This is a genomic window from Neorhizobium sp. CSC1952, assembly GCF_030378245.1.
In the GTDB taxonomy this organism is placed as follows: domain Bacteria; phylum Pseudomonadota; class Alphaproteobacteria; order Rhizobiales; family Rhizobiaceae; genus Neorhizobium; species Neorhizobium oryzae_A.
The window spans coordinates 4,751,563-4,807,653 of sequence record NZ_CP128416.1 but is presented as its reverse complement, the minus strand read 5'-3'; the positions used below and the strand labels follow the sequence as shown (position 1 = coordinate 4,807,653).

The 56,091-nt window shown below is 62.2% G+C and carries 54 protein-coding genes and 2 pseudogenes (2 of these 56 cut by a window edge); 19 read left to right on the top strand and 37 right to left on the bottom strand.

Features of this window, described 5'->3' with window-relative positions; translation table 11 throughout:
• From QTA58_RS23380 to mobQ, 4 genes are all read right to left on the bottom strand, one after another.
• A protein-coding gene (locus QTA58_RS23380) for a GNAT family N-acetyltransferase (protein WP_289671081.1) crosses the window boundary here: on the bottom strand, positions 1-173 show its start. It extends 373 nt beyond the left edge of the window; only the first 173 of its 546 coding nucleotides appear in the window; the start codon lies at positions 171-173; its stop codon lies beyond the left edge, outside the window.
• Positions 174-263: 90 nt separating this feature from the next.
• Positions 264-737, bottom strand: coding sequence for a hypothetical protein (locus tag QTA58_RS23375; protein WP_289671080.1), 474 nt, complete (start codon positions 735-737; stop codon positions 264-266).
• Positions 738-760: 23 nt separating this feature from the next.
• Positions 761-1,075, bottom strand: coding sequence for a hypothetical protein (locus tag QTA58_RS23370; protein ID WP_289671079.1), 315 nt, complete (start codon positions 1,073-1,075; stop codon positions 761-763).
• Positions 1,076-1,113: 38 nt separating this feature from the next.
• A complete protein-coding gene (gene mobQ, locus QTA58_RS23365; RefSeq protein WP_289671078.1) occupies positions 1,114-2,175 on the bottom strand; it encodes a MobQ family relaxase in 1,062 nt (353 codons plus the stop codon).
• 737 nt (positions 2,176-2,912) lie between these two features.
• On the opposite strand from mobQ, the gene QTA58_RS23360 reads away from it, so the two are divergent.
• The gene (locus QTA58_RS23360; RefSeq protein ID WP_289671077.1) at positions 2,913-4,142 is read left to right on the top strand and encodes a DUF5677 domain-containing protein; all 1,230 of its coding nucleotides are present in this window, start codon (positions 2,913-2,915) and stop codon (positions 4,140-4,142) included.
• Positions 4,143-4,168: 26 nt separating this feature from the next.
• On the opposite strand, the gene QTA58_RS23355 is transcribed toward QTA58_RS23360, so the two are convergent.
• Positions 4,169-5,359, bottom strand: coding sequence for a site-specific integrase (locus tag QTA58_RS23355; RefSeq protein ID WP_289671076.1), 1,191 nt, complete (start codon positions 5,357-5,359; stop codon positions 4,169-4,171).
• A gap of 245 nt (positions 5,360-5,604) precedes the next feature.
• Positions 5,605-7,062, bottom strand: a complete 1,458-nt coding sequence (locus QTA58_RS23350) for a TrkH family potassium uptake protein (protein WP_085423181.1) — start codon at positions 7,060-7,062, stop codon at positions 5,605-5,607.
• A gap of 117 nt (positions 7,063-7,179) precedes the next feature.
• On the opposite strand from QTA58_RS23350, the gene ilvA reads away from it, so the two are divergent.
• On the top strand, positions 7,180-8,430 hold the full coding sequence (gene ilvA / locus QTA58_RS23345) for a threonine ammonia-lyase (protein ID WP_289673294.1): 1,251 nt from the start codon (positions 7,180-7,182) through the stop codon (positions 8,428-8,430).
• On the opposite strand, the gene QTA58_RS23340 is transcribed toward ilvA, so the two are convergent.
• Both QTA58_RS23340 and QTA58_RS23335 read right to left on the bottom strand, forming a co-directional pair.
• Positions 8,423-9,415, bottom strand: a complete 993-nt coding sequence (locus tag QTA58_RS23340; protein ID WP_289671075.1) for an alpha/beta hydrolase — start codon at positions 9,413-9,415, stop codon at positions 8,423-8,425. The genes ilvA and QTA58_RS23340 overlap by 8 nt on opposite strands.
• A gap of 54 nt (positions 9,416-9,469) precedes the next feature.
• Positions 9,470-10,489, bottom strand: a complete 1,020-nt coding sequence (locus QTA58_RS23335; RefSeq protein WP_289671072.1) for a glycerophosphodiester phosphodiesterase family protein — start codon at positions 10,487-10,489, stop codon at positions 9,470-9,472.
• Between the two features lie 113 nt (positions 10,490-10,602).
• On the opposite strand from QTA58_RS23335, the gene QTA58_RS23330 reads away from it, so the two are divergent.
• Together QTA58_RS23330 and QTA58_RS23325 are read left to right on the top strand one after the other, a co-directional pair.
• Positions 10,603-10,926, top strand: coding sequence for an HlyU family transcriptional regulator (locus tag QTA58_RS23330; protein WP_289671071.1), 324 nt, complete (start codon positions 10,603-10,605; stop codon positions 10,924-10,926).
• Positions 10,927-11,189: 263 nt separating this feature from the next.
• Positions 11,190-12,476 (top strand): GGDEF domain-containing protein, encoded by a 1,287-nt coding sequence (locus QTA58_RS23325; RefSeq protein ID WP_289671070.1) that lies wholly within the window; start codon positions 11,190-11,192, stop codon positions 12,474-12,476.
• Positions 12,477-12,495: 19 nt separating this feature from the next.
• Here the strand turns inward: QTA58_RS23325 and QTA58_RS23320 are convergent, their stop codons facing one another.
• Complete coding sequence (locus tag QTA58_RS23320) at positions 12,496-13,113, bottom strand: FMN-dependent NADH-azoreductase (protein ID WP_085423187.1); 618 nt, start codon at positions 13,111-13,113, stop codon at positions 12,496-12,498.
• A 137-nt stretch (positions 13,114-13,250) separates the two neighbouring features.
• Here QTA58_RS23320 and QTA58_RS23315 point away from each other — a divergent pair, with 137 nt between their 5' ends.
• Both QTA58_RS23315 and QTA58_RS23310 read left to right on the top strand, forming a co-directional pair.
• The gene (locus QTA58_RS23315; RefSeq protein ID WP_085423456.1) at positions 13,251-14,219 is read left to right on the top strand and encodes a LysR family transcriptional regulator; all 969 of its coding nucleotides are present in this window, start codon (positions 13,251-13,253) and stop codon (positions 14,217-14,219) included.
• Positions 14,220-14,426: 207 nt separating this feature from the next.
• Positions 14,427-14,987, top strand: a complete 561-nt coding sequence (locus QTA58_RS23310; protein ID WP_085423188.1) for a DUF2087 domain-containing protein — start codon at positions 14,427-14,429, stop codon at positions 14,985-14,987.
• Between the two features lie 200 nt (positions 14,988-15,187).
• Here the strand turns inward: QTA58_RS23310 and QTA58_RS23305 are convergent, their stop codons facing one another.
• Complete coding sequence (locus QTA58_RS23305; RefSeq protein WP_289671069.1) at positions 15,188-17,176, bottom strand: bifunctional 2',3'-cyclic-nucleotide 2'-phosphodiesterase/3'-nucleotidase; 1,989 nt, start codon at positions 17,174-17,176, stop codon at positions 15,188-15,190.
• Between the two features lie 125 nt (positions 17,177-17,301).
• Positions 17,302-17,640, bottom strand: a complete 339-nt coding sequence (locus QTA58_RS23300; RefSeq protein ID WP_085423190.1) for a PilZ domain-containing protein — start codon at positions 17,638-17,640, stop codon at positions 17,302-17,304.
• Positions 17,641-17,846: 206 nt separating this feature from the next.
• On the opposite strand from QTA58_RS23300, the gene QTA58_RS23295 reads away from it, so the two are divergent.
• Positions 17,847-18,437 (top strand): TetR/AcrR family transcriptional regulator, encoded by a 591-nt coding sequence (locus tag QTA58_RS23295; protein ID WP_289673292.1) that lies wholly within the window; start codon positions 17,847-17,849, stop codon positions 18,435-18,437.
• Positions 18,434-19,267: a DMT family transporter gene (locus QTA58_RS23290; protein ID WP_289671067.1), complete on the top strand. Its 834-nt coding sequence runs from the start codon at positions 18,434-18,436 to the stop codon at positions 19,265-19,267. The genes QTA58_RS23295 and QTA58_RS23290 overlap by 4 nt, the downstream gene beginning before the upstream one ends.
• Here the strand turns inward: QTA58_RS23290 and QTA58_RS23285 are convergent.
• Positions 19,262-19,723, bottom strand: coding sequence for an Lrp/AsnC family transcriptional regulator (locus QTA58_RS23285; protein ID WP_085423193.1), 462 nt, complete (start codon positions 19,721-19,723; stop codon positions 19,262-19,264). The two genes, QTA58_RS23290 and QTA58_RS23285, sit on opposite strands and share 6 nt — an antisense overlap.
• 156 nt (positions 19,724-19,879) lie before the next feature.
• On the opposite strand from QTA58_RS23285, the gene ald reads away from it, so the two are divergent.
• The gene (ald, locus tag QTA58_RS23280; RefSeq protein WP_289671066.1) at positions 19,880-20,998 is read left to right on the top strand and encodes an alanine dehydrogenase; all 1,119 of its coding nucleotides are present in this window, start codon (positions 19,880-19,882) and stop codon (positions 20,996-20,998) included.
• Positions 20,999-21,187: 189 nt separating this feature from the next.
• Positions 21,188-21,865 (top strand): PadR family transcriptional regulator, encoded by a 678-nt coding sequence (locus QTA58_RS23275; RefSeq protein ID WP_289671065.1) that lies wholly within the window; start codon positions 21,188-21,190, stop codon positions 21,863-21,865.
• 49 nt (positions 21,866-21,914) lie between these two features.
• Here QTA58_RS23275 and QTA58_RS23270 read toward each other — a convergent pair whose 3' ends face one another.
• The 6 genes from QTA58_RS23270 to QTA58_RS23245 are packed head-to-tail and all read right to left on the bottom strand — an operon-like array spanning position 21,915 to position 26,433.
• Positions 21,915-22,418 carry a DUF1203 domain-containing protein gene (locus tag QTA58_RS23270; protein ID WP_289673290.1) on the bottom strand — a complete coding sequence of 168 codons (504 nt, stop codon included), beginning with the start codon at positions 22,416-22,418 and terminating at the stop codon, positions 21,915-21,917.
• A 46-nt stretch (positions 22,419-22,464) separates the two neighbouring features.
• Positions 22,465-23,124, bottom strand: a complete 660-nt coding sequence (locus tag QTA58_RS23265; RefSeq protein ID WP_289671063.1) for a hypothetical protein — start codon at positions 23,122-23,124, stop codon at positions 22,465-22,467.
• A gap of 54 nt (positions 23,125-23,178) precedes the next feature.
• Positions 23,179-23,736 (bottom strand): GNAT family N-acetyltransferase, encoded by a 558-nt coding sequence (locus tag QTA58_RS23260; protein ID WP_085423197.1) that lies wholly within the window; start codon positions 23,734-23,736, stop codon positions 23,179-23,181.
• Positions 23,737-23,741: 5 nt separating this feature from the next.
• Positions 23,742-24,605 carry a 3-mercaptopyruvate sulfurtransferase gene (gene sseA / locus QTA58_RS23255; RefSeq protein ID WP_289671062.1) on the bottom strand — a complete coding sequence of 288 codons (864 nt, stop codon included), beginning with the start codon at positions 24,603-24,605 and terminating at the stop codon, positions 23,742-23,744.
• 25 nt (positions 24,606-24,630) lie between these two features.
• Positions 24,631-25,368: an alanyl-tRNA editing protein gene (locus tag QTA58_RS23250; RefSeq protein WP_289671061.1), complete on the bottom strand. Its 738-nt coding sequence runs from the start codon at positions 25,366-25,368 to the stop codon at positions 24,631-24,633.
• A 27-nt stretch (positions 25,369-25,395) separates the two neighbouring features.
• Positions 25,396-26,433 (bottom strand): cysteine synthase A, encoded by a 1,038-nt coding sequence (locus tag QTA58_RS23245; RefSeq protein WP_085423200.1) that lies wholly within the window; start codon positions 26,431-26,433, stop codon positions 25,396-25,398.
• Between the two features lie 339 nt (positions 26,434-26,772).
• Here QTA58_RS23245 and QTA58_RS23240 point away from each other — a divergent pair, with 339 nt between their 5' ends.
• The gene (locus tag QTA58_RS23240; RefSeq protein WP_289673289.1) at positions 26,773-27,414 is read left to right on the top strand and encodes a cupin domain-containing protein; all 642 of its coding nucleotides are present in this window, start codon (positions 26,773-26,775) and stop codon (positions 27,412-27,414) included.
• A gap of 58 nt (positions 27,415-27,472) precedes the next feature.
• On the opposite strand, the gene QTA58_RS23235 is transcribed toward QTA58_RS23240, so the two are convergent.
• The 5 genes from QTA58_RS23235 to QTA58_RS23215 form a co-directional block, all read right to left on the bottom strand.
• A complete protein-coding gene (locus QTA58_RS23235; RefSeq protein WP_085423201.1) occupies positions 27,473-27,712 on the bottom strand; it encodes a DUF982 domain-containing protein in 240 nt (79 codons plus the stop codon).
• Between the two features lie 100 nt (positions 27,713-27,812).
• A complete protein-coding gene (locus QTA58_RS23230; protein WP_289671056.1) occupies positions 27,813-28,817 on the bottom strand; it encodes an inorganic phosphate transporter in 1,005 nt (334 codons plus the stop codon).
• The gene (locus QTA58_RS23225) at positions 28,817-29,458 is read right to left on the bottom strand and encodes a DUF47 domain-containing protein (RefSeq protein ID WP_289671054.1); all 642 of its coding nucleotides are present in this window, start codon (positions 29,456-29,458) and stop codon (positions 28,817-28,819) included. The genes QTA58_RS23230 and QTA58_RS23225 overlap by 1 nt, the downstream gene beginning before the upstream one ends.
• A 218-nt stretch (positions 29,459-29,676) precedes the next feature.
• Positions 29,677-30,066 (bottom strand): DUF1236 domain-containing protein, encoded by a 390-nt coding sequence (locus tag QTA58_RS23220; protein ID WP_085423204.1) that lies wholly within the window; start codon positions 30,064-30,066, stop codon positions 29,677-29,679.
• A gap of 103 nt (positions 30,067-30,169) precedes the next feature.
• Positions 30,170-30,874 carry a DUF899 family protein gene (locus tag QTA58_RS23215; protein WP_289671052.1) on the bottom strand — a complete coding sequence of 235 codons (705 nt, stop codon included), beginning with the start codon at positions 30,872-30,874 and terminating at the stop codon, positions 30,170-30,172.
• Positions 30,875-31,032: 158 nt separating this feature from the next.
• Between QTA58_RS23215 and QTA58_RS23210 the strand changes: the two are divergent.
• Positions 31,033-31,485, top strand: a pseudogene (locus QTA58_RS23210) (alpha/beta family hydrolase); the annotation flags it as partial.
• 1 nt (position 31,486) lies between these two features.
• Positions 31,487-33,368: pseudogene (locus QTA58_RS23205) on the top strand (TIM barrel protein); the annotation flags it as partial.
• On the opposite strand, the gene QTA58_RS23200 reads toward QTA58_RS23205, so the two are convergent.
• The 5 genes from QTA58_RS23200 to QTA58_RS23180 form a co-directional block, all read right to left on the bottom strand.
• Positions 33,296-34,438 carry an iron chelate uptake ABC transporter family permease subunit gene (locus QTA58_RS23200; protein WP_289673287.1) on the bottom strand — a complete coding sequence of 381 codons (1,143 nt, stop codon included), beginning with the start codon at positions 34,436-34,438 and terminating at the stop codon, positions 33,296-33,298. The pseudogene QTA58_RS23205 and the gene QTA58_RS23200 overlap by 73 nt on opposite strands.
• Before the next feature lie 7 nt (positions 34,439-34,445).
• Positions 34,446-35,300, bottom strand: coding sequence for an ABC transporter substrate-binding protein (locus QTA58_RS23195; protein WP_289673286.1), 855 nt, complete (start codon positions 35,298-35,300; stop codon positions 34,446-34,448).
• A gap of 102 nt (positions 35,301-35,402) precedes the next feature.
• Positions 35,403-37,577 (bottom strand): TonB-dependent siderophore receptor, encoded by a 2,175-nt coding sequence (locus QTA58_RS23190; protein ID WP_289671050.1) that lies wholly within the window; start codon positions 37,575-37,577, stop codon positions 35,403-35,405.
• 162 nt (positions 37,578-37,739) lie between these two features.
• Positions 37,740-38,624, bottom strand: a complete 885-nt coding sequence (locus QTA58_RS23185; protein ID WP_085423209.1) for a helix-turn-helix domain-containing protein — start codon at positions 38,622-38,624, stop codon at positions 37,740-37,742.
• Between the two features lie 82 nt (positions 38,625-38,706).
• Positions 38,707-40,425: an ABC transporter ATP-binding protein gene (locus QTA58_RS23180; protein ID WP_289671048.1), complete on the bottom strand. Its 1,719-nt coding sequence runs from the start codon at positions 40,423-40,425 to the stop codon at positions 38,707-38,709.
• Between the two features lie 115 nt (positions 40,426-40,540).
• Between QTA58_RS23180 and QTA58_RS23175 the strand changes: the two genes are divergently transcribed.
• Positions 40,541-41,356, top strand: coding sequence for an ATP-binding cassette domain-containing protein (locus QTA58_RS23175; protein WP_289673285.1), 816 nt, complete (start codon positions 40,541-40,543; stop codon positions 41,354-41,356).
• Positions 41,357-41,408: 52 nt separating this feature from the next.
• On the opposite strand, the gene QTA58_RS23170 is transcribed toward QTA58_RS23175, so the two are convergent.
• Positions 41,409-42,212, bottom strand: a complete 804-nt coding sequence (locus QTA58_RS23170) for a class I SAM-dependent methyltransferase (protein ID WP_289671047.1) — start codon at positions 42,210-42,212, stop codon at positions 41,409-41,411.
• A gap of 342 nt (positions 42,213-42,554) precedes the next feature.
• On the opposite strand from QTA58_RS23170, the gene gmd reads away from it, so the two are divergent.
• The 4 genes from gmd (at position 42,555) to QTA58_RS23150 (ending at position 47,369) form a co-directional block, all read left to right on the top strand.
• Complete coding sequence (gmd, locus tag QTA58_RS23165) at positions 42,555-43,625, top strand: GDP-mannose 4,6-dehydratase (protein ID WP_085423212.1); 1,071 nt, start codon at positions 42,555-42,557, stop codon at positions 43,623-43,625.
• Positions 43,609-44,586: a GDP-L-fucose synthase gene (locus QTA58_RS23160; RefSeq protein WP_289671046.1), complete on the top strand. Its 978-nt coding sequence runs from the start codon at positions 43,609-43,611 to the stop codon at positions 44,584-44,586. Before gmd ends, QTA58_RS23160 begins: the two co-directional genes overlap by 17 nt.
• A 30-nt stretch (positions 44,587-44,616) precedes the next feature.
• Positions 44,617-44,802, top strand: a complete 186-nt coding sequence (locus QTA58_RS23155; protein ID WP_289671044.1) for a hypothetical protein — start codon at positions 44,617-44,619, stop codon at positions 44,800-44,802.
• Positions 44,803-44,924: 122 nt separating this feature from the next.
• Entirely contained in the window at positions 44,925-47,369 is a 2,445-nt protein-coding gene (locus QTA58_RS23150) for a glycoside hydrolase family 28 protein (protein ID WP_289671042.1), read from the top strand.
• Between the two features lie 353 nt (positions 47,370-47,722).
• Here QTA58_RS23150 and QTA58_RS23145 read toward each other — a convergent pair whose 3' ends face one another.
• The 7 genes from QTA58_RS23145 to QTA58_RS23115 form a co-directional block, all read right to left on the bottom strand.
• Positions 47,723-48,046 carry a hypothetical protein gene (locus tag QTA58_RS23145; RefSeq protein WP_289671040.1) on the bottom strand — a complete coding sequence of 108 codons (324 nt, stop codon included), beginning with the start codon at positions 48,044-48,046 and terminating at the stop codon, positions 47,723-47,725.
• Between the two features lie 20 nt (positions 48,047-48,066).
• The gene (locus QTA58_RS23140) at positions 48,067-49,323 is read right to left on the bottom strand and encodes a polysaccharide biosynthesis/export family protein (protein WP_289671038.1); all 1,257 of its coding nucleotides are present in this window, start codon (positions 49,321-49,323) and stop codon (positions 48,067-48,069) included.
• Between the two features lie 4 nt (positions 49,324-49,327).
• Entirely contained in the window at positions 49,328-51,484 is a 2,157-nt protein-coding gene (locus QTA58_RS23135; protein WP_289671037.1) for a polysaccharide biosynthesis tyrosine autokinase, read from the bottom strand.
• Between the two features lie 46 nt (positions 51,485-51,530).
• Positions 51,531-52,298 carry a response regulator transcription factor gene (locus QTA58_RS23130; protein WP_289671036.1) on the bottom strand — a complete coding sequence of 256 codons (768 nt, stop codon included), beginning with the start codon at positions 52,296-52,298 and terminating at the stop codon, positions 51,531-51,533.
• A gap of 97 nt (positions 52,299-52,395) precedes the next feature.
• On the bottom strand, positions 52,396-53,049 hold the full coding sequence (locus tag QTA58_RS23125) for a PIG-L deacetylase family protein (RefSeq protein ID WP_085423218.1): 654 nt from the start codon (positions 53,047-53,049) through the stop codon (positions 52,396-52,398).
• A complete protein-coding gene (locus tag QTA58_RS23120; RefSeq protein ID WP_085423219.1) occupies positions 53,046-53,858 on the bottom strand; it encodes a glucose-1-phosphate cytidylyltransferase in 813 nt (270 codons plus the stop codon). Before QTA58_RS23120 ends, QTA58_RS23125 begins: the two co-directional genes overlap by 4 nt.
• Positions 53,855-55,147: a class I SAM-dependent methyltransferase gene (locus tag QTA58_RS23115; protein ID WP_289671034.1), complete on the bottom strand. Its 1,293-nt coding sequence runs from the start codon at positions 55,145-55,147 to the stop codon at positions 53,855-53,857. The genes QTA58_RS23120 and QTA58_RS23115 overlap by 4 nt, the downstream gene beginning before the upstream one ends.
• A 290-nt stretch (positions 55,148-55,437) precedes the next feature.
• Here QTA58_RS23115 and rfbC point away from each other — a divergent pair, with 290 nt between their 5' ends.
• Positions 55,438-55,989, top strand: a complete 552-nt coding sequence (gene rfbC, locus QTA58_RS23110; RefSeq protein ID WP_289673284.1) for a dTDP-4-dehydrorhamnose 3,5-epimerase — start codon at positions 55,438-55,440, stop codon at positions 55,987-55,989.
• On the opposite strand, the gene QTA58_RS23105 is transcribed toward rfbC, so the two are convergent.
• On the bottom strand, positions 55,976-56,091 hold the 3' portion of the coding sequence (locus tag QTA58_RS23105; protein ID WP_289671032.1) for a DUF4910 domain-containing protein. 1,228 nt of this gene lie beyond the right edge of the window; the window shows 116 of its 1,344 coding nt (coding positions 1,229-1,344); the start codon falls outside the window, past its right edge — the gene reads right to left on this strand; it ends in the stop codon at positions 55,976-55,978. The genes rfbC and QTA58_RS23105 overlap by 14 nt on opposite strands.

The following is a 56,091-nucleotide window of genomic DNA, read 5'->3' as shown; positions in this document are numbered from 1 at the left end:
GAATACCAGTTCGTGCGGGACGATGTAATGAGGGAATCCAGGTCCGCATGCCACGCCGGAGTGTAGTCAATATTGTAAAAATCCTTGATGATTTTCAGGCAATAGCTTCGGGCAGCACCGTGTCTGTCATCCGGTTCATCCGATAGCTTGGTAACTCTGAGGTTGGGAATCATCGCCTAGTCCGTAAAAGAAACCCGATTCAGGGAAATCTACAGACATGGCATGTACAGGCTTTCGGTTGAGACTAATAGCGCTGAGGAGTTCTATCGCTTCCACCAATCCAGATAATCCTCCGGCTTCACATCCTCGCGCTCCATCTCCCTGAGCATCCGTTCCTCGCCCTCATAATGCGGATGCCGCTCATCCTGCACGGTGTCCTGCTGCTCCGGCTCGGGAGCATCCAGCACGGGCCGCAGCCAATCCAGATGATCCTCCTGCATCGCGGGCACCTCGGCCTCCCATTCCTGAACGGCCAACCGTTCCGTACCTCTTTCGTCCTGCTCGCGGATACGATTTTCAAGGTCTTCGATCTGCGCCGTTACCTTGCCAAACTCGAACATGAAACCCGCGTGGGTTTTCTGGCGCTCGGTGAGCACCATGATGGCGTGGCCGACATCATCGGTTGCGCCAGCCACCGCATGGATGGCCCGCTCAAGCTGGTAGTCAATATCCTCTATCGTGTCCTCAAGGGTGTGGGCGCGTTCACGCAAGGCTTTCAGTTCGGCTTTCATATCCATGGCGGCCTCCGGCCAAGGCAGGATCAGTGGGCGTAATGATAGGCGGGCTGATGTTCGGGCTGGTCTTGCAGTTCGGCAATGAGAAAGGCACGCAGCCGCTCACCGGACCCAACAAGTTCCTGGGCGCGCGCATGGAAGTAAAAGGCGCTCTGCCGCAACTCCTCGCGGATGTCCGGCAGGGTCTCGGCCTGGGCCTTGCGCATGGCCCAGTAAGCGAGCCGCTTGCGGCGGCGGATGAGATCGGTTTCCAGCCATTCTAGCTCCTTCCGCGTCTTCGCACGCTGTTCCTCCGTCAACTCACGGATGCCGAATACCGAACCTGCATAAACCTGCGTCATGCACCGATGATGGGACGGCCTTGGCCATCCCGCAAGTGTTACCTGCGGCTTTGGTCCGGTTCGTGCCACGCCCCATCCTCGGACGGCGGAGACGGACGCCGGTTATCCAGTTCCAGCCAATCGAGATGGTTTTCCCACCGCTCCAGAACCTGCATGTCTTCCTGCACATTCTGCTCTGTGAGCCAGTCCAGCGCATTTTCCGGCGCAAGCCGGTAGGCGGCGGCCTCGTCCTCGGAAAGCTCGCGATTGTTCTGTTGATCTACCGCCGTTCGGGCGGAATGAAGATCGCCGTTCGGCTCTTGAAGAACGGGAGGTTCCTCCCGGTGGACTTCGTCCAGCATGCGCCGTTCGGCGGCATGAAGTTCCTTGGGGTGGATGGGCGACCCGTCCGGGTCCGGTACGGGCAAATCGTGGTCATTGTCGCGCTGCATGGTCTGCTCCCTCTCGCGCTGGCGCTCCCGGCGCGCACGTCTCTCGTCGGGGTTCGGGCCGCGATGCTGGCCCGGCTCCCTGTCCAGTTTGCGCTTGGCATAGCTGCGGCTGTCGATCGCGACGGCCACACCCGCCGCGCGTAAGGCGTCGTTGGCAATCCGCTCCCAGAGAGCGCGGGCTTCGGTCACAAACTGCCGTCCGTCCGCGCTGCGGATTTTCGGGCCGAATCCTTGGGCCGTCACCACACGCGTGGTCAGCAGGATATGAACATGGGGATTGTGCTGTGTGCCATCGTCGTGGATAGCGAAGTCAGCCACAAAGCCTTGCGCCGCGTACGCATCGGCCATGGCCCGCGCCACGGGGAGCCACGCGGTGCGCGGCAACTCGCGAGGCAGGGCAAACTCCACCTCTTTGGCCAGCCGTGCATCCTTGCGCTTCTCGGCGGCCTCCACAGCGTTCCAGAGCTGCGTCCGGTCGGCCATCCACTCCGGCGCACCGGCAGGCAGGCGGATGTCATGTGCGATCACATCACGTCGCCCGTCAAAATCCGACAGGCGCTCCTCGGTCTCATTCGGCAGAATCGCACCCGCCCGATAGGCCGCCGCCGTCACGATGGAACGCCCATCACCACGGCTGATGTTCTTGACGTTCAGGTGATAGATAGCCATTCACCTTGCTCCGGCACGGATGGGGTCCAGGGGCTTGCCCCTGGCGCACCTGCCGGTTTTCTCCAGACGCCGCGCGGCTGGTCAGAAAACCGTGCAGAGCATCGCCCATAGCCAATGTGTACGCGTTGGGCGATGCGTAGGTGCGCTGTACGCATTCCTACATGGGAGCCCCTGCATTTCAAGGTGGCACGACCATCCAATACAATCTGACCCCGCTGAGATCATCGCAGACACGAGCCACATGATACCGGTTGAGTAGACGGCATTACTTTGTTAGCAGAGGGCACCATGCGGACGTGGTGGAATCGGTAGACACAAGGGACTTAGACGCAACTTGAGTGCATCGGCGGAAACGCCGGATGTAGAACTGCTCAAATTCGGGGAAACCTGTCAGATGGCGATCCCGAGCCAAGCCTCACTAGAGGAAGGTGTAGAGACTAGACGGGCAGCACCTAAGGCGGCAGCTAGGGTGAAGGTATAGTCCAGACCACAAACGCCGGAAGGCGGCGGCGAAAGCCGTAGCTGGTAAGAAAATCCCTCGGCCTCGGCCATGCGGGTTCGATCCCCGCCGTCCGCACCAAAGCATTCATCTCATTTAGCTGTTAATTGGCGACGCTTCCCCAGCGCCTTTTTCTAAATCGCGATACAAGTAATCGTAATGATATTTCCGGTTGAGCCCGAAGGATACTGGCTCGGCTGCATGAATACGAGAATGTCGAACCGGTGGGTGGGGTGAATTGGCGAAAAAGCTGAACTCGCAAATCACTGAAATAGTGAAACAGGTGCCAAGGCGTTTAGTTCGCCGAATGTTTCAGAAAAAGCTTGAAGCCCAAGACGTCTCTGACGAAGCGCTCTTGGAGGCGATGACGGATCATCTTCTCGGCAGCCGTGATGAGCCCTTCAAATGGGAGAGCGACACTGACATCGTTATCGCCATTACCGATCAGGATCTAAAAGACCTGCTTGCCGACATGAAAGATGCAGTCGACGTAACGCTGCCCAAAGCGCTTACTGAAGCCATTAAGGTAACGTCTTCCAATGTCGTAAAGCGTCTTGAGAAACGTTGGCCGGAGATCAAGCTCTCAGAGCGGCACGAAATGCAATACTTCAAGGATCGGCTCGATCTCAGATGGTCGCCAGTGCTGGACCCGTTGCATATGATGCTTGTTTCCTCACGGGAAGTAGGAGAAACCTTCGCTCAAAAACTCAGTCGATCAAAAGCCAAAAAAGGCATCATCAAACGGAAAGTCTTGGTAATGCTCCATATGCGTGCATGCCAAACCACGATGGAGATTTTAACACTCCTTGAAAGTGGCTTGCCGGACGGAGCTTATGCCCGTTGGCGCACATTATATGAAATTTCCGTCGTGTGTTTTCTCGTCAGCCGGTTCGGCGATGAAATCGCCGAACGTTATCTCGCACATGAGATCGTCAGCGAGAGGGAGTCGGTGATCAACGAACTCCGACATGAAGGGAGGACTTACGAGCCCGAAAAAATGGAAGAAGAATTTCCGGAGCTGGAGGCTGAATACCAAGCGGCAATTGCCAAGTATGGTGCGGCATTTAAATCATCATATGGTTGGGCGGCGCATAGCCTCAATCTCAAAGCTCCACGCTTCGCTGATCTGGAAGAAGCGGTCGATTGGACTTCACTTCCCTCCGATTACAAATGGTCGAGTTACAAGGTTCACGCGGGCGTAGCGGGTACGGTTTGGACGTTGGGCACTCTTGGCAATCGGGATATTATTCTCGCCGGAGCGACAAACGCAGGCCTTGAGGTTCCAGCGATCAATGCCGCCTATTCATTGCTGCATGTGACGTCTGTACTTTTCGAAGCGGCAAGCGACGTCGAAATCCAAGTGCAAATGAACGCCCTTATCCTGCTCAGGGACAAAGTCCTCGCAAACAGCCGCAAGGTGGTAAAGAAGTTGAAGCGGGACCACATTGAGTTTTTAGGAGGACTGTAGTCAGAGGGGCGCCGCGATGTCGCCATTCAGGCCTCTCGGTGAGCATTTCGTCTAGCGTGCTCGACAATTTCCTTCTTAGATCTAGCCTTCCGCTTCACATTCACAGCGGCGGCGCTGATGCTCGTGGAAATGTGCGAAGCGTAATATTTCTCGATCATCTCCACGCTGGTGCGACAGTTCTTGGCGACCTGATAGATGTCGGCACCCTCCATCAGGCGGAGGGAGATGTAGGTATGGCGCAGGCTGTAAGCGGTGCGCCGGGTGCCCTCCCGATCAAACTTCAGGTCTTCCTCGCCCAGAATGGTGTTGAACATCACCATATGGTTGCCGGGGAAAACCGGATCACTCGGCTTCGGCAGATTGCGTTTGAGCAACCGCTCGAAGGGAAAAACCGCGCTCTTGGTGCTCTTGCAATAGCCGACCCCGCGCTTGCCCCGGACCTGAATAAGCAGGATGGTTTCGTTCGTTTCCTCGTCGATGACGATTTCCACGTCGCGGTACTGGAGGCGCTTGGCCTCATCCGGCCGGAGGCCTGTATTGGCCATGAAGAGCACATAGTCATGAAGTTGGGCGGCATGCCACTTATACCGGCTGTCCTTGTGGAGATCGACGCGCTTCCGCGTGGCCGTATAGAGCTTTTTGTATTCTTCAGGGGAGAACCACGCACGGTGCGCAACTTTATTGCCGGATTTATACGGGGTCGAAAGGTCCGGCAGGTGCATCAGCCAGCCATGCCGGATGGCTGTCTTCAGGACTTGCCGTAGGGTCACGATCTCCTGGTGCAATGTACTTTTGGCGGGCAACTTGCCTTCCGGGCTCTCGCGGTGACGTTTGACGCGGGATTCCTGAACCTTGCCAGAAGTTACCTCCGACAGCCCTAAATCACCGAAGAACGGCGTCAGGTAGAGGCGGAGGCGACGCTCATTCCCGGCGACATAATCTGGATTGCGGCTGCCGCCCGTCACGACATCGTACTCATCAAGATAGCGTTTGGCCGCATCCTCGAAGCTGCGCTCGTTCTTGAGCCCGCCGCCTTTTTCCTTGGCCTTCATGCGGTAGAACCAGTCTTCGGCAAACTCTTTGGCGAGCGCTAGGCTGTCTTCACCCGTGCTTACTCGCCAGTTCTTGCCGTTGATACGGGTCGAGCACTGCCAGCGCCCGCTATTCTCGCGCCGATAGACAAGAACCTTGCCCCCTAAAATCGCATGACTTGCCATGTCGAACCCCATCTCCAACGAGGCCGGAATGTGCACACGCTGTGCACGCCGGAAACAGCCATTAGAGATAGATTAACATATTGATTTTATAAATCAAATTGAAACGCATAACCGAAGTCGGGGGATTTTAAGTCCCTTGCGTCTACCAGTTTCGCCACGTCCGCAGCGGGCTCCTGTTTCATGGAGTTCGCGTGCTTCGTCAAGGCCGTAGACGACCGTTATCGTCCGGTTCGGACGCCGGCCGTTCAATGCCGCCAGAAGATCGGGGTGAGGAGCACCAGCACGGTGAGGATTTCGAGGCGGCCGAGCAGCATCATCAGCGAGAGCAGATAGAGCGCCGGATCGCTGATCGTCGAGAAGTTGCCGACCGGCCCGATGATCGGGCCGACGCCGGGGCCGACATTCGACAGCGCCGTGATGACCGAGGACGTGGCCGTCAGGAAGTCGTAGCCGAAAAGCGCCATGCCGATGCTGCCGACCACCCAGAGGAAGATGTAGAGGCTGACGAACAGGAAGACGCCGCGCTGCGTCTCCGCGTCCACGGTCAGGGCGCCGTAGCGCACGGGATAGATGGCGTTCGGATAGATGAGCTTGTTCAAGCCGGCGCGGACGACGTTGAACATCACCACGAAACGGTAGGCCTTGATGCCGCCCGCCGTCGAGCCTGAACAGCCGCCGATGAAGGTCGCGAAGAAGGCGGTGAGCACCGCGAACGGCCCCCAGAGCGTGTAGTCGTCGCTCGCAAAGCCTCCGGTCGAGAGGATCGAGGCCATGTTGAAGAAGGAATGGATGAGCGCGTCGTTCATGTCGACGCCGTTCCGCAGGTGGTGGTAGACGGCGAGCGCAATGGAAATGGCGCAGAGATACCCCAGGAAGACGAGGATCTGCGGGTCGCGCGCGGCATCGAGCCGGTTTCTGACCGCAAGCAGGATGATGACCGAAAAGGGCAGGCTGCAGATCGTCAGGAAGATCGTGCCGATGATCAGCAGCGCTTCATTATCCGGAAAATAGCCGAAGGATGCGTCGTGCGTCGAGAAACCGGCCGTCGCGATCGTCGACATGGCATGGTTCAGCGCGTCGAAATGGCTCATGCCGGCCATGTCGTAGGCGATCGCGCAGGCAAGGGTGAGGAGCACGTAGGCGATCAGGAAGGCACGGGTGAAGCTTGCGAGGCGCGCGAACGGCTTGTCGCCGGTATCCGACGATTCGAGCTTGAAGATCGAAGCGCCGCCGACCTTCAGGAACGGCAGCACGAAGAGGCCGAGGCCGACGATGCCGATGCCGCCGAGCCAGGTGAGCAGCGAGCGCCAGAGCAGAATGCCGGGCGGCATGTCGTCCAGTCCGACGATGACGGTCGAGCCGGTGGTGGTGATGCCGGAGATCGATTCGAAGAGCGCCTGGGCGAAGGTGAGTTCATGTTCGGCGAGGAAGAGCGGGATCGCCCCGACGAGCGAAAACATCGCCCACAGCACATTGACCAGAAGGAAGCCGAGCCGCTTGTTGAAGACCGGCGGCGGGCCTCGGGTGGCAAGCGCCGCCGCCGCCGCAACGCCGCCCACCATGAAGCCGGACATGGCGAAGACCTGCCAGTCGCTGTGGCCGTAATAGAGATCGACCAGCGCCGGCAGGAACATGGCGATCGACAGATAAAGCGCACAAAGCGCCGTGATATAGATGACCGACCGGAGAAGGTTGGCGTTCAAGAAACGGTTGCCCCTGTTTTCGGTGCCGCGGAAAGATGCTTTGTCTCGACCGCAAGGCTATGGCATAGCGGGGCCAATCTTCGATTTCAATGGACGGCCGACGTGAACAGGGCAGACGTGACGAAAGCGGATGTGGACAAAGCCAAGACGGCGATGCGGGCGATTTTTCCCGAAACGCCGCTGCAGATGAACGAGCATTTGAGCCGGCGCTACGGCGCCGAGATCTGGCTGAAGCGTGAGGACCTGTCGCCGGTCCGCTCCTACAAGATCCGCGGCGCGTTCAATTTCCTGCGCAAGGCGATCGCCGCCGGCGCCGGCGGCACGACCTTCGTCTGCGCCTCGGCCGGCAACCACGCGCAGGGCTTCGCCTTCGTCTGCCGTCATTTCGAGGTGCCGGGCGTGGTCTTCATGCCGGTCACCACGCCGCAGCAGAAGATCGACAAGACCCGCATGTTCGGCGGCGAATTCATCACCATCCGGCTGATCGGCGACATTTTCGACCAGTGCTACGCGGCGGCCCGCGCGCATGTGGAGGAGATCGGCGGGGTCATGGTGCCGCCCTTCGACGATGCCGACATCATCGAGGGGCAGGCGACGGTGGCGGCCGAAATCGTCGAGCAGCTGCCGGACGGCACGACACCCGATCTCGTCATCACGCCGGTCGGCGGCGGCGGACTGTCTTCCGGCATGACGGGCTATCTCGGCAGGATCGTGGCGCCGGAAAATTTCGTCTTCACCGAGCCGGAAGGCGCGCCGAGCCTCAAGAAGAGCCTTGAAGCGGGCGAGCCGGTCACGCTTGCGAAGGTCGACAACTTCGTCGACGGCGCCGCGGTCGCCCGCATCGGCGACCTGAATTTCAAGGCGCTGAAGCGCTTTTCGCCGGATCAGGTCCTGCTTCTGCCCGAAAATGCCATCTGCGTGACGATCACCGACATGCTGAATGTCGAAGGCGTCGTGCTGGAGCCGGCCGGCGCCTTGTCGATCACGGCGCTGGAGGCGCTGGGGCGGGAGAAGCTCGCCGGCAAGACGGTGGTCTGCGTCGTCTCGGGCGGCAATTTCGACTTCGAGCGGCTGCCGGACGTCAAGGAGCGCGCCATGCGCTATTCCGGCCTCAAGAAATACTTCATCCTGCGGCTGCCCCAGCGCCCCGGCGCACTGCGCGATTTCCTCAACCTGCTGGGTCCCGAGGACGATATCGCCCGCTTCGAATACCTGAAGAAGTCGGCGCGTAATTTCGGCTCGATCCTGATCGGCATCGAAACCACGAGGCCGGAGAATTTCGCGACACTGGTCGAACGCTTCGACGCGGCCAACATGGGCTATCAGGACATCACCGAGAACGACATCCTCGCGAGCCTGATCATCTAACCGTGGCCTGGAGCCATGCGATGATCCGCTCGGCGAGCGGGCCGGTCGTGGCCGGCGAGATGATGTCGCCGGCGATGACGTGGTTGGCGGGGTCGCCGGTTTTGCCGACATCGACAAGCCGGTGCGGTCCGCCCCAGCGGCCGGCGATCGCGCGCACCCTGTCCGGCCGCACCACCTGGTCCAGCGAGGAATAGAGGAAGAGGGCGGGCGTGCCGATCCGCTCGACGGGGCTGCCGACGGAGAGTTTCACGAGGGCCGCCATCGGCAGCAGCGCTTTCGTCGGATACTCGGTCGTCCAGGCCGCCGCGTGCCTGTCGTTATACGGCTTGAAGCTGCGGGTGGGGCCGATGAGCAGGCGGGAAAGCTGCGGCGCAACGGGTGTCGTCAGCAGGAAGGCGCCGAAACTGCTGAGCCCGTAATTGGGCGACAGGAACACGGCGGCGGCGACGCGGGGGCCGATCGCCGGATCGGCGAGCGCCAGCGTCGCAAGCGAAGCGCCGGTCGAGGTGCCCATGACGATCACGTTCTCGCCGAGCGCCTCGCCGATCGAAAGCGCCTCGGAAAAATCTCCGAGCCAGTCTTCGAGCGTGGCTTCCCCCATGGCGTCGGCGGTGCGGCCGTGGCCGGCGAGACGGGCAAAATGGAGATTGGCGCCGAGCGCGGCCGCGACGCGGTCGGGCAGGGGGCGAACTTCCTCCGCCGATGCCGAGAAGCCGTGGATATAGACGATCGAAAGCGGCGTCCTCGCCTTCGTCGCCGGGTTGGCCCAGACCACACGTTTGGCGGCGCCCGGCCGGATGTCGGAAAAACGCTTTTCGTCGGCGGCGAGATAGGCGTCGATATCGTCGCCGGGGCGGACCTTGTCGAAAGCGGGAAAACCTTCAGCGGGCAGCAGCGGTCCGGCCATCAGCATCGCTCCGAGGGCGGCGGCCACGACCGCGCAGATAGTGGCGACCGTCCGCCATGACAGGAATCTCCTCCGCATTCGGCGCTCCTCCGAACCACGGGATGATAGGCACGCTTCGTGACGGCGGAAAGTCTATTTCCCGCAGATCGCGGGCTTGGAAGGAAGGGCGCAGAAACCGCGGCGGTCGACCTCGATGCGCGTCTTTTCGATGACGTTCGTCCAGACGAGGCCGGGAAACCCGTCCGGCACGCTGTCCCAATCGTCTTCCTCGTCGATGCCGGAGCTTCCCGCGTCGCCCGCCTCGAAAGGCCCGAGCAGCACCACATCCGACCCGGCGGCCTGCATGCGGTTGTAGAACCGCTCCGGCCAGCCCCAGAGGAGAAAAGCGAAATTGACGGGAACCGGCACCAGCGCGTTCCGGCAGGTTTCCGGCACATAGCCGCTCCAGCCGAGCGCCAGGTAGTTGACGAGACAGGATTTCGCCGTGTGGTTGGAATAGCCGGGCAGGCCTGCGACGAGTGCGGTGGCTCTTTCGGTGGGTTCGTTGCCGCCAAAGACGCCAAAAGTCGCTTCGCGCGAGGCCAGCCGGGTATTGAGAAGGGTTGCGAGCGCTTCGCCTTCCTCCGCGCGGCGGCTCTTGAAATTGATGAGGAAGCGGCCCTGCGGCAGGGCTGCGAAGACCTCCGGCAGGGTAGGCATCAGGCCGCCCCCTTTGCCGCGGAAGGGGAAGGTTCTTCCGTCGTCGGCCGTATAGCCGTAGCCGATGTCGAGCGTCTTCAGGACGCTCATCGGCGTCTGTTCGGTGACGCCTTTGCCATCGGTGCGGCAGTCGAGCGTCCAGTCGTGGAAGACCGCGAATTGCTTGTCCGGCGTCAGATGCACGTCGAGCTCCACGACATCTGCGCCGTGATCGAACGCGGCCTTCATGCCGTCGATGGTGTTTTCGAGGAAGGGATGCGTCGGCGGCAGCATCAGGCTTGCGGTGCAGGTGTCGCTCCCGATATCGGTCGCATCGAAAAGCTGATGCTGGCCGCGATGGGCGATGATCCGGAGCGGCTTGTCCTCCGGAAAACGGGAAAACAGCGAGGTATTGCCGATCCAGAGCGCGGCAGCGATCGCAACCGGCACGGCGATGACGACTTTCCACTTCATGTGAGGCGACGGGCTCCGAATCGATCGATGGACGCAACACTTGGTCGGGGGCGATTGCGACTTTTCCGAGATGCCTGCTTCCGGCTCGCCGAGGAATATGCTAGGCAGCCGCCATGGCTTCGTTTCTGTCCAATATTCTCTCGATCTTTTCCGGCGGCGGCAAAACCGCCGAGCCCTCCGGCACGGCCGCCGAGCCGGTGGAGCACGGCGGCTGCCTCATCCATGCCACGCCGATCCGCGAAGGGTCGCAGTTCCGGCTGGCCGGCCGCATCGAGAAGGACGTGAACGGCGAGGTGCTGGAGCGCACGTTCGTCCGCGCCGACGTCTTCACCTCGATGGACGACGCGGTCGAATACACGGTCAAGAAGGCGCAGCAGATCATCGACCAGAACGGCCCGTCCCTGTTTGCCGACGGAGCAAAATCGCGCTCGGCATAACCGCCGGTCTGCGCGCAATCTGCGACAATCACTCAAAATCAGATCGAAGGCGGCGCGGGCATCTCTTCGGATGCCGCGCAGTGTCGTGACGCGCCGGGGAAGTTGACGAAGGTCAAGGAATCGCCGGCCTTTCGAGGCCCGAAACAGTCCGGCCGTTAATCGCATGGTCATGGATAACGCAGATAATCCCGCCGCAGGGGAGGAATGTCAAAACGACGGCGTTACAGCGATATAGCCCCCGAAGAGGCTGAAGGCAGACCGAAATGCAGGTGTTCAATCTCGCCCTCTTCCTGTGTGAGGCGGTCATCTACTTCACGGTCATGACGGTTTTCCTGCATTTTCGCCGTCAGCTCGGCCTCGGCGTCTTCCTGGCCGCCCTCGGCGTCATGCACTTCATGGAGACTTACCTTGCGGCGGTCTTCTACATCGAGCTTCCCTTCGGCACCGTCTCTCCCGGTTCATCGGTCTTCTTCGCCGGCAAGCTGATGATGATCCTTCTCCTCTATCTGAAGGAGGATGCGGCGATCGTCCGCCAGCCGATCTACGGGCTTTTCCTCGGCAATCTCGTCACGGTCGGCGTTGCCCAGCTTCTGCAGCTTCACAATGTCGTGGCGCTGCCGGCCGGCCGCGCCGCGGACATGGGTTTCCTGAACGAGATGGGCTGGCTGATGGTCTGGGGCACGGCGCTTCTCTACCTCGACGCGATCGGCATCATCCTGCTCTACGAGCGGCTCGGGCGTCTCCTGCGTCGTCATGTGGTTCTCCGGTTCGCGTTGAGCGGCGCCGCGTTGCTGACATTCGACCAGATCGGTTTCTATGCGGCCCTGGCCGTTCTCTTCGACGCGCCGTTTTCGGTTTTCCTGGGCGGCTGGCTGGCCAAGCTGCTGGCGGTCGCGGTCTATGCGCTTCTCTTCGCGGCCTATCTCAAGATCGAGCAGATTCCGCGGCTCGCGAGATCGCCCGGCGAGATCACCGACATCTTCAACCGCCTGACGTTCCGGGAGCGATACCAGGCGCTTCTGGCGAGAAGCGGCGTCGACGGGCTGACCGGCGTCCTCGACCGCAGCCGTCTGGAGGCGGATGCGCCGAAGCTGATCCGCGATTGTCTCGATCGGGGACGGGAGCTGAGCGTCGTGATGATCGACGCGGACCATTTCAAGGAGGTCAACGACCTCTTCGGGCACCTGAAGGGCGACGAGGTTTTGAAGGAGATGGCGGCCCGCCTGCAGGCGGACTTGCGCGCCGGCGATCATCTCTTCCGTTTCGGGGGAGAGGAATTCGTTCTGCTCCTGCCCGATACCGGCCATGAGCGCGCCCTGACGCTTGCAGAGCGGCTGCGGGCGGAAATCTGCCGATCGGTCATGCGGCCGGACGGACGGCAGGTGACCGTCTCGATCGGGGTCGCGTCCGCCCCGGAAGACGGCCGTGCTCTCGATGCGCTTCTCGGATGCGCCGACGAACGTCTCTACGGCGCGAAGAAAAACGGCCGGGACGGGGTCCACGGCCGTTTCGGCAGGCTCGTTTCGTCAGGGGCAGGGACGGGAAGCTGAAGGCCCGTGATGACAGGCCCTAGGCGACGAGAGCGAGCTGCTGCGTCCGCTGCTGGGCGTTGGCGATCGCCTTTTCAGCGGCATCCGGGCCGAAGGCCAGGCCTTCGACGTAGATGACTTCCACATCCGTCATGCCCATGAAGCCGAGCACGGTGGTGAGATAGGGAACGGCATGGTTCATGCCGGTTGCCGGGCCTTGCGAATAGACGCCGCCCGAGGCAAGCACGACATAGACCTTCTTGCCGGTGGCGAGGCCGATCGGGCCGTTCTCGGTGTAGCGGAACGTCTGGCCGGCGCGGGCGACGTTGTCGATCCAGCTCTTCAGCGTCGAATAGATGTTGAAGTTGATGAGGCCGGTGGCGATGACGACGGTATCCGCAGCCATGAGCTCGGCGACCAGCTTGTCGGAATAATCGGCCGCGGCGGCTTCTGCCGGGGTCCGGTCGGCCGGAGCCTTGCGGATGGCCGCCGTCGTGACGCTGTCGAGATGCGGGACCGGATTGGCGCCGAGATCGCGATGGACGACGGACGTGCCGTTGGTCCGGGCGCTCAGCGCATTGGCGAGGTCTTGAGCCACCTTGCTGGACAGCGATTCGTCACCGCGCGGGCTCGACGTGACAAGAAGAATGGAGGACATGCGTTTCTTCCTTCTGGAGATTTGAATTTCGGAACGAGGGGAGGTCTCGTTGCTTCGGGTTGGAAGATAGGCATGGACTGCCATCGATTAAACTGAGATAATATCGAAGCCACCTATCGATAATTTGGATGAAGACCATGGATGCCAATCCGACCCTGGACCAGTTGCAGGTGTTTCTGGCGGTTGCCGAGACCGGGAGCTTTTCGGCGGCGGCTCGGGCGTTGAACCGGGCGCAGTCGGTGGTGAGCTATACGATCTCCAATCTGGAGGCCCAGCTCGAAGTGCCGCTGTTCGAGCGCAATGGCGCGCGCCAGCCGAAACTGACGGACGCCGGCAATGCGATGCTCACCGATGCGCGGCGCATCGTCGCCGACCTGCAGGTGATGCGCGCCCGGGCGAAAAGCATTAAGCAGGGACTGGAGGCGGAGCTTTCGCTGGCAATCAGCGTCATGGTGCCGTCGGAGAGCGTCGTCGCCGCACTGCGCGGCTTCCGCGAGAGATTTCCGACCGTTGCGCTCAACCTGAATGTCGGCGAGCTCGGCATGGTGATGGATACGGTGGTCAGCGGAAAGGCGGACATAGGGATCGGCGGCGCAATCCTGAAACAGGACGATACCGTCATCGCCGAAAAGATCGGCTACTCCTTCATGCTGCCGGTTGCCGCCGCCGATCATCCTCTCGGACGGATCGGGCGGCCCCTGACGCTCGCGGACGTGCGCGAGGAAGTGCAGCTCGTCGTGACGGATGCTTCCGGCTTGACCAAGGGGCGCGATTTCAACGTGCTTTCCTACAAGACCTGGCGCGTGAGCGACATCGCCACCAAGCATCAGCTCATCAGGGGCGGCCTCGGCTGGGGCGGCCTGCCGGCAGCGCTGGTCAGGAAGGACATCATGAAGGGCAGGCTGGTCGCATTGAAGCTCGATGCCTACGAGCAGGGCGAATATCCGATCTATGCCCTGAGAAGGGCTTCCAACCCGCCCGGACCGGCGGCGAGCTGGCTGGTCGACACGTTCCGCAAGCGGCTTTCCGCCTGCCCCAGTCATGCGGATTTCACCGCTATGCTGGAGCTCGAAGCAGGGAAGGGCCTCCCGGCCGCGGCCGAATAGGAGTGTCCCGCCGGGGCGGAGTTGACGGCGTTTCGTCCTCTGCTATAAGGGCGCCACGGTCTGCAGTTCACCGAGGCGTCGCCGTCCCGAAAGGGAAGCTAAACCTGCTTTCAAAGAAAGATGATCAGCACTTATCCCGTGCCGAAGTCGAAAAGCCGGCGACCAGCGACACCTTTTTCCGGGCAACGGCACGTTCGAGGATAAGACATGCCGAGATCCATCTTTCCGATGGCGATCGCCGATCTTTCGGCCTTTGCCAAATCCATGCGCGGCGAGATCGACAGGCTCGATCACAAGCCGAGCCATGTGGAAGTTCTCAATCTCATCACCCGCGCGGCGGGCTTCCGCAACTACCAGCATTTCCGTGCCGTCTCGCAGACCGCCGAGGTCATCGAGAACTGGAACGTCGCCGCCGAGCCGGAACCGATGCCGGACGAGGCGAGGGTTCTGAGGACGCTGCGCGTCTTCAACCGCGAAGGCCTGCTCGTGCGCTGGCCGACCAAGCGGTCGCAGCAGGAGCTTTGCCTCTGGTTCCTGTGGTCGAAGCTGCCGCGGGGCCGCACCTTCACCGAGCGCGAGATCGGCGAATTCCTGAACACGCTGCATCTCTTCGGCGATGCGGCGCTGCTGCGCCGCGATCTCTTCGATCTCGGCCTCGTGACGCGCAAGCGCGACGGCAGCGATTACCGCCGCATCGAGAAGAAGCCGCCGCCGGAGCTGAAGCTGCTGTTGCAGCGGATCGCCGGATTGAAGCAAAAGGCCGCCTGACGGCGGTCTTCAGACTGCTGACAAAGGTTAGAAAATCTCCGATCGTCATGCTCGGGCCTGTCCCGAGCATCTGCAAACCATTGACGTTTATAGATCCTCGGCACAAGGCCGAGGATGACGCCGAGCAAGAAGCGAGATTTGTCATCAAGCTGAAGGCCGCCTGACGGCGGCCTTGGCTTTCTGTCCGGTGCAGGATGGGTTCAAAGCACCAGCCTGAACTTCGCGAAACCGTTCTCGCCGTCGCCGGCATCCTCGATCTTGGCGCCCTTGATCTCGCCGGCGAACTGGCGGGCCTTGGGGCCGGTCTCGAAGATCGCCGTGGTGCCCGGCAGCGGCTTGAACGACCAGTTGGCGTCGGCGGAAGGGTTGATCGTGCCCTGTTCGACGATATAGCGGACGATCACGTCGCGGTTGGTGTCGGGGGCCACGAAGATCACCTTGTCGCCGGCGATCTCCGGGAACTTGCCGCCGCCACCGGCGCGGTAGTTGTTCGTCGCGACCACGAACTTCTGCGCCGGATCGATCGGCTTGCCGTCATATTGCAGGTCGACGATGCGGTTGGCATTGGCGTTGACGAGCTTGCCGTCCTTGTCGAAGCGCACCGGCTGCGACAGGTCGATCTGGTAGGTCACGCCGTCGATGACGTCGTAATTGTAGGACGGGAAATCGCTGTTGAGGAGGGGCGCATCCTTGGCGCCGGCCTCGACCTGGTTGAACATGCCGGCCGACATTTCCAGCCAGTTCCTGACCTGCTCTCCCGATATCAGCACCGCCTGCACCGTGTTCGGATAGAGGTAGAGGTCGGCGACGTTCTTGATGGCGATGTCACCGGCCGGTACATCGGTGAAATATTCCGCGCCGCCGCGTCCGCCCGCCTTGAACGGGGCTGCGGCGGAGAGAACCGGAAGGTCCTTGTACTGGCCTTCCTTCAGCATGTCCTTGATGTACCAGGTCTGGGCGTTCGAGACGATCTGCACCGACGGATCGTCGGCGACCAGCGCGAAATAGGAATAGAGCGGCGCGGACGTCTTGCCGACCGGACGGCGGACATAGGCGAGCGTCGCCTCATGGTCTTCCTTGGCAGCGGCGATGACCTCCGGCTTGTCCTTGACGTCGGCGACGATCTTGCGGTTCTCGTCGCGGTGGTAGATCGGCCGCGCCTCGGAGGTCGAATCGACGATCTTCCAGCTCTTGCCGTCCTTTTCGAGAAGCAGGTCGATGAGGCCCATATGCGAGCCCCAGAAGCCGCCCATGACGGCCGGCTTGCCCATCAGCGTGCCCTTCTTCGTGTCGGCACCGGCAATGCCCTCGAAATCCTTCGGACCCGGGAAGACCAGATGCTGGTGGCCGGTGAAGACCGCATCGACGCCCTCGACGCCGGCGAGATAGAGAGAGGCGTTCTCCATGCGGTCGCTCAAGCCGCCGCCGTCGATGCCGGAATGGGAAAGCGCGATGACGATATCGGCGCCTTCCTCCTTCATGGCCGGCACCCAGGCCTTGGCGGCATCGACGATGTCGCGGGTCTGCGCCTTGCCTTCGAGGTTCTTCGAATCCCAGACCATGATCTGCGGCGGCACGAAGCCGATGAAGCCGACCTTGACCGGGCTCGTGGCGCCCGAGCCGTCGCGGATCTGCTTCTCGACGATGACATAGGGTTTCAGGAAGAGCTCGTCCTTCTTCGGGTCGGATGCGAGCTGACCCTTGGTCAGGTTGGCGCATACGTAAGGGAAGCCGGCACCGGCGAGCACCTTGAACATGAAGTCGAGGCCGTAGTTGAACTCGTGGTTGCCGAGCGTGCCGGCATCGTAGCCGAGCACGTTCATCGCCTTGACGACGGGGTGCATGTCGCCGTCCTTCATGCCGCGCTCATAGGCGATATAGTCGCCCATCGGGTTGCCCTGCAGGAAGTCGCCATTGTCGATCAGCATGGAATTGCCGGCCTCGGCGCGGATCCCGTCGATGATGGAAGCGGTGCGGGCAAGGCCCAGCGTGTCGTTCGGCTTGTCGGCGTAATAGTCGTAGGGGAAAACGTGGACGTGGATGTCGGTCGTTTCCATGATGCGCAGATGCGCCTGGTTGGCCTGCGCGCGGGCGGCGAACGGGTGCAGCATCACGAGCGCGGAAGAAGCGGCGATGCCGCCGAGAAGCGAACGGCGGGTCATGGGTTGAAAGCCGGCTAGAAACGACATGGATATCTCCCTCTGGTCTTTTTGCCGAGATCAGCTTAGCGCAATCGCATGCGCGTGCATCAGTAAAATGACAGGGGAATCTGCTTTGCGAAGGCTATTCGCCGAGGGCGCCGGCGACCGGAAGGTCACCTTGCGATCGTCGGCTTCACATCCTTATGGAAGAAGCGGAAATAAGACGAAACCTGCGCCAGCGCATTGCTGTTCACGTTGAACTGGACGCCGAGCCTCCCGCTGCGGCGCCATTTGACGGTCCCTTCAAGGATGCCGAATTCCTTGCTCTCGACCTTCACGGGGCTGCCGTCGGCGGCATGAAAGGGCCCGTTCAGCTCCAGCGCCAGGCCGGTCGCGGAGAGGTCCACCACGCGGCCTTCCGTCGCCTGGTTGTAATACCTCACGGTGCCGAGGATCCGTGTCTTCTTCCGCTCGGCGCTGCGGGCCTTTATCCGTCCATTGCTGTTGGTCATGCCATCGCTCCGGTTATTTCTCGAACCGGATGATACACGCCGCCCGTTGAAATCCGTTTAGGGCGATCCCTAAAAGTCGAGCGAATTCCGCCAGAGTCCAGCATTGGGACGGTTGATGATCGCGCGCAGCCGAACGCCAGCGCCGTCCCTTGACGGCCGATCCCGATCGATGTAAAGATACAGACCTGTCTCATCACAAGGCCTGTATGTCTTCCGCTCCGTCTCCCGAACGCCCCGCAAAGCGGCGGCACATCGTCGAAACCGCTTACCGGCTGTTCAAGCGGGCGGGCTTCCATGCCACGGGAATCGATCTCATCATTGCCGAAGCGGACGTGGCGAAGATGACGATGTACCGGAATTTTCCCTCCAAGGAGCAGCTGATTGTCGAAGTGCTGGAATACCGGGCCCGACGCTTTGAAGACCAGCTCGACCGCCTGACCGATGCGCCGGGATCGCCCGAGCAGAAAATCGATGCCATTTTCGATTGGTACCGGCGCTGGTTTCTGCGGCCGGATTTTCATGGCTGTCTATTTGCGCATGCGCTTGCGGAATATGCCGAGCCCGGCACGCCGATCTTTGAAGCCGCGGCAAGGCAGAAAGCCGATCTCCGGCGGCGCATGGCCGACATTCTCGCCGTCAAGGTTCCGGCTCGCGAGGCCGAAAGCCTGGCCGGCGTCATCCTGATGCTGATCGAAGGAGCCACCCTGATGGCAGAGATGGGGCAGGGGGAGGAGGCGATAAGGAGCGCCGGAAAAGCCGCGGCCGTGCTCATCGCAGCAGAAGGTGACCGGCATTGAGCGTCTCCGTCATCGGCCTCGCTCTCTTTGCGGCGATCCTCCATGCGAGCTGGAATGCGTTCCTGCGCTCCGGCGCCGACCGCTTCTGGACGATGACGGTCATGACGCTTGCCATGACCGTTGCCGCCGTTCCCGTTGCGCTGATCCTGCCGCTGCCGGCGGCCGAGTCCTGGCCTTACCTCGTCGGCTCGGCCTTCTTCCAACTCGCCTACGGCCTGCTTCTCGTAGCCGCCTACAGACAGGGGGAATTGGGGCAGGTCTATCCGATCATCCGCGGCAGCGCCCCGCTGCTTGTCACGTTCGCCGGCCTGGTCTTCGCGGGAGAGGTGTTGCTGCCGCTCGCCATGCTCGGCGTCGGCTGCGTCGTCATCGGCATCATGCTGCTGGCGCTCGGAAAAGGGCGCGCGTCTTTGAGCTCCATGCTCTATGCCCTCGCGACCGGCGTGTCGATCGCCGGCTATTCCACCGTCGATGCGATCGGCATCCGCATCTCCGGCAATACCGCTGCCTATATCACCTGGGTCTTCGTGCTGCCGGGCATTCTGCTGGCGATCGCCTTCGTGGTCATCCGGGGGCATCTCCGCATCGATCCGCGGTCCCGCGAGACGGTGAAAGCGGTCGGCGGCGGGCTCGTGTCGCTCGTCTCCTATGGCGCGGTCCTGCTGGCCTATTCGATGGCGCCGGCCGGCCCGGTCTCGGCGCTCCGGGAAACCAGCGTGGTCTTCGCCGTGCTGATCGGCTGGCTTTTCCTGGGGGAGACGCTGTCGGTGAAGCGCATCGCCGCCTGTCTTGTCGTGGCGGCCGGTGCCATCCTGATCGGCATCTCATAGCCCCACGTTCGGACGGTCGATGATCTCGCGCAGCGCGAAGCTCGAATTGATCTTCACCACATGCGGCAGCGCCGAGAGCCAGTCGCGATGGATGCGCTCGTAGTCTTCGAGGTCCTTGGCCGCGACACGCAGGATGTAGTCGTATTCCCCGGACATCAGGTAGCAGACGAGCACGTTGGGGCAGAGCTTCACCGCCGCCTCGAATTCGGCGAGCGTCTTGGCGAACTGGCCCGACAGCGAGATGTGGACGATCACCATCATCTTGTAGTCGAGCGCCTTGTTGGAAAGACGGGCGTGATAGCCGCTGATCGTGCCGTTCTTTTCGAGGATGTCGAGGCGCCGCGAGCAGGCCGAAGGAGACAGGCCGACGCGCTCCGCAAGCTCCGCATTCGAGATGCGGCCGTTGTCCTGAAGGGTCCGCATGATCGCAAGATCGATGGTATCCAGATTACTCATTCGCAGATCCTTCGAAAAATACAGCTATAATGCAATAATCTGCGAAAAGTGAGGTTTGCGCAATTCCTCTTCGCAAGGACATTCCGCCGATTCTCTGGTTTGCTCTGATGCTGGGAACGTCAACCGGCGAAAGCCACAAACTGAGAGGAACGCTGCATGCGTGTCGGGTGCCCGAAGGAAATCAAAAACCATGAATACCGTGTGGGCCTGACGCCCGGCGCGGTGCGTGAATATGTGGCCCATGGCCACGAGGTCCTTATCGAAACCAAGGCGGGCGCCGGCATCGGCGCGGATGATGCCGCCTATATTGCCGCCGGCGCCAGGATCGTCGGCACTGCAAAGGAAATCTTCGAAAAATCCGACATGGTCGTGAAGGTCAAGGAGCCCCAGCCAGGCGAATGGGTGCAGCTCCGGGAAGGCCAGATCCTCTATACCTATCTCCACCTCGCTCCCGATCCGGAACAGACCAAGGGCCTGCTTGCCTCCGGCGTTACCGCGGTCGCTTATGAAACCGTGACCGACGAGCGCGGCGGGCTGCCGCTCCTGGCTCCGATGTCGGAAGTCGCAGGCCGGCTGGCGATCCAGGCCGGCGCGACCGCGCTGCAGAAGGCGAATGGCGGCCGCGGCATCCTGCTCGGCGGCGTTCCGGGCGTGCTGCCGGCCAAGGTTGCCGTCATCGGCGGCGGCGTCGTGGGCCTGCACGCCGCGAAGATGGCGGCCGGCCTTGGCGCCGACGTCACCATCATCGACCGTTCGCTGCCGCGGCTCCGCCAGCTCGACGATATCTTCAACGGCCGCGTCCATACCCGCTATTCGACGATCGATGCGGTGGAAGAGGAGGTCTTTTCCGCCGATCTCGTCATCGGCGCCGTACTGATCCCGGGCGCCGCCGCGCCGAAGCTCGTCAGCCGCGAGATGCTGTCGGGCATGAAGCAGGGCGCGGTCATGGTGGATGTCGCGATCGACCAGGGCGGCTGCTTCGAGACCTCGCACGCCACCACCCATTCCGAGCCCACCTACGAGGTCGACGGCATCGTGCATTATTGCGTGGCGAACATGCCGGGCGCCGTTCCGGTGACTTCGGCTCATGCGCTGAACAATGCGACGTTGCATCACGGCCTGGCGCTCGCCGATCGCGGCCTGCGGGCCGTTGCGGAAGACAAGCACCTGCGCAACGGATTGAACGTCCACAAGGGCCGCGTGACCAACAGGCCGGTCGCGGAGGCTCTCGGCTACGAGGCGTTCGCGCCGGAGAGCCTGCTGAACGTGGCGTAAGGTTTCGATATATCGAAATCCTCGATGCCGGACACGAATGATGCCTGAAAGCGCCGGTACGACAGCGTACCGGCGCTTTCTTTGCCGCAAAATCAATCAGATATGATTTAGATATATCGAAATGCTTGACGAGAGTGAGGGATGCCCTATCTTTAGATATATCGAAAGATAATTCTGAAGGAGAAGACCATGTTTGGACATCGGTTTGACGGATGCAACGGCCGCGGCGGGCGAGGCCGGGGCGACTATGAGGGGCTGTTCGCGATGCGCGGCGGACCGTTCGGCCGCGGGTTTGGCGGGCGCGGCGGATCGGGCGGCGGCCGCGGTTTCGGCGACGAGGGTGACGGCCGCATCGGCCGCTTCCTGATGCAGGGCGATCTGCGCCTTGTCGTGCTGGCCCTGATCGAGAAGGAGCCGCGCCACGGCTACGAGATCATCAAGCATATCGAGGACCTGACCTACGGCTTCTACGCGCCGAGCCCGGGCGTCATCTATCCGACGCTCACCTATCTCGAAGAGGCGGGCTATGTCGTGGCCGAGGCGGACGGCAACAAGAAGCGCTACGTCATCACGGACGAGGGCCGCAAATATCTCGACGAGAACCGGAATTTCGCCGCGGTCATCCTGGATCGGCTGTCTCAGCTTGCCGAGCGGATCAAGCAGCGGCAGGAACGCCATGAGCGCGGCCGCGACGGCGGACCGAACCTGCCGCGCAGCGTCGATGCGGCCATGCTCAACCTGCGCGAGGTGATCGCCCGCAAGCTGGAGGCCGACGAGAAGAAGGCCGGCGAGTTCGTCAAGCTGCTGCTGGAGATCGCGGAAAATCTCGACCGCGACGACGATCAGAGCGGCAACGACCAGAACTGAGCCCCAAACGAAGGCGCGCCGCTCCCGAGGGATGGCGCGCCTTCGCTTTTCAGATCGCCGGCCCCGCGTCCGCGAAAGCCGGCGCCTCGACCTTGTCGACCCGGCACTGATAGCAATTGTTGCGCGCCGAGCGGACATGTACATAGGCGATGTCGTCGCGGGCGAGCAGTTCCGCGGCCCGGGATGCGATCTTCTCCGTCGGCGTCACGGCGCCGCTGCCGTAGACGATGCGGTCGTCGCGGCCGTAGCCGCGCACGATATAGTCCGTGCTCGACAGCATGGGCGGCAGGACTTCCTGCGCCGCATAGCGCTCGCACGGTTCCTTGTGCAGGAAGATCGGGCCGGTTTCGGCATAGGGCTGCAGATCGGGGAACGGGCGATAGGCCAGCACCAGCAACTCCTGCCCGGCATCGATGTTCTTCAGGCAATGACGGCAGGGATGGCCCGGACCGTCCGAGACCTTTGTCTCCGGCCGGTGACCGTAGGCGTCGGCGCCGCCGTTCCAGAGATGTGCCGCATCCTTGGTCGGCATGGCGATGAAGGCGATGGTCATGGCAAGCTCCTTTGTCGGCTTTGCCATGAAATGCCGCTTCGCAGCCTTAACCGCCACCCGTTTCTTGCCTGCCGAGATTGGCGAAAACGAAGAACTGGCTGGCGACCAGCGCGAGATAGGCGGCGAGTTCGGAAATCTCTTCGATGAGCAGCGCGATGCCGCCGCCGATCGTCACTTCAAAGCCGAGATGTCCTTCCGCTCCGGCGGAGGCCAGCATGCCGACGGTGACGACGATGAGCGAGGCAAGCGGCAGACGCCGGCGCCTTACGAGCTCGACGGCGAGCGGCGCGAGGCGCTTCACCACGATAATCGCGATGCAGGAGAGGATCAGCGCCGCCACGACCGGCGCGACGGCCGGCTTGTACCAGAGGAAGCGCGAGGAAAAGAGCGGACCATGATCGGTCATGCCGGTCGGGTCGAGCAGGACCGCGCCCCAGCTGAGTTCGCGGCCGATCAAAACCAGCCATATCGGCGCCGCGGCGAGGCCGAGCCACCGGGCAGGGTCGTTGCCGCTCCGGAAATATGCGAGGGCGGTCACCATGCCTACGGCCAGCAGAGCGACCTGCGCGTTTTCGACCGGCTGGTTTTCATGCCCCCACCACTCCGGCAGAACGAGCGCGAGCGGATAGGTGGCCAGGAGAACGATTACGGACAGGAAAAGGAAGAGCCGGGCCCAAACGTCCCAGCGGAAGGTGATTGCAGTCATGCGCCGGCTTTATGGCGATCATGCCCGGTTTGCAAGCAAGGAAACGCTCTAGCCTCAGCCGTCCAGCGCTTTCAGAAGCTCCGCATCGCTCATCGGCTGGATCAGCGCATCGTAGGTGGAAACGGGGGAGAAGCCCATCATCTGGTAGAGCTGCAGGGCGCGCGGATGGTCGAGCGTGTTGGTGGTGACGGTGACCTTCCGGGGATTGTCCTGCCATGCGGCATAAAGTGCCTGCAGCAGGAACCATTTGCCGATGCCGAGCCCGATCGCCCGCTCGAACAGGCCGAAATAGGAAAGCTCGATGACCTCGTCGCTTTCCTTCAGCAGTTCGAAGAAGCCGGCCGGCGCGCCGTTGACATAAAGCACGGTGACCGAAACGCGCGGATCGTGGACCGCCGCGGCGAGCTCCTCGTCGGTCATCCTGAGCCGCTTGTACCAGTGCCAGCGCTTGCCCACCTGCCGGTAGAGGTAGCGATAGTAGTGCAGCGGGATATCGGCTGCGCGGATAATGGCCGTCTGGATGTTCACCGGCACGGGCAGGCTCGCCTTCGGCGGTGCCGTCATTTCCAGCCGGGTGACATGAGCCGTGAGCGGAGCGGGCTTCCTGGCCATCGCCGTCAGGCTTTGGGTGCGGGCGGGCCGGTGACGATGGGCGTATCCTGGCGGCTGCCCCATTCCGTCCAGGAGCCGTCGTAGAGGGCATTGTCCTCGTGGCCGAGGGATTCGAGCGCGAGCGTGATGATCGCGGCGGTGATGCCCGAACCGCAGCTCGTGACGACCGGCTGGCCGAAATCGATGCCGGCGTCCTCGATCGCCTTGCGGAGTTCCGGCAGCGAGCGAAGCTTGCCGTTGGCCGAGAACGTGCCGGACGGCAGGCTGACCGCACCCGGCATATGGCCGGAGCGCATGCCGGCGCGGGGTTCCGGTTCGCTGCCGGCGAAGCGGCCGGCCGAGCGCGCATCGGCGATCTGGCGGGAACCGTCGCTGACGATCGACAGCATGGTCTGGAAATCGATCACCTTGTCGACCCTGAAATCCGCCGTGAAGACGGCGGGCTCGGGCGAGGGAACGGCCGTTTCGAGTGGCCGGCCTTCCGCCTTCCAGCCGTCGAGGCCGCCATCGAGGACGAAGACCTCTTTGGCACCCATGATGCGGAACAGCCACCAGCCGCGCGGCGCGGAGAAGATGCCCGGGCCGTCATAGATGACGATGCGGTCGGTCTCCCGGATGCCCATCTTGCCCACGGTTTCGGCGAAGACCTCCGGCGAGGGGACCATGTGCGGAAGACCGGTCGAATGATCGGCGACCTTGTCGTGGTCGAAACGAAGAGCGCCCGGGATATGCCCGGCCGCATATTCGGCATCGGCGTCGCGGTTTTGCGCCGGCAGGTAGAAGGAGGAGTCGAGGATTTTCAGGTCGGGGCTGCCGAGCTCGCCCTGAAGCCACTCGGACGAAACGACGAAACGGCTGGTTTCGCTCATGGTATGTCTCCCTTGCGGCCGAAAATCAGCCTTCTGCGGCAGGTTCGCCGAACCGGATACGGAAACGGCGGTTTTCCTTGCCCTTCTTTTCGATCTTGGCGATGTGAATGGCCCCGACCTCCTGCGTTTCGGAGACATGTGTGCCGCCGCACGGCTGGCTGTCAACGCTGGAGTTCTCGCCGATGCAGACGAGGCTGACGCGGCCCATGCCCACCGGCGGGCGGACGTTCTTCGACTTGACGATGCCGGGATTGGCGGCGAGCTCCTCGTCGGTGATCCACTGGACGTAGACGGGGTGGTTCTGGGCGACGAGTTCCATGAGCTTCGCCGTAACCTCCTCCTTGTCGATCGTCTCGGTCATGTCGAAATCGACGCGGGATTCGTCCTCGCCGACCGCCGCGCCGGTGATCGGATAGGGGCAGACGACGGAGAGCAGGTGGCAGGCGGTATGCATGCGCATCAGCTTGTAGCGGCGCGGCCAGTCGATATGCAGGACCAGCTTCTCGCCGAGAAGCGGCTGCGGCTCGCCTTCGAGCGGCACGTGGATGACGATGTCCTTTGTGGCGCCGTGCTTCGTCTGGCCGAGCGCGATCTTCGTGCCGTCGGCGCGTTCCAGGAAGCCGGTGTCCCCGGGCTGCCCGCCGGAGGAGGCGTAGAAACAGGTGCGGTCCAGCTCGATGCCGCCATCCTCGCGGATGGCCATCACCACCGCTTCGGCCGTCGATAGGTAGAAGTCGTCGCGGTAGAGGGCTTCAACGGGCATGGATCACTCTGTCTTGGCGGCCGGATGTCAGGCGGTTTGGAAGGGAACGGGGATCTGGTGCTTGCGCGTCAGCCAGTCCGGCACCGGCAGGCCTTTCGATTTCAGGAAATCGGGGTTGAAGAGCTTCGACTGGTAACGGTTGCCGTAGTCGCAAAGGATCGTCACGATCGTGTGGCCGGGGCCGAGATCCCTGGCAAGCCGGATGGCGCCGGCCACGTTGATACCGGTGGAGCCGCCGAGGCAGAGACCTTCGTTCTCGACCAGATCGAAAATGTAGGGCAGCGCCTCGGCATCGGGGATGCGATAGGCGAAGTCGGGCGTGAAGCCTTCGAGATTGGCGGTGATGCGTCCCTGGCCGATGCCTTCGGTGATCGAGTTCCCCTCGGCCTTCAGCTCGCCATGGGCGTAGAATTCGTAAAGCGCCGCGCCTTCCGGATCGGCGATGCCGATCTTGACGTTCGGGTTCTTCGCCTTCAGCCCCTGGGCGACGCCGGCAAGCGTGCCGCCCGAGCCGACCGAGCAGATGAAGCCGTCGACCTTGCCGCCGGTCTGTTCCCAGATTTCCGGGGCGGTCGTCTCGACATGCGCGTCGCGATTGGCCACGTTGTCGAACTGGTTGGCCCAGATCGCGCCCGCGGGTTCGGTCTTGGCGAGCTCTTCGGCAAGGCGGCCGGAGATCTTCACGTAATTGTTCGGGTTCTTGTAGGGGACCGCCGGGACCTCGACCAGCTCGGCGCCGAGAAGCTTCAGCGCGTCCTTCTTTTCCTGGCTCTGGGTTTCCGGAATGACGATGACGGTGCGGTATCCGAGCGCCTTGGCGACCAGCGTGAGACCGATGCCGGTATTGCCGGCCGTACCTTCGACGATGATTCCGCCGGGCCTGAGCAGGCCCTTCTTCTCCGCGTCGCGGATGATGTAGAGCGCCGCGCGGTCCTTGACCGACTGGCCGGGGTTCAGGAACTCCGCCTTGCCGAGGATTTCGCAGCCGGTCGCTTCGGAGGCGCCCTTGAGCCGGAGAAGGGGCGTATTGCCGATCACATCGAGGACGGAGGAATAGGAGGTCATCGCGACACCTTGTTGTTCTGCCTGATTTAAGACGGGTCTTTTGGGCGGACAAGCACCGTAGAGCAAGAAATTCTGTTTCGGGAAGGGGCGGAGGCCGGTAAAATCCATCTTTCGGCGGGGCAGGCTGGCCGGAGCGACGTTTCAGCGGGAAAGAAACTTGGCCGGCTCTTCACGCGAACCCGCGATCACGTCGAAAATCTCGGAATATTCTTATCATATTGTAAGTAGTAAAAAGAACTTCCGGTCACGCGTATCCCAAAGCTGTTGAAGCCAATACTGAACCGTGCCATTCGAAAATTATCCCGCGGCGTGAATTCCGCTCGCGAATTGGCCTTGGATATGTCGCTGAGCTCCGAAAGGTTGGATTTCCTGATCGCCCATTACGTGTCCGGCTCTCTTCCGGAGCCGGCCCGTGCCCTTGTCGGTGCGCATCTGGAAATGCGGGCTTCGGCAGCGGGATTTGCCCGGACGCTGGAAGAAATGGCCGGCGACGCCCTGCACGACGGCGAATCGCTTGCCGTTTCCGCGCGCGACCGCCGGCTGAAGGAGATATTCAGGTCGGCCCCCATGCCGTCCGGACCACGGGGGATCGGCGCGGCATCGAAATTTCCAGCCTCGCTGCGGGCCTATGTGGGCGTCGATCTTCCGGACATTCCCTGGAAGCTGAGCCTGCCAGGACTTCGGCGGCATGTCCTGGAAAAGTCTTCCGAAGTGGAGGCGAGCCTCCTGTGGGCGCGGCCGGGCAGGGCACTTCCCCGTCACCGCCATCGGGGCCTGGAGCTGACGCTGGTGCTCGAGGGCGAATTCCACGACCAGCAGGGACGTTTCAGGAAAGGGGATGTCGCAATCGCGGACGAGACGGTGCAGCATCGCCCGATCGCCGGAAGGTGCGGGCCATGCATCTGCTTCCTCGTGCTGTTTGCGCCGATCGCTCTCTCCGGTTCGCCGTTCCGGCTCATCGGCGATATCATCGGCATCTGACGAGGATTGAATTCAAATGAAACCGCAAAGGCCGGTCATCCGACCGGCCCCGCCGTTTTCAGTTCAGATGGAGCTGGGCTTCACTCACCGCCTGCTCGAAGTGCTGACGCGCCTCCTCCGGCGTTCTGCGTCCGTCGAGCGCGGCGCGGCAGGCGCTGCGGGCCTTGACGAAGTGAGGCCCGCGCATGTCCGGCCAGCGGTCCGTCAACAGGGCCAGTGCCTCGAAAGGCCCGTTGATGACTTCCGTGCCAAGATGGCCGAACGCGACGCGGACAGGTTTCTGCCAGCTTGTTTGCATGTTTGTCTCCTCCCTGGATACCAACCATAGGAAACGGCCAGGGCGGCGAATGGTTCCCCGCCGCTGCAAAAAAATTGCAGCCGAGCGGCGGGGCCCGCGTTCACTGGAAAAAGCCGGCGAGCCAGTAGAACAGCGCGGAGATCAGCGCCGCTGCCGGTAGCGTCACGAACCAGGCGAAGACGATATTGCCGGCGATGCCCCAGCGGACTGCGGAGACCCGTCGCGCGGCGCCGACACCGATGATCGCCCCGGTGATGGTGTGGGTGGTCGAGACGGGTATGCCGAGCCAGGTGGCACCGAACAGCGTCAGGGCGCCGCCCGTTTCGGCGCAGAAGCCCTGCATCGGATTGAGCCTGGTGATCTTCGAACCCATCGTGTGCACGATGCGCCAGCCGCCGAAGAGCGTGCCGAGCGCCATCGCCGCCTGGCAGCTGATGACCACCCAGAAGGGGACGTGGAACTCGCCCCCGAGATGGCCCTGCGAATAGAGGAGGACGGCGATGATGCCCATGGTCTTCTGGGCGTCGTTGCCGCCATGGCCGAGAGAATAGAGCGAGGCGGAGACGAATTGCAGCACCCGGAACGTGCTGTCGACGGCAAAGGGCGTCTGGCGCACGAAGACCCATGAGACGATCAGGACCAGGGTCAAAGCGAGGAAGAAACCGATAGCCGGCGACATGAAGATCGCGCCGACGGTCTTCAGGAGGCCGCCCCAGACGATCGAGCTCAGACCCACCTTGGCGAGGCCGGCGCCCACGAGCCCGCCGATCAGCGCGTGCGACGAGCTCGACGGAATGCCGAATATCCAGGTGGCGATGTTCCAGATGATCGCGCCCATCAGCGCGGCGAAGATCACCTGCGGCGAGACGATGCCGGGATTGATGATGCCCGTGCCGAGCGTTTCCGCCACGTGCAGGCCGAAGAACAGGAAGGCGATGAAGTTGAAGAAGGCCGCCCAGAAGACCGCGTATTGCGGCCTGAGCACGCGGGTCGAGACGATGGTCGCGATCGAGTTCGCCGCGTCATGCAGCCCGTTCAGGAAGTCGAAGAAGAGCGCGATGCCGATCAGTCCGGCGAGCAGCGGGAAAGCGAGGGAGGCTTCCATCAGACATTCTCGATCACGATGCCGCTGATCTCGTTGGCGACGTCCTCGAACCGGTCGAGCACCTTCTCGAGCTCGCCATAGATCTCGCTGCCGATGAGGAAGTCCATGGCATTGCCGGTGCCGTGACGGCGGAAGAGATCCTTGAGGCCCTGGTCGTGCAGGTCGTCGGAACGGCCCTCGACGCGCATGATCTCCTCGGCGATCGCGCCGAGCCGCGGCGCATTGGCGCCGATCTTGTTGAGCAGCGGCACCGCCTCGGCGATGAGATGCGCGGCCTGGACGATCTCGCCGCCCATCTGCTGCATCAGCGGATCGAAGCTCGTCTGTTCGAACAGCCGGATCGTCTTGACCGTCTTGTGCATCATGTCGATCGCGTCATCCATGGATTGGATGAGGTCCTTGATGTCGCCGCGGTCGAAAGGGGTGATGAAGCTGCGGCGGGTGGCCTGCAGCACCTCGCGGGTGATGTCGTCCGCCTCGTCCTCAAGCGCCACGATGCGCTGGCAGTTGCCGTCGATGTCCCTGCCGGCGAGCAGCGCATTCAGGGCTTCCGCGGCGCCGACCACGGTACGGGAATGCTGCGCGAAAAGATCGAAGAAGGCATCCTCGCGGGGAAGCAGTTTTCTGAACAGGCCCAGCATACGAGGCTCCTTGCATCTTTCTGACCGTCATAAATGTGTCATAAAGCGTGAAAGGCGAGACTGGAAAGTGCCGGAAAGGATTTTCTGTGGACGACAAGACCTGCTTTTGTAAGCCGGCTAATGATTTGTTTTCCCAGAGGAATCGAAAAGAAGGCGCCACAAATGAAAAGGCCGCCGCACCAGCGGGTGCGGCGGCCGTCCGTCGACGGGAATTTCCGTCAGTCGATGATCTGCACGACGGTATGGGTCTGCGGATCGACGATCACGCGCTGCTCGTTGACGACCGCATAGGCATAGGTCGGCGCTTCCGGGACCGGCGTGAGCACCACCTGCTGCGGGATCGGCTGGCCGACGACGACGCGCTCCCGGACCACGACCGACTGCTGGATCGGCTGTTCGCGGACATAGGTGACGACGCGTTCCGGCGGCGGATCGATGGCCGTGCCGGCCGCCGCGCCGACGATGCCGCCCACGGCTGCGCCGACCGGGCCGCCGACGATGGCGCCGGTGACCGCGCCGCCCACGGCGCCGTTGACGGTGCTTTCCTGTGCTGCGGCACCCGTCGCAACGAGGCCGATCGCGGTAGAAATGAGAATCAACTTGTTCATGACCACTTTCCTTTCGGTTGAGGTGGCCGGAGAACGTCATCGCTTTCTTTTTCGTTCCGCCAAAATCGGCCTTTCGGACCTAAGTCCTAACGTCTTCAGGCCTTTAGTAGGACAATTTCGGATACCAGTGCGGCGACCGGGCCTCCGGCGTCGCATCCAGGATCGTCCAGAGCGGCATGAGATCGGGCGCGCCGCGCGGATCCTGGCCCGGATCGGCGGTGACCGCGCCCATCTCCTGGCTCCAGAAATGCCGCATGGTCCCGTCCCGCCGGGTAAAGACGTTGAAGGCGGCATCGTCGCTGCCGTTCGCGCCGAGCGCGTGATAGTCGCGGCTGTATTCGCCCGTCATGTCCGAATAAAGCGGCAGGTGATGCCAGCCTCGTTCCTCCTTGAAGTCGATCAAGCGCCTGATCGGCGAACGCGCCACGACCGCGAACGATACCCGTTGCCGGATGTCCGGGACCTCCCCGTCCCAGGAGGAAAGCAGCGACGTGCACATCGGGCAGGGGCGCTCCCGTTCCGGACCGAACATATAGCTGTAGACGACAAGGGTTTCCTTGTCGGCGAAGAGGTCTTCGAACGAAATCGGGCCGTTCTCGCCTTCGAACGTGTAATTTCCGGGCACCGCGCCGCCCGGCGGCAGCCGGCGTCTCTGCTCGGCGACCCGTTCGATATGGCGCCTGAGTTCTATCTCCTCCGCAAGCAGGGCATCGCGCGCCTCCCGGTAGGCGGCGCTTTCGTTGGGGAACCGCACTCCGTTCTTCATCGCCAGCTCGATTGCGGGTCTGAGGCTCTGCACGTCGTTCATGACATATCCTCCATCTGTCGCTTGCGCAGGAGACGGATCCGGCTCCCGCTGCTAAACATCGGTTCGGGCGATCGCGTCTCGCCCTGACCCAAGGACGCCCGCCGGCCTCCCGAGCCGACCGGCACGTATGAAAAATGCGCTCGAAATGAGGGAGCAAAATGTCGGAGCGATTTCTGATCGAGGGGCCGGAGAACGCAGAATTCACGATCCTGCTGGCGCACGGCGCCGGCGCTCCGATGGATTCGGCGTCGATGACGGCCGCGGCGAATGCTCTCTCGGCCAAGGGCTTCCGCGTGGCGCGGTTCGAATTCGGCTATATGGCGTCCCGGCGGATATCGGGCGACCGCAAGCCGCCGCCGAGGGCCGAAACCCTCAATCCCGAGTACCGGGACGCGATCGCCGAACTCGGCGCGAAGGGACCGCTCGTCATCGGCGGCAAGTCGATGGGCGGACGGGTCGCGAGCATGATTGCCGACGACCTCTATGCGGAGGGAAAAATCGCCGGCCTTCTCTGCCTCGGCTATCCCTTCCATCCGCCCGGCAAGCCCGAACAGCTTCGCACGCAACACCTGAAAGGGCTGAGGACGCCCGCATTGATCTGCCAGGGGACCGATGAAGACGTCGATCGCGACTGTATCGATCAGCGGCGGGAATTGCCTGAGAAGCTGGATGCGATCGCCAAGGCGGGGTTCGACGGGGTGGAGATCTTCGAGAACGATTTCCTGGCCTTCGACGGCAGTCCCTCGGATGTCGGGAAGATGGTGCGGGATTTCGGCCTGGAGATCACGCTGTTCCAGCCCTTCGCGATTTCGAGGGCATGCCGGAACCATTGCGCAGCCGCACCTTCGACCGCGCCGAGCGCAAGTTCGACGTCATGCAGCAGCTCGGCACCGACCTTTTGCTCGTCTGCTCCAACGTCTCTCCGGTGTCGCTCGGCGGCATCGACCGGGCGGCGGCCGATTTCCATCAACTCGGCGAACGGGCGGCAAAACGCGGCCTGAAGGTCGGCTACGAGGCGCTCGCCTGGGGCCGCCACATCAACGACCACCGCGATGCCTGGGAGATCGTCCGCCGTGCCGATCATCCGAACATCGGCCTCATCCTCGACAGTTTTCACACGCTGTCGAAAAAGATCGACATCAACTCGATCCGCTCCATCCCGAAGGACAAGATCTTCATCGTCCAATTGGCCGATGCGCCGCTGATCGACATGGACCTGCTCTACTGGTCGCGGCATTTCCGCAACATGCCGGGCGAGGGGGATCTGCCGGTGACGGCGTTTACGGCGGCGATCGCCGAGACCGGCTATGACGGCTATTTCTCGCTGGAGATCTTCAACGACCAGTTCCGCGGCGGCCAGGCGCGGCCGATCGCGGCCGACGGCCACCGGTCGCTGATCTATCTCGGCGACCAGGTGCGCCGCAGCCCGAACGTCTCCTCGCTCACCGTTCCCGCCATGCCGGAGCGGGCGAAGGTCACGGGCGTCGGCTTCGTGGAGTTTTCCGCCGACGAGAAGGACGCCGCCGATCTTGCCGGCATCTTGCGCACGCTTGGTTTCCGCAAGGTGGCCGTCCATACGAAGAAGGTCGGCCTCTATCGGCAGGGCGATATCCGCCTCATCGTCAATACGGAGGAGAAGGGTTTCGCCAGCGCCTCGTTTGCGGTGCACGGCACGTCGGCCTATGCGATGGCGCTCAAGGTCCAGGATGCGAAGGATGCGCTGGCGCGCGCCGTGGCGCTGGGGGCGGAGGCCTTCAGCCAGCCGGTCGGCCCGGGCGAGGTGGAGATCCCGGCGATCCGCGGCGTCGGCGGCGGACTGATCTATCTGATCGACGAGAAGAGCAGCCTCGGCCGGTTTTCCGAGATCGACTTCGTGCCCATGGAGGACGGTGCGGAGGTTGCTCCGGCGCATCTCGAACATGTGGACCACATCGCCCAGACGGTCGCCTATGACGAGATGCTGACCTGGCTGCTGTTCTACACGTCGATCTTCGAGGCGCAGAAGACGCCGATGGTCGACATCATCGATCCGGCCGGCGTGGTCAGGAGCCAGGTGGTGGAGAATGCCGCCGGCACGCTGAGGATCACGCTGAACGGGGCGGAGAACCGCCGCACGCTCGCCGGGCATTTCATCGCCGAGACGTTCGGTTCCGGCGTCCAGCATCTGGCCTTCCAGACGCACGACATCTTTGCCACCGCCGAGGCGCTCCGCAAGAACGGCTTCAAGCCGCTGCAGATCTCGCCGAACTACTATGGCGACGTGGAGGCGCGCTTCGGCCTCGACCCGGAGCTGACCGAGAGGCTGAAGGCGGACAACATCCTCTACGACCGCGACGAGCAGGGCGAGTATTTCCAGCTCTACAGCATGACCTTCGGGGAAGGCTTCTTCTTCGAGATCGTCGAACGGCGCCAATATCGCGGCTACGGCGCACCCAACGCCATCTTCCGCATCGCCGCCCTCAAAAAGGCGCTCAGACCAGAGGGAATGCCGGAGATCGCCGCGAGCAAAATGGCAAGGACGATGAGGGCGGTTCCGGGCTTCCGCAGATGCCGCAAGACGACGTCAGGCCTTGCGGTGACGGCGGAAAATCCGTGAACGCGCGGCAGCAGCAACAGGAGCAGCGGACCGCCGAGCAGGGCGGTGGCCGCGCCGGTCGGCGCGAGGTCGGAAAATCCCGGTCCCAGCAATTGCGTCAGGCAGTCGGCCAGGAAGAGGACGGCGGCGCCTGTCAGCGGGGCGGCGATCATCATCTGCCCCGTGCTCCGCGCGCCGCAGAGTCTTGCGATCGCCGGCGCGGCAAGCCCGAGGAAGCCGATGATTCCGACGGTGGCGGTGACGGAGGCGGACAGCCAGACGGCGAGGACGAGGATCGCGAACCGCGCCGTATGCAGCGCGACGCCGAGGCTTTTCGCGCTGGAATCGTCGAGCGCCAGGACGTTGAGGGGCCTCAGCAGCAGGAATGCCGCAGCGATGCCGGCCGCCAGCCGCGGCGCGAGCGAGATCACGCCGCTCCAGTCCTGCTGGTTGAGCGCGCCGGCACCCCAGATATGGATCGACATGGCATATTCGCCGCGGGCGAGCACCAGCGTGACGCTGAGCGAAGCGGCGATCAGGCTGACGATCATGCCGGAAATGGCGACCGTGACCGGATCGAGGCCGCGCCGCCAGCTGAGCGCAAGCACGATGGCGACGGCGGCAAGTCCCCCGGCAAATGCCGCGAGTTCCCGCGAGGCCCCCACCAGCAGCGGCGAAAGGCTGAGGCCCAGCGTGAGCGCGAGCTCCGCGCCGGAGGCGATGCCGAGCGTCGAGGCGTCGGCGATCGGATTGCGCAGCACCCGCTGCAGGAGCGCGCCGGCAAGGCCGAGTGCTGCGCCCGCGATCAATGCGATGGCGGCACGGGGAGCCAGGCTGCTCCAGAGCAAGATCCGGTCGAGTGCTGCCGCCGTCTCCGTGTCTCCCGGCACCTGAGGGCGCAACAGCAGAAGCAGCGAGAAGGCGAGAATACAGGCGATCCCGAGCAGGGCTGCGGGAAGGAGGGACGGGGAGGGCGCGCGCAGGGGCATCGACAGATCAGCCGTTCCCGGCATGGGAAAATCCTTCAGCCAGGAAATCGGCAAAGCGGCTTGCGGCCGGCAGCGCGCCGTAGGGATTGACGGAGCCGATCGTCAGGACGCGGTTTTCGCGCACCGCGGGCAGCGCGTTCCAGAAGGCACTTGCGGTGAGTGCCTGGAAAGCATCCTCCGGATGCGGCGGGATGAGGACGATCCAGGCATCCGGCATGGAGGCGAGCGTCTCGATGCCGACGGGCGCCGTGGCCGAATAGCTGGTCGCGCCCGTCCAGGCATTCTTCAGGCCCGTGCGTTGCAGAACCTCCCCGAACATGCTGTCTGAGCCGAATACCCGATAATGACGGGCATCGCCGAGATTGACCGGCAGGACGGGGCGGCCGTCGCCTTTGGCGAAAAGCGATCGGTATCGGTCGAGCCTCGCCGCGAGTTCGTCGACCATGCGGCGGGCCGCCGGAAGCCGCAGGCGCTCGCCGATCGCGAGCGTCGCCTGTTCCGCCAGCGCATAGGGACTTTCGCCGGGCTTGTAGATCGCATGGCTTTCGACCGGCGCGATGCGGCTCATCAAAGGATCGGCCCAGGCATAGAAATTGGAGTTGAGGATCAGGTCGGGACGGGCAAAACGCAGCACCTCGAAATTCGGCGTGCCGCGCAGGCCGAGATCGGCGACGCCTTCCGGGACCTCGGGTTCGACCGCGACCTGCCGGAACTGGCGAAGCTCGGTCGCCGCGACCACGTCGGCGCCGATCGCCAGCAGCGTCTCAAGAAGCGCCCAGTCGAGCGTCGCGACGCGGGTCCCCGGCACCTGTGAATGGACGCGTCCGGCCGTCGCCAGAAGCGCGGCGGCTCCGGAAAGCATGGTCCTGCGCGTCAGCGGATGCGGTTCTTTCAACGTCTCTCCAATCGCACGGGAAGGCCCCGAATAGAGGCCTTCCTGCAAAACGAAACTCAGGCTGTCAACTTACCAGACCTTGCTGAGCTTGAAGGTGAGGGTGCGGGCATCGCCGTAACCGCAGGCACCGACGCCGCCGCAGCTTTCGACATAGGTCTTGTCGAAAAGATTGGTGACGTTGAGCGACGCCGTCCAGTCGTCTTTCTTGTAGCGGATGGCGGCATCGACGACGGTTGCGTCGGGAACTTTCAGCGTATTGGCTTCGTCCGCCCAGGATTCGCCTTTGTAACGCAGGCCGGCACCGAGGCTGAGGCCTTCCAGGGCTCCCTGAGTGACCGTGTAGTCAAGCCACAACGAAGCGGTGATATCCGGCACGATATAGGGTGTCTTGCCCTCGAACGCCGGGTTGAGCGGGTTCTTCGTGACCTCGACATCCGTATAGGTCAGCGAACCAAGCAGCTTCCAGTTCTCGTCGATATTGACCTTGGCTTCCAGTTCGATGCCCCGGGATTCCACCTCGCCGAGCTGCAGGCGCGCGAATGGCGGTGCCGGCTCCGATACGGTGTAGTTCTGTTTTCTGATATGGAAGACGGAGGCCGTCAGCGAGCCGTCAAAGAAAGTTGGCTCGTATTTGATGCCGGCTTCGTACTGCTCACCCTCTTCTGGCTTGAGCGGGCCGGCGGTGCCGGTTCCGACGAGCGGATTGAAGAAGGTCGCGGCGCTGACATAAGGCGTCAGGCCGTTGTCGAACTCATAGGCGAGACCGGCCCGTCCGCTCCAGGCGCCGTCGGAATCCTTGAAGCTGCCGGCAGGATTCAGCTTGTTGTCGAAATCGGTGTGAACATAGTCGTAGCGGCCGTTCAGCGTGACGATCCAGCCTTCGCCGAAGCGGATCTGGTCCTGCGCATAGAAGCCCAGCTGGTTCATCGTCACGACTTCGTCGTAAAGCGGACCGTTCGGCACTTGCGGCAGGCCGTAGATCGGGTTCAGCACGTCGATCGGCCCGGAGCCGAAGACGAAATTCTGGAGGTTGTCGATCCGATAATAGCGGTAATCGATCCCCGCCATGATGTTGTGCGTGGCGCCGCCGAGCTCGAACTCGTTCTCGACGCGATTGTCGAAGGCAAGGTTATCGGCCGTGGTATCACCCTCAAAGCCGATCCGGTTCAGCGCGGTCGCGCTGGCCCAGAGATACGGGTAAGGGCCGAATTCGTACTTGTCGAGATGCCCGTAGCGGAAGTTCGACGAGAATTTCCAGCCACCGTCGAATTCATGCTCCAGTTCGTAGCCGATCATCTGCTGGTCATACCGGCCCTCGTCGAGATCGGGCTCGCCGGGAAAGAAGTCGCGGTCGATCCTGCCAACTCCAGGCCTGTCGACGACCGTGCCTTCATAGGGCAGGAAGCCGTTGCCGGTATGAACCTGATCGAGACCGCCGTAATAGGCCCAGACGGTGAATTTCGTCGCTTCGTCCGGAGATATGGTCAACTGGGGCATGATGAAGCCGCGGAAATCGCGGGTGAAATCGGTATAGCCTTCGCCGCCGGCAATCTTGCCGGTCAGCCGGTAGGTCATGGTATCGCTGCTGCCGACCTTGTCGGAGATGTCGAAGCCGCCGAAGGCATTGGCGTTACTGTTGATACCGATCTCAGTGTAATAATAGGGCTCATCGGTCGGCCGCTTGCGCACCATGTTGACGATGCCGCCGGGGTTCGAGCCGCCATAGAGGACCGAGGCCGGCCCCTTGAGCACTTCGACGCGCTCCAGCATGAACGGATCGATCTGGAAGCCGCCGAAACCGTAACTGAACAGGTTGAGGCCATCCAAGTACACGCCGGTCTGTGTCGCGTCGAAACCGCGGATGTAAAACCAGTCGGTGTCCGGGTCGGTGCCATACGGAGCCGCAACGACACCCGGAGTGTACCGCAATGCCTCGTCTACTTTGTTGACCACGCCGCGGTCGTCCATCTCTTCCTTCCCGACCACGGAAACCGCCTGTGGGATTTCGTTGAGCGGCGTGTCGGTCTTGGAGCCGGTGGTGGATTTCTTTGCGACATAGCCCTTCACGGGTCCGGTCGCGCTTTCGCCTTCGCCCTGGAGCACGATCGGAGCGAGGGTCGTATCGGCATTCTGCGCCTGTACTTGGGCCTGTGCCTGGGCCGCCCAGCCCGCGCAAATGCCGATCAGCGCGACGCCCGCGCCAAGACCGAGCCTTGTTCCGATAGATCTCTTCCGCTTCCCCATTCGTGACCCCACTCACATGACCTGGCGGCCGCTCCCCCTGGATGCGGCGCTGCAATAAGGTGAGTGATTAACTCAATTTAATCTTTGCGGCTTGGCCCGATCGGCTGCAATTGAACGGTTTTGGGCAAATTTAACGGCCGTGGGCAAATCTTTGCGGAGTGGTCAAGTCCGCTTCGCCTTTCTCCAACGGGCGGGCGTGGTCCCCACATGCTTGCGGAAAACTCTCGTGAAATGCGCCTGGTCGGAAAAGCCGGTTTCGGCCGCGACGGAGGTCAGCGGCTGGTCGTCGGCCGCCAGCAGTTTCTTGGCCCGGTCGAGGCGGGCGTTCGTCTGCCATTCGTGGGGCGCCATGCCGGTGGAGGCCTTGAAGGAATGGCTGAAATGCGATTGCGACAGGCCGGTGAGCTCGGCGAGTTCCTGCAGGCGGATGTTGCGCATGCAGTTCTCGGTGATGAAATCGGTGGCGCGCCTGAGTTGCCAGGAGGCGAGGGAGCCCCGTTTGCGCGGCGGCGTCTTCATCATCTTCAGGACGTCGATGACGAGCGCCAGCGCCAGCCCGTCGCCGTAAAGGTCGTGCAGCGGATCGGGACTGGCGATCTCGGCAGCGATCAATTCGGCAAGCGCCATGACGCGCTGGTCGAAGAAGAGGAGCTGCGGGTCCTTGAGCTTCTTCGGGTCGATCTCCTCCATCAGCCGGCGGCTGACGACATCCGCATCGAAATGAATGTCGAGATGGCGCACGGACTGAACCTCGGTAATGTCCACCCAAAGGTCCATCTCGGCCGGAATGTAGGAGATCGGGCTTTCGCGCCTGTCCTGCGGTGCGCCGTGCGCCTTCGGCGAGAGCTTGACGGAGGGCCGCCCCCGGCCGCGATGGTCGAGCAGGATGAAGAGGCGCGGGTCGCGCGCCACGTAATATCCGCCCGCATAGGCCGCGCATTCCACGTCCCAGAGATCGGCCGTGATCCCGTTCCAGTGACGGCGGCGAAGCCCGCCGATGACCGAGAAGCCTTCGATCCTGTTCTGCATCCGCGGCTGGAACGTCATCCGGATATCCCGCACCTCAATAAAACATGTGTTGTTTTATCAAGTTTTACTCTGGCCATCAACGGCATGTTTCAGGCCGGCTTCAATGGCCGCCGACCTGCGCCGCGTGCAACCGGTTGTAGGCGCCGCGCCGGGCGATCAGGTCCTGGTGCGTTCCCTGTTCGACGATGCCGCTGCCGTCGATGACGACGATGCGGTCGGCGCCCTGGATGGTGGCGAGCCGGTGCGCGATGATGAGCGTCGTGCGGCCTTCCGAAAGCTCGGCGAGCGAGCGCTGGATGGCGCGTTCCGTCTCCGTGTCGAGCGCAGACGTCGCCTCGTCGAGGATCAGGATCGGCGGGTTCTTCAAAAACATGCGGGCAATTGCGATGCGCTGCTTCTGGCCGCCGGAGAGTTTCACGCCGCGCTCGCCGATCAGGGTATCGAGGCCATCGGGCAGGCCGGCGAGCATCTCTTCGAGCCGTGCCCGGCGCGCCGCCTCGACGATATCCCTTTCGCCGGCACCGAGCCGGCCATAGGCGATGTTCTCGCGGATCGTGCCGCCGAACAGGAAGACGTCCTGCTGCACGATGCCGATCTGCTGGCGCAGCGAAACCCTGGTCATCTTGCGGATGTCGATGCCGTCGATGGTGATGCTGCCCGAGCCGATCTCGTAAAAGCGCGGCAGAAGCGAACAGATGGTCGTCTTGCCGGCGCCGGACGGCCCCACGAAGGCGATCGTCTCGCCGGCCCGGATCGTCAGGTTGACGTCCTGCAGAACCGGCTTTTCCGGATTGTAGCCGAAGGAGACATTCTGATAGACGATCTCGCCCCTGAGGTGGCCGACCTCGACCGCATCCGGCGCGTCGGCGATATCCGGCTCGGTGTCGATGAGCTCGGTGAAGCGCCGGAAGCCGGCGATCCCCTTCGGATAGGTCTCGATCACCGAATTGATCTTCTCCACGGGGCGGAAGAAGACGCCGACGAGCAGCAGGAAGCCGATGAAGCCGCCGGCGGTGAGCTCGCCCGACAGCACGAAATAGGCGCCTGCGATCATCACCACCATCTGGGTCAATCGCATGCTCATGTAGCTGAGCGAGCTGCTGGCGGCCATCAGCTTATAGGCTTCGAGCTTCACGCGCCGGTAGTTCTGGTTGTCCTTTTCGAAGAGCGTGCGCTCGTGCTGCTCGTTGGCGAAGGCCTGCACGACGCGGATGCCGCCGACATTCTCCTCGATGCGCGTGTTGAAATCGCCGACGCGGCTGAAGAGCCGGCGGAAATTATCGGTCATCCGGCTGCCGAAATGGCTGGTCACCCAGGCCGTCAGCGGCACGACGACGGCGGTGATCAGCGCAAGCTGCCAGTTCACCGAGAACATCAGCATGAGCGCGCCGGCAAAGGTCATCAGCGCGATGAACAGGTCCTCCGGCCCGTGATGGGCGACCTCGCCGATCTCTTCCAGATCCTTGGTGAGACGGCCGACGATATGGCCGGTCTTCTGGTTGTCGAAATAGCTGAAGGAAAGCTTCTGCAGATGGTTGAAGGCGGCCCGCCGCATGTCGGTCTCGATATTGATGCCGAGCATATGTCCCCAATAGGTGACGACCGCCATCAGGCCCGTATTGATCGCATAGACGACGAGAAGCCCTGCAGACGCGAACAGAATCAGCACCCATTCGTGGCTGAGGAGCAGCCGGTCGACGAAAAGCTTCACCGCCATCGGGAAAGCAAGTTCGAGCACGCCGGAAAGGACGGCACAGGCGAAATCGAGGACGAAAAGCCCTCGGTATGGCCGGTAGTAGGAGAAGAAACGGCGAAGCATTCAGACCTTCATTGCAAAATCACTATCGGGGCGCGGTTGACCGCCGGAACGAAATTGGCGAAACATGACCCGATTTCTCCATATTCGAAAAGCAGACCGGATGGATAGTACCCTTATGCCGCCGCATGACGATCGGCGCGCAGCCGCAGACAAAAACGGTTCTTTTTTATCGCTGCGCGATGTCAGTTTCGCGATAGAGGGACGCATCCTTCTGCACCCGCTTACCCTCGATCTTGCCGCGGGTAAATCCATCGCCTTGATCGGCCATAACGGTTCGGGAAAATCGACGTTCCTGAAGCTGATCGGCCGCCAGCAGGCGCCGAGCGGCGGCGTGATCCATTTCGAGGGTAGGCCGCTGGAGGACTGGGGCGCCCGCGCCTTTGCTCGCCGGCTCGCCTATCTGCCGCAACGCACGCCCGCCGCACCCGGCATGCTGGTCAAGGAACTGGTGGCGCTCGGCCGCTATCCCTGGCATGGCGCGCTCGGCCGCTTCGGCGCGACCGACCGGGCGAAGGTTGAGGAGGCGATCGAGCTCACCGGCATCGGCGGTTTTTCCGAGCGGATGGTGGACAGCCTGTCGGGCGGCGAACGCCAGCGCGTCTGGCTCGCCATGCTGGTGGCGCAGGACGCGACCTGCCTGCTGCTCGACGAGCCGATTTCGGCACTCGACATCGGCCACCAGCTGGAAGTCCTGTCGCTGACCCACGACCTCTGCCGCGAAAAGGGCATCACCGTCATCACCGTGCTGCATGACGTGAACATGGCGGCGCGCTTCTGCGACGAGATCGTTGCGCTGCATTCCGGCCGGCTGATCGCCCATGGCACGCCGGAAGACGTCATGACGCCGGACGAGCTGGCCCGCATCTACGACGTGCGGATGGACGTCCTCCATCAGCCGTCCAGCGGCAGGCTGGTGGCCCTGGCGCGATAACGTCACAGGCGAGCATCGCCATTCGGGAAGGATTTTCCTCCGTTCTCGCCCTCTAATGCAGTTCGGGGGACGGGAATTGATGGTTGACCTTCCAGGCGTCGGCATCCTGCGTCTTCAAGCGGCGGTCGGCCCGCGAGGGTTCGGAAACGAGCACGACATTCGGGCTGAACATCTTCGGGATGAAGGAGAACGGCAGACTGCCCACCTCCCGCATGGGAGCGTTCACGCGCATGATCTGAGCCAGGCACCGCCAGTCGAAACCCTGATGGGAGACGTGGTGCGGAGGCACGCGGTCCAACTGGTAGAGACCCGCCCAGAAGGTTTCGCGGATGTTGCCGGACTGCCTGTCGTAGCCCATCAGGGCCGAGCCCCAGTTCTTGATCCATACGGCGGGCCCGATTTCCACGGGAACGGTGACGAGAAAGACCCGCGGCCTGACGATCCCGCAGACATGCTCGACGATCCTGACCACGCGGTTCAACGGGACGTGCTCGAGCGTCTCGAGGGCAACCACGACATCCGCGTCGACCGAATGGTAGAATGTCTCCTCGGACGCATCGCCCAAAGCGAAGCGGCAATTGCTGAGATGCCCGTAGCGCGCTTTGGCCGCGTCGATGAACGTCGGATCGTAATCGATGCCGACATAATCGACATCGAAGCTTTCGAATATGTGGCCGACCGCGCTTCCGGGCCCGCAACCGATATCCAGGATCCGCATCCTGCGGTCACCGATCTCGCGCGCAAGACGGCCAAGCACCTCGATGAGCTTTCTGTAGCGCCCCGCATGGAGAAAACGCGTAAGCCGATTGTAATTCTGAACGGCTTCATAGGTCGTGGTCGTTTCGGCTTGTGCCATCATAAAGTCCCCTATGGATCAACAACCGCAACGCAAGATCAGACGGCATTGCCCCCAACGCCCTATTCAGCCGGCGGATCAATCCTCCGATCATCGCATGCACGGTTGACGCAGCAAGGTGGCCAAAAGCGATAGTTGTGGTCTACCCCCCATTCCGAGATACTTCGCTAGGTGGAGAAGAGCTACTTCCGGTTTCAAAGGAAGCATCCGGAGTGTCCGATCGGCGAAGTGACGGAGTACCTTCATCCTCCCTTTTGGCAAGCTGGTCGGTCCGCGGTTCCTATTTATAGTTTCCCCTGGCAACCGCACGGGGGCCGCGTCTCAACGGGGGAGAGCCGGCTTATGGCGGATAAAGTGGCATTGATCATCGGCGTAACCGGGCAGGACGGCGCCTATCTCAGCGAGTTGCTGCTGTCCAAGGGCTACATAGTGCATGGGTTGAAACGGCGGTCGTCGTCGTTCAACACAGCCCGCGTCGATCACCTCTACAGCGATCCCCACAAGAGCGATGTCCGGTTTCATCTGCATTTCGGCGACCTGACCGACGCGACGAATCTGTGCCGGGTCATTCAGGACGTCAGGCCGGACGAAATATACAATCTGGGCGCGCAGAGTCACGTGCAGGTGAGTTTCGAGACGCCGGAATACACCGCCAATGCCGACGCTCTCGGAACGCTCCGGCTTCTCGAGGCCATGCGAATCCTGAAGCTTGGCAAGACCTGCCGGTTCTACCAGGCCTCGACGTCCGAGCTCTTCGGCGGGATGGGCGAGGTGCCGCAGCACGAAGGGACGCGCTTTTATCCGCGCAGCCCCTATGCGGCCGCCAAGCTCTATGCCTACTGGATGACCGTGAACTACCGGGAAGCCTATGGTTTTCATGCCTCGAACGGCATTCTGTTCAATCACGAAAGCCCTATTCGCGGCGAAACCTTCGTGACGCGGAAGATCTCGCGCGGCGTTGCCGCGATCGAGCGCGGCCTGATGCGGAAACTGTATCTCGGCAATCTGGACGCCAAGCGCGACTGGGGGCACGCGCGCGATTATGTCGATGGGATGTGGCGTATCCTTCAGCAGGAGGAGCCCGACGACTATGTGCTGGCGACCGGCGAGGCCCACACCGTGCGGGAATTCGTCGAGCTGGCATTCGGCGTCGTCGGCAGGAGCATCGAATGGGATGGCAAGGGGATCGAGGAGGTGGGCTTCGACGCCAAAAGCGGGAACCCGCTCATCGAAATAGACCCCCGCTATTTCCGTCCGACCGAAGTCGATTTCCTGCTGGGCAATCCGAGCAAGGCGCACACGAAACTCAACTGGCGCCATGCCACGCCGTTCGGCCATCTCGTTTCGGAAATGGTGGAAGCTGATCTGCGCACCGTTATGCGCGAGGAGGGGCGTAATGATTTCACAGGCTAATCCCGGAGGGGAAATATTCAGTCTCAAGGGCAAACGCGTCTGGGTCGCCGGCCACAATGGCTTGGTGGGATCGGCCCTGGTGCATCGGCTGGAGCAGGAAGAATGCACCATCTTGAAGGTCTCGCACGGCGAACTCGACCTGACCCGCCAGGCCGATACCGAAAGGTGGATGGCGAAGTCTCGGCCGGAGGTCGTTCTGGTTGCGGCCGCGAAGGTGGGAGGCATTGCCGCCAATTCGGCCTATCCTGCCGACTTTCTGTATATCAACGCAATGATTGCGATGAACATCATGAAAGCGGCCACCGATATCGGTACGGAAAAGCTGCTATGGATGGGGTCGAGCTGCATCTATCCGAAGTTTGCAGCCCAACCGATCGATGAACATGCGCTGCTGACAGGCCCCCTCGAACCGACGAACGAGCCTTACGCGATCGCCAAGATCGCGGCGCTGAAGCTCGCCCAGGCCTATGCGGCGCAATACGGCACCCGGTCGATCTCGGTGATGCCCACGAACCTCTATGGACGGAATGACAATTTCGACCCGCAGGGATCGCATGTCATCCCCGCCATGGTGAGGAAGATGCATGAAGCTAAGGTGGCCGATAGCGAGACTGTCACGGTATGGGGCACGGGCAACCCCTTGCGCGAATTCCTGCATGTCGACGATCTTGCCGATGCCTGCATCCTGCTGATGAAGACCCATACGCATCTCCAGCTCATCAACGTCGGCTCGGGGCAGGAAGTCTCCATACGCGACCTTGCCTATCTCGTGGCCGATATCGTCGGCTACAGGGGACAGATCGTCTTCGATACCAGCAAACCCGACGGCACGCCGAGGAAACGTCTCAACAGCTTGCGCTTGCACGCACTGGGCTGGACGCCGAAGGTCGACCTGAGGAGCGGGATCGAAGATCTCTACCATCACTGGCGGCAGCGTGCGGGACAGGTGGCGGCCGAATGAATCCCGGGCTTCTGTGCGGGAGGAGTGATCATGTTCATATCGGAGGAGACGTATGTCCGTCTCGAAAGGGAGTGGCTGGAGATGAGGCGGGGAGCACGGGCTTCCGCCGCTTCGATCGCCGCACCAGCCTTCGGGAGAGCGAAGATCGAGTGCGACATGCGGAAGATCACCGGCGCTCGAACGGAGCCGCAGGATCCGCCGAAGCCGCCGCAGTGATATCCGGCGCTCCGCTCTCATCCCGCTGGTCCGGGATCATGCCGGCTCAGGCCGGCTGCAATTTGCCGATCGGTGGCCGGATAGGGCGTTCGGCGTGGTAGAGGTGTACCCGGAGGGGCAAGATGAAACGCCGGTCCGCTTTTGTTTTGCTCTCCCTGTTCTCGTTGACGCTCATCGCGTTCTCTCATTCGGCATCCACCGATCGCCTTGTGACCGGGGCGGTGTCGTTGACGGCCGGCCGGGCCGATCCCGGTCATTTCGGGTTGCCGGTCCCGGTTCCGGAGCCGGAGCTGCCGCCCGGTGTCGATGCCTTCGAGCCTCCCTTTTTCGAAGCCAGATCCTCGGCGCCGGCGATCGCCGAAATTTCGGCGACGGCCGATCGGGACGAGGTCGTCTCGATGACGGGCGTCAAGCTCGACGGCGAAACCGTGTTCGACGTGTTTTCGCAAGCGCCCACGGCGCCGGAAGGCCACGTCACGTCCCTGGCGCCCCTGACGAAGGATGCCGCCGCGGCAACCCTGCTGCTTCCCTCGACCTTGCCGCCCTGGTCCATGTATCTCGTCCGGCCGCGGCGTGGCGCATCCGGGGGGCGGGCCTTCGCGATCAATCGGACCGAGGCATGGTGGGTGGGGCCGGACAAGGGAACGCCGGGAACCGTCGTCTCGGTCTATGGCCGGAATCTCGCGCGGTCCAACAAAACGGCCGAGGCTCATATCTACATCAAGCCGATCGACGGCTCCGGCCGGTATCTCAGGCCGATATCGGTGAACCCTTTCCGGGTGAGCTTCGAAATTCCCGATCTGCCATCTGCCGCATATGAGGTCTGGATGCACAACGGCCATGGCGGCCGCTTCGGCTGGAGCGGACCGTTGAGGCTCGACGTCCTTTCCCGGTCGTCCTGGGCCGGGCAGGAGGACAAAGTCATCAGCGTAAAAGGTTTCGGCGCAGCCGGGAACGGTGTCGCCGACGACACGGCTGCGATCGAGAAGGCGCTTCAGGCGGCCACGGCGGCGGCGCCCGCGACGGTCCATTTTCCCGCCGGCACGTATCTCGTTACTGCACCGCTGAAGGCGCCTGCGAACGTCGCCTGGACCGGCGAGGGGATGGACGAGACGGAAATCCGCCTGGGGCGGAATATCGATCAGAGCATGGTGGCCAGCGAGGACGACAATGTGCAGTTCAGGCAGATCACGCTGAACGGCAATCGCGGGACCGGAGACAAACCCCTTCTGAGGCTTTCCTCGGCACGGGACACCCGACTGGAGGCGATGAGGATCAACGCCTGGGGCACGGCCGCTCTCGACGCCCAGGACGCTTCCGGCCTTTTCATTCATGCCTCCGAATTGATCGAGAACGGCTCCTTTTACGGAACCAGCCGCCAGGTCTTCCTGTCGGAGAACCGGTTCCGGATGACCGGTTATGGCGAATCCGTCGTCGCCTTGTGGGGCGGAAGAGATTTCTCGATGATCGGCAACGAGTTGACCAATGCGGACGAAAGCCGTGACGACGGCCATGGCATCGGCCGCTTCTTCGTCGCACAGGCGCATTTCGGGAGCCTGCGCAACCTCTATTGGGAAAGGAACGTATCCCGCAACGCCGCGCCTCACGATTGCGAGAAGGTCGACTGCAACAAGGGCGAACAGATATGTTTCGAAATCGTCGGAAGCATGATGAAGAACGATTTCGTCCGCGCTTCGGCGAGTTCCGTCACCTTCCGGTCGCTGGCCGATTGGGGAAAGCCTGTCGCCAGCGGCCGGGACCTGGTCATCATCGGCGGCAGGGGTGCAGGCCAGCATCGTCACATCACCTCGATCGACGGATCGACCGTCACTATCGAGACCCCGTGGAACGTCATTCCGGATAAAACGAGCCGTTTCGCTCTGGCAGCCATCGCATCGCAGGCGGTGATCTACGACAATACCTTCGAGGGACGGGCGAGCTTCAGCGAACACGATTCCGATTCAACCGGCGTGCTTCTCTATGGGAACGTCTATGACGTCGTTGTCGACAGCAACAACATCTCCCAGATGCGGCATGGAATGATGACCGTCGCGCTTGATTCGACATACGGTCTCAGCCCCTACTTCCTCCAGTACTCGAACAACAGCGTGTCCCGGAGCAATAGCGGCCTTTATATCGGCACGACATTCGCCGATTCCGGCGTCGCGGGCATCTGGGGCGGCCTCGGCAATGTCTATCGCAAGAACAGCTTCGACGACATCACCTATATCGGCGTCGAATACGAGACCTGGGATCACGACGGGTCGGACTACAACGCCACCGTCTTCGACGGAAACCGGTTCACCAATCTGCGCTACGGGTTCGTCGACGCCTACAAGCTCATGTGGACCCATGACGGTGTCTTCAAGGCTGCGCCGCAGAAGCGGCCGAGAAGGTTCAACACCATCCTGTACCGCAATCACTTCCGGCGTGGTTCGGCGGACATCGAGGGCAGCAAGGGGTTTTTGACGATGCATCCGGGCAATACCTGGCTGAACATCGGCTCCACCTGGGAAGGGTTCGCCTCGGGCAATGCCGGACCCGATCTTCGCTCCGGCGAGCGCTGAAATCGCACCGGAGCCTTCGCGGGCTGTTCCACGGAATGGGAATGACTTGTCCGGGAGGGATGAGGGCTCGCCCCGGGGTGAGGGCGAGCCCACCCGACCTCCGACCGTGATGCCGGACGCCCGCCGGGGCAAGCAGGCGTAGCGGGTAATTCACACAAGGCCCCGAAACCGGCTTCCGTTCAATTTATCTAATAGAAGTAAGCCCTTCGGGCATTCCATAACTGCTGAGCGAATTATGTATGTGCATACGTCCGCATCATGCCGTAAGCATTAGGGTGCGGCGGCCGCAGTCACTCGATGGGGGAAGAGCGCAAAAATGTTCCGGCCGGTGCGCTGTCTCGAAGCGTTGCCGATCACTGCTGGACGGGTGCCGGCGACGTTGCCGTGTTTTCCGTCATTCCCGGATGAAGCGAGCGCCAGGCCCGCACGTCGTCGGCGGTGATCCAGATGCGCCCATCGAACGCGATCGCTTCCTTCTCGATCTTTTTTAACGCCATCTCGGCAAAGAACTCGAGATACTGCGCGAGCCGCGACGCATCGCAGCACGCGGGAGATTGGATGTCGGTCAGCGCGTCATGAGTGACCTGCACGGGCCGGCTGCACCTGCCGTCGCTCATGATGATGAGCGCGTCCTGCCCGACCATGTGGTATTTGAGGGGAGTGATTGTCGATCCCATCCCCGACCTCCGGGGCCATCCTAGTTGACTTTGGCGGTGGCGGAGCGGCCGGCCTGAACGAGGCTTACGCGGACGACGTCGCCGGCCTGTATGCGCGTATGCTCGTTCACGGTCTCTTCCCGGTATTCGCCGTTGACCTGGCGCACCACCGAAAATTTGGTTTCGATCATGTCTTCGAGAGCGCTCACGCGCCTCGCCGACGCTCCGATCTCGCCGATCATCTGCAAGGTGAAGGCCATCTTCCGGCGCAGCCGCGCCATATCGAGCTCGATTTCCCTCAGTTCGGTCGCTGCGTCGTTGTGGCGTTTGCTTTCCAGCTCCAGGATCCGCCTCTCGACCTCGTTCTTGTTCTGCTGCGCCCGGGCGAGGAAGGAGCTGGTTTCCAGCAATTGCTGGTTCATCGCCAGCAATTCGCGCTTGCGCTCTCTAAGGGCCGACTGGGAAGCCGCCCCCCGCGTCACGAGCTCCTCGGAGGCATTGACGTCGAGCCCCAGGAGCTGGAACTGCTCGTTGCGCAGGGAAGTGCTCTTTTCGAGCGTGTCTATTTCCTGGATGAAGCTCTGTCGCTGGCTTTCGAGGTTGGTCTTTTCGTCCCGCATGACCGAGAGTCGAAGATTGTAGAGGCTCAGCTCCGCGTCGACGATCTTCTGGACGATGGCGGGATCCTTTGTCAGGCCGATTTCGTTGATCTTGTACTGGAATTCGGTGTTGTTCAGTTCCGCCTCGAGCCGGGCGCGCTTGACGTCCTGCGACAGCAGCTGCAGCGACATGTCCTCGTATTCCTGTTGCGCCGATATGAGCTGGATGCCCGACATGTCCGTCCGCACCGTCGGTTCGCGCAATCCGCCGCCGAGCGAAAAGAGTTCGAGCACGATCATGCCCGGACGATATTCGTATTTGCCGGGCTTCTGGACGTCGCCGATGATGAAGATCGGGGCATATTCCTTGACAGCGACGGCGACCGACCGGTTTGCCAGATGGGGTGCCAGATCGCGGCCGATCTGAGCGCCGATTTCATCGACCGTCTTGTCGAGGACCGGGACGTTGCCGAGAATGGGGTAGCCGATGGTGCCGTCCACGCTGACCGGGAAAAGGCCGGTCAAGCCGTTGTCGCCATAGACGGATATCATCAGCACGTCGCCGACCGTGACCTTGTAGGCCGGTATATCCGATGCGGATGCCTGCATCGGGAAGAGGAGGGGGATAAGGAGCAGGGCATGCTTGAGGCTGAACGGCCGGCCAAGGCGCGAGCGTTCGGCAAAGAGGGCGGAGCGCATGTTTTCACCTCGCATTCGAGACGACGATTGAAGGGCGGGGCGTGAATGCCGGCTTTTGTCCGGACGTGCCCTTTGCTCCGAACATCCCTCTCCAGCGCGACCGGCGCCGCTGTTTCTGCCGTCGAACGCCATTGAGGACGATGCCGATGACGTGCTTGCCGGCCACGCGGAGCTTGATGACCGCATTTTCGATGTCTGCGCTGTCGCCAACCCCGCTTCTGACCACGAAGGTGACGGTGTCCGAGAGGCTCGCGATCCGCAGCAGGTCGAGGTCGTGCGAAGCCGACGGCGCATCGATCAGCACGAACTCGTAGCGCTGCCTCATCTCCGCGATGAGCGCGGCAAACCCTTTGTTTCCCAGAGTGAAATCGGGTGGCGCGCCATCCGCGGGAGCGGCGATGATGTCCACGCCGGAGGCCGGGTCGCGCTGGATGACCTCGTCGAACGATATTTCGCGGGCGATCGCACGGGCGAGATGGGGCGAGGGCTGAATTTGGAATTCCCGGGCAAGCCCCGGATCTCTCAGATTGGCGTCGATGACGAGCAGTTTGACGCCGCTCAAGGCGAGCGATCTGGCCAGATTCGCGACGACGAATGTCTTGCCTTCGTGATCGGCAGACGACGTGAACGCAATCACGCGGGCCCTGTCTTCGGAGAGCTGGATATACGCTTTGAGGTCGGCGACGGCGCTGTCGAAATCGGCGGTGCCGCTGCCGGGCTTGCCGGACCTGTTGCGGACTTCCTTCGGCGGAATGCGCGGGATGCGGCCGATGACGGCGAGCCCGGTTTTCTGTTGAAGGGCGGAAACGGAGCCGATCGATCTGTCCATGAAGTTCAGGACGAGTGCGGCGACCAGGCCGGTGCTCATTCCGAGCAGAAGCGCCGCCAGACCCCATAGCCTCGCATCCGGGCTGGTGGGATTGCGGCTCGGCATGGCGCGGGAGATGATCCTCGCTTCGGCGGTCGCGATGCCATCCTGTTCGATGGTTTGCTTGTAGCGGGCGAGATAGGTCTCGTAGATGGAGCGGTTTGCGGCTGCCTCGCGGTCGAGCTGGGCGGATTGAACGACGGCCATATTGGTCGCCGATATCGCCCGCTGCACGTCCTTGAGCCTGGCCTCGACCTCTCCCTGCTGTTTTTCATTGATCGCGATCTCGTTCCGCAGGCTGTCGATGATCTGCGAAATCTCCTGGCCCACCTGCTTGTTCAGCGATGCGAGCTGTGAGGAAAGTTGCGGCAGCTGCGGGTTCATGCGTGCGCCGCTCTCGTCGATTTCCGCGATCGCCCGGATCACGCGGGCCTGCTCGGCACGCAGGAGCTGGATTGTGGGCGACGAAAGAACCTCGGTCAAACCGACGCTGTCGCCGCTCTGCTGAACTTCGAGAGCGGTTGCAAGGCGTGCCTTCGATCCGGCAAGCCTTGCCTGCAGGGAGGTCAGTTCGGCGTTCAGTCCGGAGAGGCGCTGGGCCTGCAGCGTGATGCCGCCGGTGTCGATCAGCCCCGACTTCTCGCGGAATTCCGCCGCCGCTTTCTCCGAATCCTCAAGCTTGGTACGGAGGCTGCCGAGGCGCTCTCCGAGCCATTCGCTGACGCGGCGCGTCGCCGTCGTCTGAAGGTCTATCTGGTAATCGATATAGGCTTCGCCAAAGGCGTTGGCGACCATGGCCGCGTAGGCCGGTTCGCTCGCATAGTAGGAAATGTAGATGGTATAGGAGCGTCCGTCGTTCATGACACGAACGTTCGTCAGCAGATCGTCTATCTGCTTCTGGGCCTCTACATCTTTCCGGATCGCGTCCGGATCGCTGGACAACCGGGCGTATTTGCCTGGCTGGCTATTGGGCGGATTGGCCTTCTGGAGATCGATGAGAACCCGCTCGGCCATCGACCTGGAGCCGATGATATCGAGTTCCGTGCGAAGGACCGGACTTTCCTGCGGCAGGGGCGAAACGACCGATTCGGTCGGCAGAGCCTGAAGTTTGCGCACATTGAGCGCCAGGATCGCCTCCGACTTATATCGGGTCGGGCTTTGCCAGTAGCCGAATGCGGCGATGGCGAAGCTCGCGAGCATGCAAAGCAGGACAACTGTCTTTCGCTCCCAGATGATGGCGAGGAGGCGAGGGATTCCGTCCTGCTCCGCAGGAGGCGACGACGACTGGATCATTGCGGTACCTGCTGTAAACCGACGTTGATATGCCTCAAAAGCGCGGCTAGCGTTCGCAAACCATATCGCCGATCTTGCAGGCCACTTCAGTCCGGTTGGTTGCGCCGAGCTTCTTCATGATATTGCGGATATGCACCTTGATCGTGCTTTCGCAGAGGTTGAGTTCCGACGCGATGTCCTTGTTCGCCTTGCCGCAGCGCAATGCCTGCGCGATGGCGGATTGCCGGCTGGTGAATTTCATGGCCGGCATGGCCCTGCGCGAGGGAACGCCGAGAAGCTCCCGTATGTTGAGGACGCTGCTCGCCGGAATGAACCTGCCGCCGGCAATCGCGAGGCTGATCGCCTGGATGCACACGTCGATGCTGACGGAGCTCGGTACGTAGCCTCGGACGCCGAGCCCGATGATATCGAGAACCGTGTTGATCTCCTGGTTGTCGGACAGGACGACCACCGCGGCCGGAGCTACTGCCGCGACGAGTTCCGCGATCTCGGCGGCCAATTGCTGGTCGCTCGCCGCGCAGTTGCCCGCGTTGAAGAGCACTGCCGAGGGTATTCCGAGATCGGCTTTTGCCTGCTGCCATTCTCCGAGGCTGGAGAAGGTGAAGACCCGTCGGTCGATGTGGTGATAGTCAAGCCCGTGTGCCAGGCATTCCCGCTCCAGCGTCCGCCGGTCTATGAGGGCGATATATCCCCGGTCGGCCCGGATTGGAGGGTCGGGCTCGTCGTTCCCCAAGTCGCATTGCAGTGATGCTGCCCCCAGCTCATCGTACTTGTCGAGCCGAATAGCACTGTAGAACCCATTGCCATCAATCATTACACGTACTCCCCCTACTGTGACTGAGATACCTAGACGAATGCGAGTTCTCTTTTTTCAGCAGGCAGATACTCAAGCGCTGTCAGCTCATCGAGCATCAGGCCAAAACAAACTTTCTGACGGTAAACGCCTCCGCAAAACGTGCCGGCGCGCGGCATTCCATGCCTCGCAGACGCGCCAGGCCTCTGAAGGTTTCCGCATCGAACCAGTCTTTGGACCTCTGCGTGCCGAAATGCTCGAGAAGAAGCGCCACCTTCATGTTCAAGGCGTCTTCGCTCAGCGGCACATAGGTGTTGCGCCTGCAGAAATCCCCGTCCCACTTCGGAATTTCGTATTCCAGCACCAGATGATCGCGAAAGATATTGGTCGTTAACTTATTGATTTCGCGGTGGTCCTGGTGCGCGTCCTCACCGCTGTGCGTGAAGATGACGTCGGGATGGACCCTTTCGCGGAGCGCCAGCAGCCAGGACTTTATTTCGCGGCTCTGGCTCGGGAAGAAACTGTCCTGGAATGCGCCGAGCTCGATGGAATAGGAAGCCGCTCTCTGCAGGAATGCTTCGGCGGACCTCCGCGCTTCGGCGGCACGTTCGTTGCCGGCGCTGAGCACGCACCAGTGCACGTCGAGCTGCACGCCCTCCGAAAGCAGGCTGAGGATCGTGCCTCCCGCGCCGATCTCGATGTCGTCGGAATGGGCCCCGAGGCAAAGTACGGAAAGCCGGTCGCCGGGTGCCGCCAGAGATATCTTCCTCATGGGAGCTGCACCGCAGCGCGTGCCGCAGTCCTTTGGGCGGCATGGCGCTTTATCCACGGCATGTCGCCGCGTTCCACCATGGCCTCCAGGGTCTGCCAGTCACGCAGCGTATCCATGGATCGCCAGAAGCCCTCGTGCTTGTAGGCCATGAGCTTGTCTTCGGCGATCAGGCGGGCGAAGGGCTCGAGCACGAGCTCCTCGCCGTCGCGCATGTAGTCGAAGATCTCTCTCCGCATCAGGAAATAGCCGCCGTTGATCCACATGTCGGAGGTCTCGGACGATCTGAATTCCCTGACCCGTCCGTTCTCCTCGATATCGGCGAGGTGGTAGGTCAGGGGAGGCCGCACGGCGAGGAAGCAGGCGAGCTTGTCGCTTTTCTCGAACCGCTCGACCATGTCGTCGAGATCGACGTCCGTCAGGCCGTCGCTGTAGTTCGCCAGAAAGATCTTCTCGTTCATGAGATGGTTGCGCACCGCCCACAGGCGTTCGCCGATATTGCGCCATATGCCGGTGTCGATCAGCGAGACGCGCCAGTCCCTTGGCGGCCCGCCGAGCATTTCGACGCGGCCCGAACTGGATATGGTGCAGTCGGCATAGGCTTCCGGCCGGCTGTTGAGGAAGAAGTCCTTGATCGCGGCTGCCTTGTAGCCGAGGCAGAGGATGAAGTCGTCGTGGCCGAAGCTCGAATAATACTCCATCACATGACGCATGATGGGTTGGGATCCGAGCGGGATGAGCGGCTTGGGAACGCTTTCCGAATATTCCCTGATGCGCGTACCTCTGCCGCCGCAAAACAAAACGACCTTCATTGTCCGAGCTCCTTGGGATCGATGACGGAGACGTCGGGTATAGGAACAACGAACTTGCCGCCCCACTCGCCGATGCCCTTCATCTGGCTGACGATTTCGTTCTTGAGGTTCCACGGCAGAATAAGGATGTAGTCCGGCTTGGTGCGTTCGATCTCGCTGACGGGCTTGATCGGGATATGCATTCCCGGCGTGAAGCGGCCGTGCTTGTACGGATTGCGGTCGACCGCGAAGTCGATGAAATCCGTGCCGATGCCGCAATAGTTGAGCAGGGTGTTGCCCTTGCCGGGGGCCCCGTAGGCGCAGATGGATTTGCGCATCTCTTTGAGGCGGATGAGGAAGGAGAGAAGGTTTCGTTTCGTCTGGCGCACCGCCGCGGCGAAGGCCGTATAGGTCTCGACACGGTCGAGCTTGCATTCGCGCTCACGCTCCAGCAGCGCATCCACACGAGGCTCGCGCCGTATCGCGTTGGCGGCATGGGTGAGATAGACCCGCAGCGACCCGCCATGGGTCGGCAGTTCCTCGACGCCGAACACTTTCAGGCCGTGGCGCTCCGCCATCTTTTCGATGGTCAAAAGCGAGAAATAGGAGAAGTGCTCGTGATAGATCGTATCGAACTGGTTTTCCTCGATCAGCCTCGCGATGTGCGGAAATTCGAGCGTTATCGCGCCTGACGGCTTGAGCAGAACCTTCATGCCGGCGACGAAGTCGTTGAGATCGGGCACCTGCGCGAGAACGTTGTTGCCGATGATGAGATCGGCTTGCCTTCCTTCCGCGACCATCTGCTTCGCAAGCGCCTTGCCGAAGAAGTCGGTGAGGGTCGGAATGCCCTTTTCCACCGCCACTTTCGCAACGTTGATGGCGGGCTCGATGCCGAGGATGGGAATGTCCTTCTCCAGGAAGTGCTGGAGGAGATAGCCGTCATTGCTGGCGATCTCGACGACGAAGCTGTCGCGATCCAGCGATAGCCGCTCGATTGCGAGCTCGCAGTATCGCCTGGCATGCGCGACCCAGCTATCCGAGTAGGAGGAGAAATACGCATACTCCTCGAAAATCTCCTCCGGCGCGACATATTCCCCGAGCTGCACAAGGAAGCACTCGCTGCAGACGAAAGCGTGCAGCGGGTAATAGGGCTCCATGTTGTTGACGGCAGCGGCAGGTACGAAACTCTCGCACGGTGGCGACATTCCGAGATCGACGAATGTATGTTCGAGAGGGGCGCCGCACAGCCGGCACAGCCCTATATTTCGCGCATTGTCTACACTGAAGGAACGCTCAGTCCCGCCACTCATATGACACCCCTGGTTGCTTTTCCGGCTGATCGGCCGTTTTTATCGTTAATTCGCAATTTATTATGGAAAAGGAGGTGAATCGAGACTGTATTCCGGTAGGGGACATCATCCAAAAGCCGTATTAGGGCGAGTTTTATTAGTAAACCTATAGTTCTGGATGGATTTCGGCTCTGAAGCGGATATGGACATAAGCTCGGAAATACAACTTATAGGGGCCTTTTCCGGATAGCCTGTGATGGAGGAAAGTCGCTGATCTGGTGATCACCATGGCATCCGGCAGGGAGATGGCGATGCGGTTTATCGAGACGAAGATCGACGGTCTCTGGGTCATCGAGCCCGAGCCGGTGCTCGACCTCCGCGGCTCCTTCGCGCGGACGTTCTGCAAGCGGGAATTTTCCGACCATGGCCTGGCGGCGGATTTCGTCCAGCACAGCGTGTCTCAGTCGGTGCTGAAGCACACGCTGCGCGGCCTTCATTTCCAGAAGCCGCCGCATCAGGAGGTCAAGCTCGTCTCCTGCATCAGGGGGGCGATCTGGGACGTGGCCGTGGATCTGCGCCGCAACTCGCCGACCTATCTCAATTGGGTCGCCACGGTGCTTTCGGCGGACAACGGCTTGCAGTTCTATATTCCGGAGGGATTCGCCCACGGCTTTCAATCGCTCAGCGATAATGTCGCCGTGTCCTACATGATTTCCGCTCCATACGCGCAGGGCAGCGCATCCGGCATTCGTTATGACGAGCCTGCGATCGGCATCACCTGGCCGGCACGACCGGCGGTGATTTCGGAGCGGGATACGAACTGGCCGAGATGGATATTCGAGGACGCTTCTACCGTTCCGTGAAGCCGAGGTTCGAAACGAGCCCGGCCTCCTGCAGCACGGCAGCCGCCATGGCGATCTCCGAAAACGGCATTCCCGATCTTTCCGCGATGTCCAGCAGCGAAT

Coding starts and splice junctions, on each gene's coding strand:
- QTA58_RS23375 (WP_289671080.1), bottom strand. CDS start 737: ATGGATATGAAAGCCGAACTGAAAGCCTTGCGTGAACGCGCCCACACC.
- QTA58_RS23370 (WP_289671079.1), bottom strand. CDS start 1,075: ATGACGCAGGTTTATGCAGGTTCGGTATTCGGCATCCGTGAGTTGACG.
- mobQ (WP_289671078.1), bottom strand. CDS start 2,175: ATGGCTATCTATCACCTGAACGTCAAGAACATCAGCCGTGGTGATGGG.
- QTA58_RS23355 (WP_289671076.1), bottom strand. CDS start 5,359: ATGGCAAGTCATGCGATTTTAGGGGGCAAGGTTCTTGTCTATCGGCGC.
- QTA58_RS23340 (WP_289671075.1), bottom strand. CDS start 9,415: ATGCGGAGGAGATTCCTGTCATGGCGGACGGTCGCCACTATCTGCGCG.
- QTA58_RS23335 (WP_289671072.1), bottom strand. CDS start 10,489: ATGAAGTGGAAAGTCGTCATCGCCGTGCCGGTTGCGATCGCTGCCGCG.
- QTA58_RS23330 (WP_289671071.1), top strand. CDS start 10,603: ATGGCTTCGTTTCTGTCCAATATTCTCTCGATCTTTTCCGGCGGCGGC.
- QTA58_RS23325 (WP_289671070.1), top strand. CDS start 11,190: ATGCAGGTGTTCAATCTCGCCCTCTTCCTGTGTGAGGCGGTCATCTAC.
- QTA58_RS23320 (WP_085423187.1), bottom strand. CDS start 13,113: ATGTCCTCCATTCTTCTTGTCACGTCGAGCCCGCGCGGTGACGAATCG.
- QTA58_RS23315 (WP_085423456.1), top strand. CDS start 13,251: ATGGATGCCAATCCGACCCTGGACCAGTTGCAGGTGTTTCTGGCGGTT.
- QTA58_RS23310 (WP_085423188.1), top strand. CDS start 14,427: ATGCCGAGATCCATCTTTCCGATGGCGATCGCCGATCTTTCGGCCTTT.
- QTA58_RS23305 (WP_289671069.1), bottom strand. CDS start 17,176: ATGTCGTTTCTAGCCGGCTTTCAACCCATGACCCGCCGTTCGCTTCTC.
- QTA58_RS23300 (WP_085423190.1), bottom strand. CDS start 17,640: ATGACCAACAGCAATGGACGGATAAAGGCCCGCAGCGCCGAGCGGAAG.
- QTA58_RS23295 (WP_289673292.1), top strand. CDS start 17,847: ATGTCTTCCGCTCCGTCTCCCGAACGCCCCGCAAAGCGGCGGCACATC.
- QTA58_RS23285 (WP_085423193.1), bottom strand. CDS start 19,723: ATGAGTAATCTGGATACCATCGATCTTGCGATCATGCGGACCCTTCAG.
- ald (WP_289671066.1), top strand. CDS start 19,880: ATGCGTGTCGGGTGCCCGAAGGAAATCAAAAACCATGAATACCGTGTG.
- QTA58_RS23275 (WP_289671065.1), top strand. CDS start 21,188: ATGTTTGGACATCGGTTTGACGGATGCAACGGCCGCGGCGGGCGAGGC.
- QTA58_RS23270 (WP_289673290.1), bottom strand. CDS start 22,418: ATGACCATCGCCTTCATCGCCATGCCGACCAAGGATGCGGCACATCTC.
- QTA58_RS23265 (WP_289671063.1), bottom strand. CDS start 23,124: ATGACTGCAATCACCTTCCGCTGGGACGTTTGGGCCCGGCTCTTCCTT.
- QTA58_RS23260 (WP_085423197.1), bottom strand. CDS start 23,736: ATGGCCAGGAAGCCCGCTCCGCTCACGGCTCATGTCACCCGGCTGGAA.
- sseA (WP_289671062.1), bottom strand. CDS start 24,605: ATGAGCGAAACCAGCCGTTTCGTCGTTTCGTCCGAGTGGCTTCAGGGC.
- QTA58_RS23250 (WP_289671061.1), bottom strand. CDS start 25,368: ATGCCCGTTGAAGCCCTCTACCGCGACGACTTCTACCTATCGACGGCC.
- QTA58_RS23245 (WP_085423200.1), bottom strand. CDS start 26,433: ATGACCTCCTATTCCTCCGTCCTCGATGTGATCGGCAATACGCCCCTT.
- QTA58_RS23240 (WP_289673289.1), top strand. CDS start 26,773: ATGTCGCTGAGCTCCGAAAGGTTGGATTTCCTGATCGCCCATTACGTG.
- QTA58_RS23235 (WP_085423201.1), bottom strand. CDS start 27,712: ATGCAAACAAGCTGGCAGAAACCTGTCCGCGTCGCGTTCGGCCATCTT.
- QTA58_RS23230 (WP_289671056.1), bottom strand. CDS start 28,817: ATGGAAGCCTCCCTCGCTTTCCCGCTGCTCGCCGGACTGATCGGCATC.
- QTA58_RS23225 (WP_289671054.1), bottom strand. CDS start 29,458: ATGCTGGGCCTGTTCAGAAAACTGCTTCCCCGCGAGGATGCCTTCTTC.
- QTA58_RS23220 (WP_085423204.1), bottom strand. CDS start 30,066: ATGAACAAGTTGATTCTCATTTCTACCGCGATCGGCCTCGTTGCGACG.
- QTA58_RS23215 (WP_289671052.1), bottom strand. CDS start 30,874: ATGAACGACGTGCAGAGCCTCAGACCCGCAATCGAGCTGGCGATGAAG.
- QTA58_RS23200 (WP_289673287.1), bottom strand. CDS start 34,438: ATGCCCCTGCGCGCGCCCTCCCCGTCCCTCCTTCCCGCAGCCCTGCTC.
- QTA58_RS23195 (WP_289673286.1), bottom strand. CDS start 35,300: ATGCTTTCCGGAGCCGCCGCGCTTCTGGCGACGGCCGGACGCGTCCAT.
- QTA58_RS23190 (WP_289671050.1), bottom strand. CDS start 37,577: ATGGGGAAGCGGAAGAGATCTATCGGAACAAGGCTCGGTCTTGGCGCG.
- QTA58_RS23185 (WP_085423209.1), bottom strand. CDS start 38,624: ATGACGTTCCAGCCGCGGATGCAGAACAGGATCGAAGGCTTCTCGGTC.
- QTA58_RS23180 (WP_289671048.1), bottom strand. CDS start 40,425: ATGCTTCGCCGTTTCTTCTCCTACTACCGGCCATACCGAGGGCTTTTC.
- QTA58_RS23175 (WP_289673285.1), top strand. CDS start 40,541: ATGCCGCCGCATGACGATCGGCGCGCAGCCGCAGACAAAAACGGTTCT.
- QTA58_RS23170 (WP_289671047.1), bottom strand. CDS start 42,212: ATGGCACAAGCCGAAACGACCACGACCTATGAAGCCGTTCAGAATTAC.
- gmd (WP_085423212.1), top strand. CDS start 42,555: ATGGCGGATAAAGTGGCATTGATCATCGGCGTAACCGGGCAGGACGGC.
- QTA58_RS23160 (WP_289671046.1), top strand. CDS start 43,609: ATGATTTCACAGGCTAATCCCGGAGGGGAAATATTCAGTCTCAAGGGC.
- QTA58_RS23155 (WP_289671044.1), top strand. CDS start 44,617: ATGTTCATATCGGAGGAGACGTATGTCCGTCTCGAAAGGGAGTGGCTG.
- QTA58_RS23150 (WP_289671042.1), top strand. CDS start 44,925: ATGAAACGCCGGTCCGCTTTTGTTTTGCTCTCCCTGTTCTCGTTGACG.
- QTA58_RS23145 (WP_289671040.1), bottom strand. CDS start 48,046: ATGGGATCGACAATCACTCCCCTCAAATACCACATGGTCGGGCAGGAC.
- QTA58_RS23140 (WP_289671038.1), bottom strand. CDS start 49,323: ATGCGCTCCGCCCTCTTTGCCGAACGCTCGCGCCTTGGCCGGCCGTTC.
- QTA58_RS23135 (WP_289671037.1), bottom strand. CDS start 51,484: ATGATCCAGTCGTCGTCGCCTCCTGCGGAGCAGGACGGAATCCCTCGC.
- QTA58_RS23130 (WP_289671036.1), bottom strand. CDS start 52,298: ATGATTGATGGCAATGGGTTCTACAGTGCTATTCGGCTCGACAAGTAC.
- QTA58_RS23125 (WP_085423218.1), bottom strand. CDS start 53,049: ATGAGGAAGATATCTCTGGCGGCACCCGGCGACCGGCTTTCCGTACTT.
- QTA58_RS23120 (WP_085423219.1), bottom strand. CDS start 53,858: ATGAAGGTCGTTTTGTTTTGCGGCGGCAGAGGTACGCGCATCAGGGAA.
- QTA58_RS23115 (WP_289671034.1), bottom strand. CDS start 55,147: ATGAGTGGCGGGACTGAGCGTTCCTTCAGTGTAGACAATGCGCGAAAT.
- rfbC (WP_289673284.1), top strand. CDS start 55,438: ATGCGGTTTATCGAGACGAAGATCGACGGTCTCTGGGTCATCGAGCCC.